Raw genomic sequence first — 55,945 nt, forward strand, 5'->3', positions numbered from 1 at the left:
TCTTCACCTGCGAAGTGCCTTCCCGTCAGGGTTTTTGAACCGTAGAGAAGTCCAATTATTCCTTGCAGGACAGGCACTTTCGCTTATCTACACACCCCCACAGTCAACATTCCACGAAAAATCCGGGCTAGGTGGCTGTCCTGCGACCGACAACATTGATGATGTGTCATGTATTCCGGGGCTAGGGTGGGTCCATGGAGTGGCTCAGCGACGAGCAGCAGCTGATCTGGCGTGATTACCTGGCGACGGCCAGCCGGCTGCATACGGCGATGCACCGCCAGCTGCAGCAGGACTGCGAGCTGTCGCTGGCGGACTACGACGTGCTGGTAGCTCTGTCCGAGCGCGGGCCGATGCGCATCCACGAACTCGGCAGACTCATCGGCTGGGAGCAGAGCCGGCTGTCCCACCAGCTGCGCCGCATGCGGGGGCGCGGGCTGGTGGAGCGGGAGGGCGACGGCGACGACCGCCGCGGAGCGACCGTCACCCTGACCGACGCGGGGCTTTCTGCGCTGCAGACCGCCGCGCCCGGACACGTCGACCTGGTCCGCTCGGTGGTGTTCGACGGGCTCACCGAGACCCAGCAGCGAGAGTTCGGCGCGGCGCTGCAGACCATCCTCGGCCGGCTACGGGCCGCCCCGTCCGCCGGTTAGCCGTCCGGCCCGCCGGTCAGTGGGGCGGGGTGTCAGAGTGTGGCCGGCAGCCCGCACTTCGCGAACAGCTCGGTGTCCATGAAGGCCACCACGTGCGCGATGCCGGACTCGCACATGTCGAGCACATGCAGTTGAAAGGCCTCATGCACACCGGTTTCCGGGTTGCGCATGTAGAGCGCGGCCACCGGCTGACCGTTGGCCGTGGTTTGCAGGAACCGCATGTCGCCGGCCTTCTCGGCCGGGCAGTGCACCTTCGCCAGCGTGATGATGTCGGCCGGGCCCTGATACCAGCCGTCGAACGGGGGCATCTCCCACACCGCGTCGGCGGTGAGCAGCCCGACGAGCCGGTCCATGTCGTAGCTTTCGAACGCGGCGATGTACTGGGTCAGCGTCTCGGCGGCCTCCGGGGATTGCGGCGGCACCGGCCGATCGTCACGGGCGGGCTGTATCTCGTCGAGCTGCGCGCGAGCCCGCTGCAGCAGGCTGTTGACCGCCGCGGTGGACGTGCCGACCGCCTCGCCGACCTCGGCGGCCTTCCACTGCAGCACCTCACGCAGCACCAGCACCGCACGCTGGCGCGGGGGCAGATGCTGCAGCGCCGCGACGAACGCCAGCCGCACGGCCTCTCGGGACTCGGCGATCACCGACGGGTCGGACGGGTCTTCGCGCGGAGCGTCGGGCAGCGGTTCCAGCCAGCTGATCTCGTGGCGCTCGGTGAGCTCACCGGTCGGATCCGAGGCCGGCTGGCCCAGCCCGCTGGGCAGCGGCCTGCGTTTGTTGCCGTCGAGCGCCGTCAGGCAGGTGTTGGTGGCGATCCGGTACAGCCAGGTGCGCACCGACGATTTGCCCTGGAAACCCTTGTACGACTTCCACGCCCGCAAATAGGTTTCCTGGACCAGATCCTCGGCGTCGTGCAGTGAACCGGTCATCCGGTAGCAGTGCGCCAGAAGTTCCCGCCGGTACCGCTGCGCATCGGCGAGAAAGGCGTCCGCGGCACCCTTGTCGGCGAAGTCGTCGAGGTTGCCGTCGAGAGCCGTGGCCGTCACGTTCAGCAGCTTACGCAGCGTCACTGACAAGTCCAGGTCCTGTTGGGCGCCTCGTGGAACGCTAGTCTCGCTGCCATGGTTGTGACCCACACCGAGCGCAGTTTCGACGGCGTCGGCGGCGTTCGGATCGTGTACGACGTGTGGACCCCGCAGGAGCCGCCGCGCGGCGTGGTCGTGCTGGCCCACGGGTACGCCGAGCACGCCCGCCGATACGACCACGTCGTCGCCCGGTTCGGCGAGGCGGGACTGGTCACCTATGCGCTGGACCACCGCGGCCACGGCCGCTCCGGCGGCAAGCGGGTCTACCTGCGCGACATCTCCGAGTACACCGGGGACTTCCACACCCTGGTCCGGATCGCCGCCGATGAGCAGCCGAGCCTGAAACGGGTGGTGCTCGGGCACAGCATGGGCGGCGGCATCGTGTTCACCTACGGCGTCGAGCATCCCGACGACTACCACGCGATGGTGCTGTCCGGACCGGCCGTCGACGCGCACGCCTCGGTGTCGCCGGTGATGGTGCTGCTGGCCAAGGTGCTGGGCCGCATCGCACCCGGCCTGCCCGTCGAGAACCTGCCGGCCGACGCGGTGTCGCGTGACCCGCAGGTCGTCGCCGCCTACGAGAACGACCCGCTGGTCCACCACGGCAAGCTGCCCGCCGGCGTGGGCCGTGCGCTGATCGGTGTCGGTGAGACCATGCCGGCGCGGGCCGGCGCAATCACCGCCCCGCTGCTGGTCGTGCACGGCGACAAGGACCGGCTGATCCCGGTGCAGGGCAGCCGCAAACTCATCGACTGCATCGGGTCGGCCGACGTGCACCTCAAGGAGTATCCGGGCCTCTACCACGAGGTGTTCAACGAGCCCGAGAAGGACGTGGTGCTCGACGACGTCACCGCCTGGATCGAGTCGAAGCTGTGAGAATCCTTGCTGCGGTGGCGCTTTCGGTGCTGCTTCTGGTTTCGGGCTGCTCGTCGGACTCCTCGACGGACCCGGCGGTGTGGACGGACGAGGAGGTGACGTTCGACGCTGACGGGTTGACGCTGCACGGCACCTACCGGCACCGCACCGGAGGGGATCCCGTGCCCGCGGCGCTGCTGATCTCCGAGAGCGGCGGCACCGACCGCAACGGCGACAACCAGGTGGCCGGCCCGATCGGCAACATGCGCCAGTTGGCCGAGCTGCTGTCCGAGCGCGGCGTGGCCAGCCTGCGGTACGACAAGGTGGGTACCGGGCGCACCGGGCTGGGTCCGTACAAGGACCGGCCGGCCGACGTCGTCAGCGCCGTGTACACCGCGGGCGCCGAGGCGGCTTTCACGTTCTTGGCCGGGCGGCCGTCCACCGACCCGGCCCGGGCGTCGGTGTACGCGCTGGGGGAGGGCACGATCCACGCGCTGGCGCTGGCCGGGGACACCGATCCCGGCACGCCGAAGGTCCATTCGCTGGGGCTGTTCCAGCCCCTGCCCGGGCGCTATCTCGACATCATCACCGACCGCGTGAAGGCCGACGGCTCGCCGGAGACGCTGGCGGCCTGGCAGGCCGCGGTCGAGGAGATCCGCGCCAACGGCACCGTCCCGGCGGATCTGCCCGACGGGCTCACCGCGATCGTGAACCCGGGCAACGTCGCCGCGGTGGCCGAGGCGGACAAGATCGACCCGGTGAAGCTCGCCGCCGCGGTGCCCGCTGGCACACCCGTGCTGCTCACCTGCTCGGACTCGGACAACCAGTCGCGCTGCGACACCATCGGTCCGTTGGTGGCGGCGCTGCAGCACACCGACCTGACGCTGGTCGAACTCAAGGGTGTCAACCATGTGCTGCGCGAGGACCCGACCGACAACATCGCCAACTACGCCAACCAGGAACCGCTGTCCGGGCAGCTGGTGGCCGCGCTGGACGCCTTCGCCGGCAAGTAAGCCCGCTGCCTGTGGAGAAACGCCGGTCTGGGGATAAGGGATACTGCAGGGCAGTGAAACGTCGTACCGAATCCCTACCGTCGCCGGCATGAGCACAGACGAGAAGATGCTGGCCCGCATCGCGGCACTACTGCGCCAGGCCGAGGGCACCGACAACCCGCACGAGGCCGACGCGTTCATGGCCGCCGCGCAGCGGCTGGCCACCGCCACCTCGATCGACCTAGCGGTCGCGCGCAGCCACACCGACCGGCGCAGCCGAACCCAGACCCCGGTGCAGCGCACCATCACCATCGGTGAGCCCGGCGCTCGCGGGCTGCGCACCTACGTGCAGCTGTTCGTGGTCATCGCCGCCGCCAACGACGTCAAATGTGACGTCGCGTCGAACTCGACGTTCGTGTACGCCTACGGGTTCGCCGAGGACATCGACACCACCCACGCCCTCTACACCAGCCTGGTCATGCAGATGGTGCGCGCGTCCAAGGACTACATCGCCTCCGGCGCGCACAGGCCGACCCCCACCATCACGGCGCGGCTGAACTTCCAGCTGGCGTTCGGCGCCCGGGTGGGGCAGCGGCTCGCCGAGGCGCGCGAGGAAGCGCAGCGCGCCGCCACCAGCGGGCCGGACAGTGTCCCGGGCACCGCGATCGCGCTGCGCAACAAGGACCTTGAGCTCAAGGACTACTACCGCCAGACGTCGAGGGCGCGCGGCACGTGGCGCGCCACCAGCGCCACTGCGGGCTACTCGTCGGCGGCGCGGCGCGCCGGTGACCGCGCCGGTCGCCGGGCCCGGCTGGGCGGTGAGACCGAGCTGGCGGGAGCGCGGTCAGCGCTGGAGAGATGACCCGGGACGCGCAGCGCGCAAAGGTGTACGCCGCCGAGGAATTCGTGCGCACCATGTTCGACCGCGCCGCGCAGCGGGGAAATCCGGTGCTCGACTTCTTCGGCGCGCAGCTGACCCTGCCGCCGGAGGCCCGGTTCGCTTCGGCCGAGGCGGTGCAAACCTACGTCGACGGTGTGCTGGCCCATCCTGCGGTCCGGGACCGGTGGCCGGCGGTCGCGCCGCTGGCGGTGCGGCCGAGGCGGGGCGTCACGGCCGCGCACTACGAGCGCGCGGGGGACGCCGCGACGATCGCGGTGCCCGAGGGCCGCAGCACCTGGGCGCTGCGGGAGCTGGTGGTGCTGCACGAGATCGCCCACCACCTGTGCGACACCGTCCCGCCGCACGGGCCTGCGTTCGTCGCGACGTTCTGCGAGCTGGCCGCCGCGGTGATGGGCCCGGAGGCCGCGTACGTGTTGCGCGTCGTGTACGCCAAGGAAGGCGTGAAGTAGCGTCGATCCCGTGACCACGCCCGACTGGGGATCTCTGGACGACCTGTTCACCCGCGTGCTGCACAGCGAGGACGACGGGATGCGCGCCGCCAGAAAGGCCGGCGACGCCGCCGGCATGCCCGCGATCGAGGTCTCCGCACAGCACGCGAAACTGCTGGCGTTGCTGGTGAAGATCGCCGGGGCGCGCCGGGTGCTCGAGATCGGCACCCTGGCCGGCTACAGCACGATCTCGCTGGCCCGCGCGGTCGGCCCCGACGGCACCGTCGTCACCCTCGAATACGAACCCGCGCACGCCGAGATCGCCCGGCGCAACCTCGAGCGCGCCGGGGTGAGCGATCGGGTCGAGATCGTCGTCGGCGCCGCGCTGGACTCGCTGCCGAGGCTGCAGCAGCGCGGCGACACCTACGACCTGGTGTTCATCGACGCCGACAAGGAGAACAACGTCTCCTACGTCGAGTGGGCCGTCGCGCTCGGCCGGCCGGGCACCGTGGTCGTCGTCGACAACATCGCCCGCAACGGCCGCGTGCTCGACCCGGCACCCGACGACCGGCAGGCCGGCGCGATTCGCGCGATGTTCGACATGATGGGCGCCCACCCCCGGCTGGACACCGCGGCGATACAGACCGTGGGCGCCAAAGGCTGGGACGGTTTCGCCCTCGCGGTCGTCGACTAGGAGGTCCTCCGATGGGGCGGGCCTATCTCGGGTACCGGGCAGACGACGGCGCCACCGACTACGGTGCGTTCTTCGACCCGCAGATGGCGCCGTTGCCCGTCCACGTCGTCGACGCGTTGCACCACGGGCCGCAGGCCGCCCCGCTGCTGCTCGGATTCAACAGCGCGGCAACACTTCTCGACGACGGATACCACCCGACCGAAACGGGGTACGGCCGGCTGGCCAACGGAGCGTCTGAGGTGTCGGTGCTCACCGACATGCCCGGGGTGGCCCCCGGGATGTGGGACTGGTGGTTCGGCTGGCATGGCAGCGACAGCCGCCGCTACAAGTTGTGGCATCCCCGCGCACACGTGGCGGCGCGGTGGGCCGACGGCGGCGGCGACGGCCACTACACCGGCCGCACCTGCCTGGTCGAGGAGTACCTCGGATCCGCCTACACCAGGGCCGCGATCCGATTCGTCGCGCCGCGCACGCTCGGGATCGACGAATCCCGGCTCGGTGATTCGGTCGCGGTGTGCGCGCGCCGGGCTCGTCCGAGACGCCGGTCGACATCGGCTGGTTGATCCACCATGTCCGCGCGACACCCACCGGCGCCGAAATGCGGTCCCGGTTTTGGCTCGGCGGCCCGTATACCGGGGTGCGCCATGGAAACCTGTTGGCCAACACCGTGGTTCGGCCCGTCGCGGAACGCCGGCTGCCCGACCCGCGGGATCTGTTGGTGCACTGCGCGCAGGAGATGAATCACCTGGCCGCGTTCCTGCCCGCCCTGCACGCCAGGTTGGGTTAGCGACGCGTTCGGGTATGCCCCGCGCATGTGGACGGTGAGCAGGGACATCGAGGCGTCGGCGGATGCCGCGTGGCACGTACTGACCGATCTGGACGCGTGGCCGCGGTGGGGGCCGACGGTGGCCGGCGCCGGACTCGACGGTTCGGCCTTCGAACTGGGTGCGACGGGCCGGGTGTGGACCCCGGTCGGCGTGCCGCTGCCGTTCGTGATCTCCGAACTGGACCAGGGCCGCACCTGGGGCTGGCGGGTGGCTGGGGTGCCCGCGACCCGGCATGGGGTGGAACCCCGCGGCGACGGCAGCCGGGTGTGGATGAGCTCGCCGCTGTGGGCGCCCGCGTACCTGCCGGTGCTCGCGATCGCGCTGCGCCGCATCGAGAATCTGGCGGTGCGGTTTCGAACGAGCTGACCGCGGCAACTATGGGGCATGGCCGTCACCGAATCCCGTGAAACCGTGATCGACGCATCGCCGCAGGACATCATGGAGGTCCTGTTCGATCTGGAGTCCCTGACCGAGTCGTCGTCGGCGCACCAGGAGGTCGAGGTGCTCGACCGTGACGACCAGGGCCGGCCCACCCGGTCCCGGCAGGTCGTCAAGATCGTCGGGGTCAGCGATGAGCAGGTGCTCGACTACACCGTCCACGACGACGGGGTCAGCTGGACCCTGGTCAGCTCGAAACAGCAACGCGCACAAGACGCCCGCTACACACTGACCGCGGAGGGCGACAAGACCCGGGTGCGGTTCGAGCTGACCGTGGACCCGACGGTGCCGCTGCCCGGATTCCTGATCAAGAAGGGCGCCAAGGGCTTGATGGACACCGCCACCGAGGGTCTGCGCAAGCGGGTGCAGAAGGTCAAGAGCTCGTGACGCGCTGAACCTCAACGCCGGCGTCGTCGCCGCGGCGGGCCTCATCGCACTGTCGGGTCTGTGGCCGCCCCCGGATCAGCGAACAGGGACCGCCGGGAAGATCGACACTGTGACCCCGCCAGATGCTGCCGCGCCGAGCAGTGCCGAACTCGAGGCGATCCAGAAGCGCACCCTGCGCGTCCTGGTCGCCGCTCAGATCTTCAGCGGCGCGGGTCTGGCCGCCGGCGTCACCGTCGGCGCGTTGCTGGCCCAGGACATGCTCGGCTCCACCGGGCTGGCGGGCCTGCCCAGCGCGTTGTTCACCATCGGTTCGGCCGCCGCGGCGGCCGTGGTAGGGCAACTGTCTCAGCGCCTCGGCCGCCGCACCGGACTGGCGGCGGGGTACCTCACCGGAGCCCTGGGCAGCGTCGGCATCGTGGCGGCCGCGGTCATCGACAACGTGCCGTTGCTGTTGGTCACCCTGTTCGTCTACGGGGCGGGCACCGCGACCAACCTCCAGGCCCGCTACGCCGGCGCCGACCTGGCCCGCATCGACCACCGCGCCCGCGCGATCAGCACCGTGCTCGTGGCCACGACCCTCGGAGCGGTCATCGGCCCGAACCTCGTCGGCGTTCTCGGCGACCTCGCCGAGATGCTGGCGGTGCCCCGGCTCGCGGGTCCGTTCCTGCTGGCCGCGGTGGCCTACGGAACGGCCGGCATCGTGATCTGGAGCCTGCTACGGCCTGACCCCCTGCAGCTGGCCGCGCGGGTTCGCGAAGCCGAACCGACTGCTGTGCAACGTGATTCGGATGTGACGGCCGCCTCGTCTTGCCGGCGCGCAGTGCTCGCCGGTGCGGCGGTCATGATGATCACCCAGCTGGTGATGGTCGCCGTCATGACCATGACTCCGGTCTACATGCAGCATCACCAGCACGACCTCGCCGCGGCCGGCCTGGTCATCTCGATTCACGTCGCCGCCATGTATCTGCCCGCGCCGGTCTCGGGCTACCTGGTCGACCGCTTCGGCCCCACCGCGACCGCAGGCCTGGCCGCGCTGACGCTGATCGCCGCCGGTGTCCTCGCCGCGCTCGCCCCACCGCATTCGGTGGCCGCGCTGGCCGTCGCGCTGGCCCTGCTCGGCCTGGGCTGGAGCCTCGGGCTGGTCGCAGGCACCACCACCATCACCAACGCCACCCCCGTCGCCACCCGCGCGAAAACGCAAGGCACCGTGGACCTGTTCATCGCCCTCGCAGGCGCTGCCGGCGGATTGTTCTCGGGTCTGGTGGTCGCACAGACCAGCTACCCCACGCTGGCTGTCATCGGGGCCGTCGCCGCGGTGGCGCTGGGCCCGGTGCTGCTGCTGGGCCGCCTCAGTTGAGGTTGAAAGTCGTCGTCTCGGTGACGGAGCGCCGCTCCGTCGGCGGTAGCGGGTCGCCGGCCGCACGCACCCCCAGCCGGATCAGGACCTGCGGACAGGCCTCGCCGTCGAACACCTCGCATGCCAGCGCCAGACGGTTGCGGGTGTCGCGCAGCGGATCGGTGAGCGGGCAGGTGGCCAGCCCGAGGGCGGTCGCCGACAGCGTCAGGTCACTGAGTGCCTCGCCGGCGCGGAGCCGGTCGCTGTCGGTGTCGGTGTCGGTCGCCAGCACGAGCATCACCGCGTCATCGCCGGGGTGGCCGGGCGGGTCGTCGCCGTAGTGCAGTGTGAACTCGTCGTCACCGGCCCTGCCCCACCGGATGGTCGGCACGACGGCCAGCGCAACGCCGAAGCGTTCCGCGCGGAGCATGAGCAGCTCCACGGTGCCGGCGGGAAGGGGACCCCGGTACGGCCGCCGGTCGGAGCGCCGGCGGGCGATGGTGTCGGCCAGCTCTCGGGTGCCGGCGCCTGCGGGCCGCTGGTCGAGTTCGACCGCCGCGAGCATCCCGTCGGCGGGCATGCGCAGGATCCGGCTCGACCACCCGATGGCGGCGAACGCGATCGCGCAGTGATGCAGCACGGCGCCGCAGCTGATGACCACGTCGCGCCGGTCGGAGTCGGTGTCGCCCAGTCGGCGGCTCCAGTCGGCGGAGAGCTGGACGCCGCGGTGGTCGACGTGCCACCGCCACGGCTGCGTGTTGCCTACCGACGGGGCGTACGCGGCGAGGTCGAGCACGCTTTCCAGCGTCGCGGTGTCCGGGAACGCCGTCGCCATCGCTCGCACCTCCGCCCGATGTCCGGTCCTGCGGCCTACGGCGACATTCTAGAAGCCGCGGCTGCGCATCGGCGGCGGGCAGCACTGCTGTTCCCCTGGCAGGCGGCTCACAGCCAGATCGGGGCCACTTCCACCGGATTGATCCGCACCCCGTGGCGGCCGATGTCGTAGTAGATCAGGGCACGGAGTTCCTCGGTGGTGATCGTCCATCCGTTCGCGCTATAGGTCTGCCCGGTGCCCAGCACCACATCGCCGGATTCGGGCCCGGGGATGGTGCCCTGGATGAAGTAGAGTTCGCCGCCGCCCTGCACCACCGAGAGGTTCTGCTTGGCCGGCGCCACCATGAACTGCTTGCCGTCGGTCCTGCCGCAGACCGCCGCAGGAAACCCGCGGCCCTCGAAATCGGCACTGAGCAGGCACCGGATCTGCCCGTCCTGGAACCGGACGGTCCGGTCGCCGTCGGCGGCGGCCGCCGACGGGACCCACGGCCCCACGCTCGAACCGACCAGTAGTGCCGCCAGCGCGGCAATCGCTCGAATCATGCCGTCTCCGCCCGGAGGAAAAGCGTCTTCTGGGCAGAGATGCTTGCACGTTCAGTGCGCGCGCACAGTCGAATCGGTGCTTAGGTGCACACCGCCCCGACTGCCGCCGATCCGACGAGCTTGGTGTACTTGGCGAGCACGCCGGTGGTGTAGCGCGGCGGCAGGGGTTCGAAACCTGCCTTGCGCGACTCGAACTCCGCCTCGTCGACCAGGATGTCGAGGGTGCCGTTGGCGACGTCGAGACGGATCCGATCGCCGTCGCGCACGAACGCGATCGGGCCGCCGTCGACCGCCTCGGGCGCGATGTGGCCGACACACAGGCCGGTGGTGCCGCCGGAGAACCGACCGTCGGTCATCAGCAGCACGTCCTTGCCGAGACCGGCGCCCTTGATCGCACCCGTGATCGCCAGCATCTCGCGCATGCCGGGTCCGCCCTTGGGGCCCTCGTAGCGGATCACGACGACGTCGCCGTGGGTGATCGTGCCGTCCTCGAGCGCGTCCAGAGCGGCCCGTTCACGCTCGAAAACCCTTGCCGTGCCTTCGAACACGTCGGAGTCGAAGCCGGCGGACTTGACCACCGCGCCTTCGGGCGCCAGCGAACCGTGCAGGATCGTGATGCCACCGGTCGGATGGATCGGGTTGTTCATCGCCCGCAGCACCTTGCCGTCCGGGTCCGGCGGCGCGATGTGGGCCAGGTTCTCGGCCATGGTCTGCCCGGTCACGGTCAGGCAGTCCCCGTGCAGCAGACCGGCATCCAGCAGGGCTTTCATCACCACCGGCACACCGCCGATCTCGTCGACGTGCTTCATCACGTGACGGCCGAACGGTTTCACGTCGGCCAGGTGCGGCACCTTCTGCCCGATGCGGGTGAAATCCTCCAGCGCCAGCTTGACGTTGGCCTCGTAGGCGATCGCGAGCAGGTGCAGCACCGCGTTGGTGGAACCGCCGAACGCCATCACCACCGCGATCGCGTTCTCGAAGGCCTCCTTGGTCAGGATGTCGCGGGCGGTGATGCCGCGGCGCAGCATCCCGACGACGGCCTCGCCGGAGCGGCGTGCGAACTCGTCGCGCCGCTTGTCGATCGCCACCGGGGATGCGCTGCCCGGCAACGACATTCCGAGCGCCTCGGCGGCCGAGGCCATGGTGTTGGCGGTGTACATGCCGCCGCACGCGCCCTCACCGGGACAGATCGCGCGCTCGATGATGTCGACGTCCTCGCGGGACATCAGCCCGCGCGCGCAGGCCCCGACCGCCTCGAAGGCGTCGATGATCGTGACTTCCTTCTCGGTGCCGTCGGTGAGCTTGGCGGTGCCCGGCATGATCGAGCCGTTGTAGAAGAACACCGACGCGAGGTCCAGGCGCGCGGCGGCCATCAGCATGCCGGGGATCGACTTGTCGCAGCCGGCCAGCAACACCGTGCCGTCGAGGCGCTCGGCCTGCACGACGGTCTCCACGCTGTCGGCGATCACCTCACGGGAGACCAGCGAGAAGTGCATGCCCTCGTGGCCCATCGAGATGCCGTCGGACACCGAGATCGTGCCGAACTCCAGCGGGAACCCGCCGGCCTCGTGCACGCCGCCCTTGACTGCCTGCGCCAGTCGCTGCAGCGACATGTTGCACGGGGTGATCTCGTTCCACGACGACCCGACCCCGATCTGCGGTTTGACCCAGTCGTCGTCGCCCATCCCGACCGCGCGGAGCATGCCGCGGGCGGCCGCCTTCTCCAGGCCGTCGGTGACGTCGCGGCTGCGGGGCTTGATGTCGATACCGGGATCGGTGGGCTCTGAGGGCATGCGGAGATTATGCGCCCGGCGTTTGTCCCCTCCAAACCACCGCCGATACCCCCGTGGGGTACTAGTACGCTGGGGCGCATGACGACGTTGATCGCGCGACTGACCGCCGTGCTGGCCGCGGTGCTGCTGCTTGCCAGCTGCAGTGGCGCAGGCGAGGCGCCGGCGGACGGCTCCGACGCATCGGACGGATCCGAGGCGCCGCTGATCACCGGGGAGCCGTCGGGCTACAACGAGGCCGACATCGCGTTCGCGAACGCCATGGTGCCGCACCACGCCCAGGCCATCGACTTGTCCAGGACGGCGGTGGAGAAGTCCGGCAACCCGGACCTGGTGGCGCTGGCCGAGCAGATCATCGCGGTTGCCCAGCCGGAGATGAACATCCTCAACGTGTTCCTGGTGCAGTGGAACGAGAACCCCGACATCCGCACCGGGCCGGAGGGGTCCGAAGCGCCCGACGCCGGGCAGGCCACCCCGGGGACGATCGACGAGGCGACCGTCGCGCGTCTCGGCTCGCTGAGCGGCCCCGAGTTCGACAGACTGTGGCTGCAGTCGATGATCAGCCAGCACCGCGGCGCGATCGAGATCGCGGACGCCGAGATCGCCGACGGCGCCAATGTCGACGCCATCAGCATCGCCGAGACGATCGCCGCCGGGCAGCGGGGGCAGATCGAGAAGATGACGCAGATTCTGGAGGGCATGCCGTGACGGAAACCAACATCGCGGCCGAGGGCGAGGCGACCGCACCGGATGACGGCGCCCACGGCTATTCGGCGCAGAAGGAGAACTACGCCAAGCGGCTGCGCCGCATCGAGGGCCAGGTGCGCGGCATCGCCAAGATGATCGACGAGGACAAGTACTGCATCGACGTCCTCACCCAGATCAGCGCGGTCAACAGCGCGCTGCAGTCGGTGGCGCTCGGGCTGCTCGACGAACACCTAGGCCATTGCGTCAGCCACGCCGTCGCCGCGGGTGGCGCGGAAGCCGACGCCAAGCTCGCCGAGGCGTCTGCGGCGATCGCCCGACTGGTCCGGTCCTGACCCCCCGCCGAAGGTGTGACGGGGTGGCGGGGACGGCGGGCGTCAGTCCAGCGCGTCCTCGATGCGCTGCACCTTGGCCGTGAGCTGGCCGGTGTAGCCGGGCCGGATGTCGGCCTTGAGCACCAGGCTGACCCGCGGGGAGACCGCGGCCACCGCATCGACGGCCTGCTTGACGACGGCCATCACCTCGTCCCACTCGCCCTCGATGTTGGTGAACATGGCATTGGTTTCGTTGGGCAGACCTGATGCCCGGACGATGCGGACGGCTTCGGCGACCGCGTCACCGACGCTGCCTGTGCCGTCTGCGCCGGTGGGACTGATGCTGAACGCGACGATCATGTGTTCCAGTGTCCGCCTGGGTGCTCGGGGTGTCCCAGCAGTCACAGGTATCCGCGCTTAGCAGCGGGTCTCTCGTACTTCTGCTGAGAAAAGCGGATAGGTGTGACGGAAGGGGGTGTCGGGACGTGGGTCGGCGCCGGCCAGGGCTCTCGGCCGTCTCGCTGCCGCTTCCTCGTCGAAACTGACCTGAGTAACGCGCGGACCTGCCGAGGCGATCATCAGGGCAGGTCATGACCCTCCGTGCCGAGGGTGCCGGGGTCCGGCGAACACGTTCGCCAGCGGGATCGATCTTGGTGCTGTGCCACACTGGGGTCAGTCGCTGGACTGGAGGTAATTGCATGCGGCAGCGAAACAGGAGCCGGGTCTTCGCCCTGTTCATGGCAGCAGGCGTGATCGCAGGGCTGACACTCGGCGCTCCGTCGGCGTTGGCACAACCCGCGCCCGCACCTGCGCCGGCCCCGCCGCCTCCACCACCGGCGAACCCGTTCGTCTTCGAGAATCCGCTGGCCCCGCCCGCTCCGGCCGGTGCTCCCGCGGCAGGCCAGGCGACGACAGGCCAGACGACGACGGGCCCGACGACGAGGAACCCGCTGGCCGTGATCCCCGGCGACCCGCTGCCCATCCCGGAGGGCACCCCGGCCGGGCAGAACCCCAACCCGTTCGTCGGCCAGCCCCCGTTCATCCCGCCGTCGTTCAACCCGACCAACGGTTCCATCGTCGGCGCGGCCAAGCCGATCTACATCAACTTCGCGCGCCCGATCGCCAACCGGCAGATGGCGCAGGACGCGGTCCACATCTCGTCCAACCCGCCGGTTCCCGGCAGGTTCTACTGGGTCAGCGACACTCAGCTGCGCTGGCGACCGCAGGACTTCTGGCCGGCCGGCACCGTCGTCACCATCGACGCCGCCGGCACCAAGTCGTCGTTCAGCGTCCCCGAGCAACTCGTCGCGACCATCGACAACGACACCAAGCAGATGGAGGTCCATCGCAACGGTGTCCTGGAGAAGACGTTCCCCGTCTCGATGGGCAAGCCCGGTTATGACACCAAGAACGGCACCTACTACGTGCTGGAGAAGTTCGCCGACATCGTGATGGACTCCTCGACCTACGGAGTGCCCGTCGATGATCCGTCCGGCGAGGGCTACAAGCTCAAGGTCCAGGACGCGGTGCGCATCGACAACAGCGGAATCTTCGTGCACAGCGCGCCGTGGTCCGTCGGCGACCAGGGTGAGAGCAACGTCAGCCACGGCTGCATCAACCTCAGCCCGGCCAACGCCCAGTGGTTCTTCGACAACTTCGGCAGTGGCGACGCCGTGGTCATCAAGAACACCGACGGCGCCATGTACACCCAGCCCGACGGTGCGTCGGACTGGCAGATGTTCTGATCGGATAGCCCCGCGCCGCGGACGCATCGTGCCACGATGAACTCAGGCCGGCGGCGGCCCGGCCGTCGGTGCTGGAGCCAGGGGTGGCCATGCCCGAGAAGACCGAGCCGGCGGCGCACGACAAGGCGGCACGCACGATCACGGTGATCGTGCTGACCCTGCTGGCCATCACGGCGCTGCGTGGGTATCTGCCGGACGCCGGTGGTGACCCGCCTCCCGATCAACCCGCCGAGGCAGGTCCGGGGAGCCTGATCGCGGTCATCGCGATGCTGGTCGTGTCCGTCGCCGTGATCACGATCGCGGTTTTCGCGCAGGCGTCGCAGCGCGCCGCGGCCCCGCCGCCGGGGGAGCCGCCCCGGACGGCGCGGGAGCGGGGTGTCCCGATCCGCTGGCGGACGCTGCTGATCATCGGTGCGGCGCTGACGGCGTGGACGCTGCTGGTGCTGCTGTTGATGCGGTGGGTGCCGGCCGTGGTGCTCGACGAGCAGACGGTGCCCGACACACGGGCCGACGCCGCCTCCAGTGCCGAGACGACCCCCGACGCCGAGCCGCCGGCCGGTCCCTACGACGGTGCGGTGTTCGCCGCGCTGCTGGGCACGACGGTCGCGCTGTTCGCGCTCGCGATCGTCGCGGCGCTCACCGGCCGAAGGCACGCCCCGGCACCCGCGGTGCCCACCGAGCCCGCGGCGCCCGGACCGGCCGCCCCGGCACCCGACCTCGCCCGGGCGGCCGAACTCGGTCTGGCCGAGATGGGCGATCTCAGCAGGGACCCCCGGCAAGCGATCATCGCGTGCTACCTCGCGATGGAACGCGAACTGGAGAAATCGCCCGGCACGACCCCGCGGGATTCCGACACCCCGACCGAGGTGCTGGCCCGCGCGATCCGGAGCGGCGCCGTGGACGCCGGCAGCGCCACCGAACTGGTCGAGCTGTTCGAGGAGGCGCGGTTCAGCCCGCACCTGATGAATGAGGGCCACCGCGTCGACGCGGTGCACGCGCTGCGGCAGGTGCAGCGCCAACTGCAGGCGGCGACATGACGAAAGTCGTTGTCGTCGGTGTGTTTCTGATCGTCGTCGTGCAGGTCTTCGCCGTGACGCAGCTGGAGCGGGAGCTCGTCCTGGTGGTCACCGGCGCGGCGCTGGCGTGCGTGCTGATCGGGGTCCGGTCGCACCTGGATGGCGGGCCCGACGACCGGGCCGAGACCACGGCCGACGAGGCGGCAGCGGCGATGCGTCGCTGGTTGTCCCGCACCGAAACGCTGATCTCGTGGTCGGAGTCCACCCGGGCCGACTGGGATCGGCGGCTGCGGCCGATGCTCGCCCGGCAGTTCGAGCTCGCAGCCGGACATCGGAAAGCCAAAGACCCGAGGGCATTTCACGCCACCGGCCGCATGCTGTTCGGTGACGAGCTGTGGCCGTGGGTGGACCCGGAGAACATCTCCCGGACCGGTAACGCCGAGCCCGGCCCGGGCCGGCGCACGCTCGACGAGATCCTGCAGCGGCTGGAGCGGCTGTGAGCACCCCCGCGGTGACCACGGCGCGGTGTGAGGCCGTCCTCGACGAGATCGGCCGTGCCGTCGTGGGCAAGCGCCACGCGCTGAACCTGATCCTGATCACCGTGCTGGCCCGCGGGCACGTACTGGTGGAGGATCTGCCCGGGCTAGGAAAGACGTTGATCGCCAAGTCCTTTGCCGCCGCACTCGGCCTCGAGTTCACCCGCGTGCAGTTCACGCCCGATCTGCTGCCCGCCGACCTGCTCGGCTCGACGATCTACGACATGCAAACGGGCCGTTTCGAATTCCGCCGCGGCCCGATCTTCACGAACCTGCTTCTCGGCGACGAGATCAACCGTACCCCGCCCAAGACCCAGGCCGCGCTGCTGGAGGCGATGGCCGAACAGCAGGTCAGCATCGACGGCGTGACACATCCGCTGCCGCAACCGTTCCTGGTGCTGGCCACCGACAACCCGATCGAATACGAGGGCACCTACCCGCTGCCGGAGGCGCAACTGGACCGGTTCGCGATCCGTCTCGAGTTGAAGTATCTGACCGAGGCGGAGGAGACCACGATGCTGCGCCGCCGCCTCGACCGCGGATCGGCGGCCGCGACGGTGCAGCAGGTCGTCGACGCGCACGACCTGCTGGCGATGCAGGAGTCGGTGGAGCAGGTCAGCGTCCACGACGACGTGCTGCACTACATCGTGTCGCTGGCGACCGCCAGCCGCCAGCACCCGCAGGTCGCCGTCGGGGCCAGCCCACGCGCCGAACTGGACCTGGTGCAGCTCGCACGGGCGCGCGCACTGTTGCTCGGCCGTGACTTCGTCGTCCCGGAGGACGTCAAGGCGCTGGCCGTGCCGACGCTGGCGCACCGCATCAGCCTGCGGCCCGAGATGTGGGTGCGGCGGGTGCAGGGTGCCGACGTGGTCGAGGATCTGCTGCGCCGCACACCCGTGCCGCGTGTGCGGGACGCGACGTGACGACCGTCGAATTACACTGGCGCGCCTCGGCTCTGACCCGCTCGGTGGCGACCTGCGCGGCGGTGGCGATCGTCGCGGCGCTGCTGGCGGGACGATGGGAGCTCGCCGCCTTCGCCGCGCCGCTACTCGGCGTGCTGTGCTCGGTGGGTCGCCAGCGCGGCGTGCCGGCGGTGACGGTGTCCGCCGAGCCGGCTTTCCACAGGTGCTTCGAGGACGAGCCGGCCCGCGTTCAGGTGTCGGCCGGCTCCAACGACGGCGGCCCGGTAGCGCTGACGTGTTCCGTGCCGACCGGTATGACGATCGACGAGACCGACGGCGCGGACCTGACGGTGCGGGCGACGCGGTGGGGCCGGTACCCGATTCGCGCCACCGTGACCGTGAGCGGGCGCGGCGGCCTGATCGAGGGGGTCGGCGCGGCCGACGCCGCCGAGGTGTGCGTGTTCCCCGTCGCGCCACCACAATCCACCCCGATTCCGCGGACCGACCTGCTCGACCGGCTCGGCACGCACCTGACCCGGCATGTCGGCCCCGGCGTCGAGTTCGCCGACATCCGCCCCTACGTCCCCGGCGACCAGTTGCGCACGGTCAACTGGCCGGTCAGCGCCCGCCGGGGCGCGCTGCACGTCACCGAGCGGCTGACCGACCGCGCCGCCGACGTGGTGGTGCTGGTCGACACGTATCCGCAGCCGCCCGGTCCGGCCACCACCGCCACCGAGCGGACCGCCCGGGGTGCCGCACAGGTGGTGCAGAGCGCGCTGCGGTACGGCGACAGGGCCGGTCTGGTCACCCTGGGCAGCCGCAGCACCCGGTGGCTCGGCGCCGACATCGGGCAGCGGCAGTTCTATCGGATCCTGGACACGGTGCTCGGCGCGACAGACACCTTCCAGACCGCCACCGGCACCCTCGCGCCGCGCCCGGCCGTCCCGACCGGCGCCATCGTCATCGCGTTCTCCACGCTGCTCGACACCGAATTCGCGTTGGCCCTCATCGATCTGCGTAAGCGCAGTCATCCCGTGGTCGCCGTCGACGTGCTCGAGGGCAGTCCGATCGAAGGCGACCACGACCCGCTGGTGCACCGCATGTGGAGCATGCAACGTTCGTTCATGTACCGCGACATGGCCACCGTCGGCGTCGACATCGTCGGCTGGCCGGATGCGGTGACGCTGGACCAGGCGATGGCGCTGGTGCCGGCGCGACGGGCACGCCGATGATCGCGGGTCCGGCACATCGATTGACAATCATGGCTTTCGGCGTGCTCATGGTGGCTGCGGCCGGGTACCGGGCCGACGGTTACGCAGTGTTGGCGGTCGGGTTTTCGCTTACGGCGGTGCTGGTTTCGGCATGGGCGCGGCCCGCGGCCACGGTCGCGGTGCTGGGCGCGGTGCTGACCGTCGTGCTGGCCGATCCGGCGCCGATGTTCACGGTGCTGGCCGGGCTGGCGGCCGCGGCGTACCTCGTCCTACGCCACACCGTGCCGACGGCGCCGACGATGTACTTCGCGGTCGGGTTCGCCGGCGCGGCTGCCATCGCGGTCCTGCTGCCGGTGCAGGCGCCTTGGCTGCCGCTGGTGGCGCCGTTGACCTTGCTCGCCGGATATCTGTTGGCGCTCAAACCTTTTGTGAGGCCACGGCACTGACCATCGACCACAGCCGCGGCGCGACCCTGGTCAGCGGCCAGGTGATCATCCCGGTGGCCACCGCGATCGCGCTGCGGGTGATCGAGGGTGGCACGTGGTCGGGGTCCATCAGCTCGTTCTCGGCGAGCGGGCTCGCATCCGCCGACACCATGAACTCGGTGAACTTGCGCAGCGAACGGCCCGAACCACGCAACGCGTCGATTGCGGCGAGGAACGAACCGCGCCGCAACGCCTCCCGCCGGAACTCGGCCGGCTGCACGCCCAGATGCTCGGCCACCAGGGCGTCGCGAGTGTCCACGATGTGGCGCCGTACCTTGTCGCTGCCCGTCGGCGGGGCCTCCAGCGCGACGTCGCACTCGCTGTCGAAACCCAGCGAGCGGTTGTTGAGGTTCGACGAGCCGATACGCAGCAGCCGGTCGTCGACCACCATCACCTTCGAGTGCACGTACACCGACTGCCCGCCCTTGACGGCCGGCCAGTACACGCCGAGCCGGCCGTGTTCGTCGGCGTCCCACAGCATGCGCAGCAGCCGCTCCCGCGCACTGTCCATCGACTGCTTCTCAAGGCGGCTCTCCGAACTGCGGGGCAGCACGATCACCACCTCAGGGCCGTCGGGCTCGCGTAACCGCGCGGCCAGCGCCTCGGCCAGCCCGCGCGCCGCGAGGTATTGGTTCTCCAGATAGATCACGGTCTTCGCGGCGGCGATCCCGGCGAAGTCCAGCGCCTCCACCTCCCGCACCTCGGGGCGGCCGGGCAGGGTGGGAAGGGTGCGGGCCACGCCCACCTCCACGTCGCGCAGCGCGGGCCGCAGCCCGTGCGGCCACACCGGCTCCCGCGGCGAGACCGGCGGCAGCGCCCGTCCGGTCGCGGCGCGCCAGCGGTCACGGGCCTGCTCGGCGAGCACCCGGGCGGCCGGGCCGTCCACCGCGGCGGCGACCTCGTGGCGCGGTCCGTAGGGCTGTCCCGCCGTGCGTCTGCCCGGATCGTCGGGAAGATGCGCCCGGGTGTCCCAGCGGCCGACGGTCAGGTCGATGCCACCGCAGAACGCCACCGCGTCGTCGACCACCACGATCTTCTGGTGGTGCACCGCGCCGGTGGGACGCGCCCCGTCGACCGCGAAATGCAGGCGGCTGGAGGTGATCTGATTGAGCAGCGCCACCGGCGCCACCCCGAACCAGAACCCGTCGAACGCAGGCAGCAGCCGCAGGTTCGACTTCAGCAGATACACCTGGAGGTGACGGCGGCTGCACAGCAGCCAGTGCAGGAACAGACCCAGATGGTCCGGCCCGGACAGCGTGGGCCCGGTGGGCTCGAAGGCCGTCCGGGAATCGAGATCCCAGCCGATGAGCATGATGCGGCGCTCGGCGCGCAGCATCGCCGCCTTCACCGCGACCAGGTAGTCGGCTCCGTCGACGATCGGGGTGAAGCGGCCTGCCCGCGCCGTCTGCCAGCACGTCGTCCCCGGCACGAGAAGCCGGTCGTCGGGCCCCCCGTCAGGCGGGCTCTGCAACTGGTCTGACATCCGTCTCACCTTCGGCCGGCGACGCGGTGGCCCGGGTCTCTAGAGCGTAGGCGGTCCCGGACGGCCCCGTCAGGCCACGGTGCGCCGGAACTCGCTGGGGTTGACGCCACGGACTCGTTTGAACGCCGCGCTGAACGCGAACGGGTCCGAGTAGCCGACGGTGCGGGCGACCTCGGCCAGGGTCGCCGCCCTGCGCTCCCGCATCACATCCACGGCCAGTGTCATCCGCCAGGCGGTGAGGTAGGTCAGCGGCGGTTCGCCGACCAGCTCGGTGAACCGCTTGGCCAGCGTCGACCGCGATACCCCGGTGCGCTCGGCCAGCTGCGAGACCGTCCACGGCGCGGCGGGCTCGGCGTGCAGCAGCCGCAGCGCGTCACCCACCACCGGGTCACGCTGGGCGCTCCACCAGGCCGGCGGTTCGCCGCCGGGCCGGTCGAACCACTCGCGCAGCGTGCACACCAGCATCCAGTCCAGCAGCCGGTCGAGCACCACCTGCTGGCCGGGGATGTCGAGCGCGACTTCGGCGGCCAGGTGGTCGAGCACCGCGTCACCGGTGCCCCCGCCGGGGACCCGCAGCACGGTCGGCAGCGCGTCCAGCAGGGGTCGGTTGATCTCGCCCTGCACCGGGTAGGCGCCGACGATCAGCGTGGTTGCCCCCGCCTCGTTGTGCGCGACGTCGTTCCAGCCCAGCCGGTGTCGGGTGCCGCCGAGTTCCGGGGTCGCGCAGAACTCTCCGCATGCGAGCGGCTCCGCGGCGGTGCCGGGTGTGTCGACGAACCTGAACGTCGCGGGGCCCTTCACCACGACGGTGTCGCGGGCGCGCACCGGCTCGGCGTCGCCGTGTTCCGGCACGACCCAGCCCGCGCCGTCGAGCACCGTGCACAGGGTCAACGGTGCTCCGTCGACGAAATGTAGCGACCACGGCGCGGACAGCGTGGACGCGCCGAACAGCGAACCCTGTGCGCGCACCCCGCGGCAGAGGTCGTCGAAGACGTCCATCCCGCCAGGCTAGACGATCGCACAGGGAAATCGGCGGATCACCCATGGATTCGTCCAGTCGAGGGCCGTTGACTGGGGGCATGGCACACGACACCACACTCGTCCTCGGCGCCACCGGCAAGACCGGCAGGCGCGTCACCGCCCGGCTGCGACTGGCCGGCGTCCCGGTGCGCACCGCATCGCGGTCCAGCCCCACCCCGTTCGACTGGACCGACCCCGACGGCTGGGACGCCGTGCTCGACGGCGTCGGCACCGTCTACGTGGTCGCCCCGACGGTGCCGGGCCCGGTCGATGAGTTCATCGCCCGGGCAGAATCGGCGGGGGTGCGGCGCGCGGTCCTGTTGTCCGGCCGGGGCGCCGACACCTGGGGCGACTCCCCGTTCGGGCTGGACATGCGGTCCGCCGAAGACGCCGTGCGCGGCTCGGCGCTGGAGTGGACCATCCTGCGGCCCAACAATTCGACCAGGACTTCGACGAGGACGTGTTCCACGCGCCGCTGCTCGGCGGAACCCTGGCGCTTCCGGCGGGCGAGGTGCCCGAGCCGTTCATCGACGTCGAGGACGTCGCCGACGTGGCCGCCGCGGTGCTCACCCAGCCGGGCAGGCATGCCGGGCGGGTGTACGAGATGTCGGGGCCACGCGCCCTGACCTTCGCGGAGGCGGCCGACCTGATCGCCCGCGCGTCCGCGATGCCCGTGACCTACAAGCAGATATCGGCCGCCGAGTACACCGCGCAGCTCGTCGACGACGGGTGGGCCCGCGCCGACGCCCAGCACGTCGCGGAGATGTTCGTGATGATGGAGCGCGGATTACTTGCCGAACCCGCGGACGGCGTCACGCAGGTGCTGGGCCGGCCGGCCCGCACGTTCGAGGACTACGTTGTTCGGGCCGCGGCGGCCGGAGCGTGGCACCGATGACCGCGGTCGAGACCGCCCTGACCCGCGAGGACCGGGACTTCCTGCGGCGGCCGCTGCACGGGTTCCTGACCGTGGCCGCGGGCCCGGTGCCCCCGCAGCCGCGGCCGGTGTGGTTCGAGCTCACCGCCGACGACACGATCGAGCTGTTCACCGCCGCGGGCGCCGCCAAGGTGCGGCAACTGCGCGCCGACCCGCGAGCCTCCCTCGTGGTCGCCGCACCGGTCGGCGAACGCGAACGGTGGGTGTCGGTCACCGGCCCGGTCACGGTGGCACCCGACGGGGCCGCTGACCTGGCCAGGCGGCTGGCCGCGCGGTACTGGGACCTCGACGACCCGGTGCGGGCCGCCGATCTCGAGGCGATGCTGGCCGACGAACACCGTCGGGTGGTGCTGTGGCCGCAGCGGGTCAGCCGGTTCGCGGTGTGACATATCCCGCGGGGCGGGACCGGTTGCCGGCCGGCGCATCGGGAACCCGTCGGGCAAGGAGGTTTCCGATGTCCGGGACTCACGACCGCTCACCCGCCCCCGGCGCCCCGACCCGGCAGGACCCGCCGGTGCTGCTCTACGACGGCGTCTGCGGGTTCTGCAACGGCGCCGTCCAGGCCATTCTGCGTGTGGATCGGCACGGGTCGCTGCGGTTCGCCGCGCTCGACAGCGACTTCGCCCGCGGCGTCATCGCCCGCCACCCGTTCCTCGCCGACGTCGACTCGGTGGTCTTCGTCGACGACCCGGCAGGACCCGACGAGCAGGTCGCGGTCAAGTCCGCCGCGGCGCTGCGCGTCACCGACTACCTCGGCGGGCCGTGGCGGGCCCTGCGGGCCGCCGCGGTCATCCGGGCCCCGCTGCGCGACCGGCTCTACGACGGCTTCGCCCGGGTCCGGTACCGGATCTTCGGCAGGCATGACACCTGCCCGATCCCGGCGCCCGAGGTGCGGGCCCGCTTCCTGGACTAGCCCTGAACTAGCGGAGGTCCCCGCTCAGTTCCAGATGTGCACGCGCCGTTCGGGTTCCAGATACAGCTCGTCGTCGGGTCCGACCCCGAACGCGTCGTAGAACGCGTCCATGTTGCGGATCACGCCGTTGCAGCGGAACTCCGGCGGCGAGTGCGGGTCCACCGCCAATCGCCGGATCGCCTCGGCTTCACGGGATTTCGTGCGCCACACCTGGGCCCAGCCGAAGAACACCCGCTGCTCGCCGGTCAGCCCGTCGATCACCGGTGCGGTCTTGCCCTGCAGTGAGAGTCGATACGCGAGCAGTGCTATTGAGAGGCCGCCGAGGTCGCCGATGTTCTCGCCGACGGTGAACGCGCCGTTCACATGATGCGACGGGTCCAGGTCGCGCGGCACGAACTCCTCGTACTGTTCGATCAATGCCGTGGTGCGCTTGCCGAATTCGGCGCGGTCCTCGTCGGTCCACCAGTCCACCAGGTTCCCGTCGCCGTCGTACTTGGCGCCCTGATCGTCGAAGCCGTGTCCGATTTCATGACCGATCACCGCGCCGATGCCGCCGTAGTTGGCGGCGTCGTCGGCGTCGGCGTCGAAGAACGGCGGCTGCAGGATCGCGGCCGGGAACACGATCTCGTTCATGCCGGGGTTGTAGTACGCGTTGACCGTCTGCGGCGTCATGAACCACTCGTCGCGGTCCACCGGGCCGCCCAGCTTGGCCAGATCACGGTCGTACTCCAGCGCGTAGCCGCGCCGGTAGTTGCCGTACAGGTCGTCGCGGGCGATCTCCAGCGCGGAGTAGTCCCGCCACTTCTTCGGGTAGCCGATCTTCGGGGTGAACTTGTCGAGCTTGACCAGTGCCTTCTCCCGCGTCTGCGGAGTCATCCAGTCCAGCGAGTTGATGCTGACCCGGTAGGCCTCGCGCAGATTGGCCACCAGCTCGTCCATCCGCGCCTTGGCTTGCGGCGGGAAGTGCCGATCCACGTACAGCCGGCCCAATGCCTCACCCATCAGGCTCTCCACCACCGATACGCCGCGCTTCCAGCGTTCGCGAATCTCCTCGGTGCCCGACAGTCTGCGCCCGTAGAACGAGAAGTCCTCGGCGATCAGTTCGTCGGTGAGCAGGAACGCCCGGGCGTGGATCACCCGCCAGCGCAGCCAGTTCTTCCAGTCCTCCAGGCTCTCGCCGGCCCACAGCCCGGCGAACGCGGTCAGGAAATCGGGCTGGCGCACCACCACTTCGGCGGCCTGGTCGTCGCGAGCGCCGAGTCCCGACAGCCAACCCGGCCAGTCGAATCCGGGCGCTTGCTCGACGACCTCGGCGAACGTGCGCAGGTTGTAGGTCAGGTCGGCGTCGCGGCGCTTGACCACGTCCCAGTGCCCGGCCGCGATCTTGGTCTCCAGCGCGACGATGCGCTCTGCGGTGTCGGCGTGATCCTCGGCGCCGCCGCCGTAGACCAGGCCGAACATCGCGGCGATGTGCCCCGGGTAGGCGGACAGGATCTCGGCGTGCTGCTCGTCGCGGAAGTACGACTCGTCGGGCAGCCCGATCCCGGACTGGGTCAGGTGCAGCAGATAGCGCTCGGAGTTCTTGGAGTCGGTGTCGACGTACAGGCCGGTGCCCCCGCCGACGCCGGTGCGCTGCAGCGCGCCCATCACGCGCGCGAGCGCGTCGGGGCTGTCGGCGGAATCGATGGCGGCGAGCTCGTCGAGCAGCGGGGTCAGTCCGCGTGCCCGCACCGTGTCCTCGTCCATGAAGCTGGCGAAGAGGTCCCCGATGCGGGACGCGTCGTTCGAACCTGAGATGCGGGACGCGTCGTTCGAACCTGAGATGCGGGACGGGTCGGTTGAGCCTGAGCTGCGGGACGCGTCGGTGCCGTGCGGGGCGTCCCCACCGGCCACCTCGTTGATCAGGTCGCGGATCTGTTCCTCGGCGCGGTCGTAGAGCGTGCGGAAGGCGCCGTCGGTGGCCCGGTCCGCCGGGATCTGGTACTCGGCCAGCCAGCGGCCGTTCACGTGGCCGAACAGATCGTCCTGCGGACGGGCGTCGGCGTCGACGTAGCGCAGGTCGAGTCCGGACTTGGTTGTCGACTTGGGCGATGTAGCTTCTACCGTCACCCCACAAGCCTGCCAGAACGTGCCGGTACCCTCACGCGCATGCCCGATGACGAGCCGGAACCGCGCACTGACGGGATCATCAGCCGCTACGGCGTCGGGTCGGCGGTGCTCGCGGTGGTGGGGGTCGCCGCGGTGGTGCTGGCGGTGATGATCTGGAACGGGCACCGCGCCGACACCGCGGAACTGAGGTACCGCGGTGAGGTGCTGCAGACCGCCGTCGACTGGACCGGCGTGCTGATCAACATGAACAAGGACTCCGTCGACGCCGACATGACCACGCTGCACGAGGGCACCGTCGGCCAGCTCAACGCCGAGTTCGAGACCGCCGTCGAGCCGTACCGCAAGCTGGTGCAGACGCTGCAGTCGCGCACCACCGGGCAGATCGACTCGGTCGCCATCGAGACCATCCACCATGCCGAACCCGGTGACGAACCCGGCGCCGCGCCCGACCCCGAGCAGGGCCTTGAGGGGTTCTCGTCGCGCACCGACACCGTGATGGTGGTCGCGACCTCGCTGTCGGAGAACGCCGGCACCGAGAAGCCGCAGACGGTGCGCTGGACCCTGCGACTGGACGTGACCGACGTCGACGGCAGGCTCGCGATCTCCCGGCTGGAGCCGATCCGATGAGGAACCGGCTGCGTGTGCTGGCGTTCGATGTGCTGGCGCCGGCGGCGGCGGTGGCCGCGCTGGTGTACATCGGCGTGGCGCTGGGCTGGCCGCTGTGGTGGGTCGCGGTGTGCTCGGTGCTGTGCGTGCTGGTGGTCGAAGGGGTGATCGTCAACGCGGTACTGGCCCGCCGCGACAAGGTGACCTTCGGCACCGACGACGACGGTCCCGGGCTGCGGCTGGCGGTGGTCGCGACGACGACGGCGGCGCTCGTCGCTGCGGCGGTGGTCGGATACACCCAGTGGACCCGGCCCGACCAGACGTTGCGTGACGACAGCGCCGAGGTGACCGGCATCGCCAGCAGCGTCGCCGAGGCGTCGGCGACGTTCACGCCGCAGAACCCCACCTCGTCGATCGACCGCGCCACCGGCATGATGTCGGCCGCCAGCGCGGAGCGATTCCGCAACGAATTCGCCGCCGTCGCAAAGGATCTGGGCGGACGGAACGTGTCGGCGCAGGCGAGCACGGTGTCGGCCGGCGTCGAGGCCATCGGGCCCGACGCCGCGAGCGTCGCGGTGATCCTACGCGGCACGCAGAGCAGCCCGGGCCAGCGGCCGGCCACGGCGGTGCTGGCGCTGCGGGTCACGCTGTCCAAGAGCGACGGGCGCTGGCTCGTCGAGGACGTCGCGCCGATCCACTCCCGCTGAGGCCCCGCCGCCCAGGGCCGTGGGTCAGTCGGTGGTGCGCTGGGATCGCATCTTGGCGAAGCGCTCCGAGAGTCGGCCCATCCTGATCATCAGGGATGCCGGCGGGCTGGTGGTGCCCCGCAGATAGGCGGCGAAGTCGTCGGCGGGCACGCCGATCCGTGACGCGAACTCCTGCTCGCCCAGACCCGAGCGCTCAAGCAGCAGGTGCACGTGGCGCGCCACTTCCGCGCACTCATTGGCCTCCAGGTGCTCGCGAGTGCGGTGCAGCACCTCCGACATCGCGCGCGACACCCCGTAGGGCCTGGCGGTCTCGAGCACCTCTTCGACCTGTCGGGCGGTCCTGCCGAACGGATCCCGCTTGATCGCGACCACGATGCGCTGCCACACGGCGAGGTCGTCGTTCTCCAGCGCGGCCCGGATCGCAGCGGTCGGCCAGAACTCGACCGGACGGTCGTCGGCGGGCGGGTCGGCGCGGCGGTCTGTGCCGCGCACCTCGGGCATCTCAGGGGCCACCATCACCTCGTCTCCTCCAACATGGCCACTGCCACCGCGAGGCAGCGTTGCCTGACCCGCGCCCACTCGGACTCCCCGTCGGCGCCGGCCGCGGCAAGGTCCGGCCCGTCGGCCGGAGCGGGCTCGGCCAGGCGCCGCACCAACTGGGTGGCCACCCAGTACGGCCTGGCCGGTTGACCACAGTAGTACCGGTCCATGCCGGCGAGCACTTCTGCCGCGGTGTTGGCGTCCATCGAATCCACCAGCTCGGCCAGGTCGTCGTAGTCACGGGCGCTGTTGCGCTGCAGGATCAGGAAGCTCTTCAGCCGCAGCGTCTCGGCGCCGGTCGGGATCTGCAGCCGGTCGCCGGTGGGCAGCAGCACGTTGGTGGTCTCCATCGGGCTGATGCGGGCCAGCGGGGGTTGCCCGTTGCCCTCCGCGCCCCGGGCGTCACGTTCGACGGCCAGCGCGTCCAGGGCGACGTCGAGTCTGCCGCGCCACATCGTCACCGGGTGCTTGGGCAGTTTGACCGCGACGGTCTTGCCGTGCGCCCGGTTGCTGACTGCCGCGGTGATCCGCTCGTCGCGCCCGAGGCGGCTGCCGGTGGCCTTGCCGCACGGCTGGCAGCCGCTGAACGCGAGCGGGTCGGCAACGGTGATCGCTTGTGGGACAAGGGTTTTTAGTTTCGCCGCGGACTTGACCACGGTGCGCAGATCCGAACCGGACGGTGCCAGCGCGGAAATGTCGTCGGGGATGATCACCAGGTCGCCGATGTCGGCCTTGGGGAGCGGCTTCTCGAAGTCCACCGACGGCAGGATGCGGTCCAGCCAGCGTGGCAGCCACCAGTTCCACTCGTCGAACATCGCCATCAGGGCGGGCACCAGCACCAGCCGCACCACGGTGGCGTCCACCGCGATGGCCACCGCGCAGGCGACACCGAGCTGGGCGACCAGCGGCATGCCGGCGAACGCGAACCCGATGAACACCGCGATCATGATCAACGCGGCGCTGGTGATGGTGCGAGCGCTTGTGGACACGCCGTAGGCCACGGCGTCGCGGGTGTTGCCGGTCTGCAGGAACCGTTCCCGGATCCGGGTGAGCAGAAAGATCTCGTAGTCCATCGACAACCCGAACGTCAGCGCGAGCACCAGCGGCGGGATCGTGCTGTCCAGTGACGAGATCTGCTTGAAACCGAGGTCGGACAGCCAGCCCCACTGGAACACCACCACCAGCGAGCCGTAGGCGGCGGCGACCGAGAGCACGGTCATCAGCACGCCCTTGAACGCGAGGAACACCGACCGGATGGAGACCAGCAGCATCACGAACGCGATCAGTGCGACGAACAGGAACACCAGCGGCTGGGTTGCTGACACCCGGTCGTCGAAGTCCTTGATCAGCGCGGTGGGCCCGCCCACGTCGACGCGGGCGGCGTCACCGGCCACCGGCGGCAACTGGTCGCGCATCCAGTCGATGGTGTCGCGGGAACCCATATCCTCGGGATCGACCGACAGCACCGCCGACAGCAGCGCGCTGCGCCCGTCGGTGCCGAACACCGGCGGCGACACCGACACGGTGTTGGGGGCCTGGCCCATCTTGTCGCGGAGCGACTCCAGCAACGGCACCTCGGACTGGGCCGTCTGTCCTTCGGGGACGGTGACCAGCACCCGGACCGGGCCGAGCGCGCCTGGGCCGAGCGCCTCGGCCGCGGCGTTGACCCCACCGCGGATCTCGTGGGTCGGGTCGAACTGCCGCTGCATGCTGTTGCCGAGCACCATCGAGAACGCCGGCGCGGCGAATGCCAGCAGCAGCGCGGCGGCGGCCGCCGCCGAGAGCCACGGCCTGCGCATGACCCAGCCGGTCCAGCGGGTCCAGAACTTCGACTGGGTGGCCTCCACCCCGCGGCCCCAGTGCAGGTACGACGACCGCTTCGCGGCCCGGCGGCCGAACGTGGCCAGCACCGCGGGCGTCAGCGTCGTGGAGGTCAGCACGGCCACGGCCACGGCCAGGATCGCACCGGTGGCCATCGACTGCAGCACCGGGGTGTTGATCAGATAGATGCCGGTGACCGACGCGATGACCGTCAGGCCCGACAGCACCACGGCCAGACCGGACGTGGCCATCGCCGCGTCGACGGCGTCCTCGGGTTCGCGGCCGGCGCGCAGCTCCTCTCGGAACCGCATCAGGATGAACAGCGAGTAGTCGATCGCCACCGCGATGCCGAACATCGACACCGTCGAGGTCACGAACACCGACATCGTGGTGTACATCGACAGCAGGAAGACCAGGCCCATGGTCACCACAACGGTGCAGATTCCCAGCAGCAAGGGCATCGCCGCGGCGGCCAGCGAGCCGAATACCGCCAGCAGGATGATCAGGACGATCGGGAAGTTCCACTTCTCGGCCTGGGCGATGTCGTGTTTGGTGGCCAGCGTCGCCGCGGCGCCGAGCGCGCCCTGGCCGATGACGTAGAGCCGGACCTTGCCGTTCTCCATCTCACCGGGCTCTTCGCCGTCGACGCCGATCTTCTCCCGCAGCTGCTTGGCGACGTCGACCGCACCGGTGTTCTCGAAGTCCAGCTGCAGCGTGATCACGTACGGGCGGTCGGGCTGCGGCGGCGGCTGTTGCGGCGTCGGGACGACCTTGACGCTGGGCACCTCGGAGGCGAGGCGCTCGAGGTGGGTGACCGCGTCGGCCATGTCCTGGAACGACGCGTCGGGGCGCGGTGCGGCGACCAGGGCGAGCGGGGAGGCGCCCTGGTCGGGGAACTGCGCCTCAAGCTGGCGCTGCACGTAGAGCGACTGCGAACCTTCGACCTCGAAGCCGCCGCCGGTGAGGTGGCTGGACTGGTTCATCGCCAGATACACCGAGGGCACCAGGAGCAGGAGCCACACCGCGAACACCGCCCAGCGGAACCTGCGCAGGTTGCTGCTCAGGCGCATCATGAACTGCTGGATCGGAACTCCCCACTTTCTCCCCGGCTGCCGATAGCGAGAGGGTACAGCAGGTTTCTGTCAGTTCGCCGGGCTGAAACAGCTGGCAGAAAATGCCTCATCCAGGGACGATGCCTGCGGGTTCGGTCGCTGTATTGGTCAGGCCCGAGGGGGCGATGGCAGTATGGCGGCGGAGCTACACAGGCGTCGGGGACCCTCTGCTCATCATCGCAGCACGTTTGCGAAGCACGTCACGCGTGTTAGCGAACTGTTAGGAGTTCGTCATGCATCTGCCCGTGAAATTCGCCGCCGTGATCGCCGGAGGGGCCGGCATCGCGATGCTGACCGGCCCGATCGCGGTCGCCGCGCCCGATCCGTGCGCGGCCAGCGAGGTTGCCAGGACCGTGGCCGAGGTCGCGACCTATACCGGCAACTACCTGGAGGCCAACCCGAAAGCCAACGGGGCGATCACCGCGATCTCCCAGCAGCAGGAGGGGCCGCAGTCGATCGCCGCGCTGAAGGCGTACTTCGACGCCAACCCGCAGGTCGCCTCCGATCTGCAGCGGCTCCAGCAACCGTTGGTCGCGCTGTCGGGCAAATGCCGGCTGCCGGTGACCCTGCCGCAGGTGTTCGGGTTGATGCAGGCCGCGCAGCAGAGCCCGGCGTTGCCCGCCGCCCAGAACGCCGCGGTCACCGCGACCGGCTGACCGGCCCTTTCTTGTAGAAGTTCTCATCAACGGTTAATCGCTCGGCAAGAAAGTGCGCGGCGCGTCTGCTTAGCTTTCTAGGATGGTCTCGACCGGCGACCGAAACGGCCCGGTCCACCTCTGACGAAGGAGCCTCCATGGTGTTCTCGGCCCCAGCTGTGCGTCGCACGGTCCTGGGTGTGCTCGGCGCAGGCGCGGTTTCCGGCGGGATGCTGTTCGGTGCCCTGCCCTCGGCCTCTGCTCAGCCCGCTCCGCCACCGCCGAACTGCACGGCAGCCGACTTCTCCGGGGTTGCCTCCGGTGTCTCCGCGGCCACGTCGGCCTACCTCTTCACCCACCCCGACGTGAACGCGTTCCTGACCGGCCTGCACGGCAAGCCGCACGAGCAGATCCGCACCGAGGTCGCCGACTACCTGGCCATGCATCCGCAGGTCGAAGCCGAGCTGCGCGGTGTCCGCCAGCCGCTGACCGACATCAAGCATCGTTGCGGGTTCACCCCTGACGACCCCGACGGCCCGAACTTCCCGTAACGCGGTGCAGGACAGGGTGGACACTCCGCCTGCTCATGGGGGGGAGCTGTCCGCCCAGGACGGCGCGGGTCGGACGGTGTTGATGGTCGACGACGACCCCGACGTCAGAACGTCGGTGGCGCGTGGTCTGCGGCACTCCGGGTTCGACGTCAGGGTCGCCGCGACGGGCAAGGAGGCGCTGCGGCTGCTGTCCAGCGAGTCGCACGACGCGCTCGTGCTCGACGTGCAGATGCCCGAGCTCGACGGGGTCGCGGTGGTGACCGCGCTGCGTGCGCTGGGCAACGACATCCCGATCTGTGTGCTGTCGGCCCGCGACACCGTCAACGACCGCATCGCCGGGCTGGAGGCGGGCGCCGACGACTACCTGACCAAACCGTTCGACCTCGGGGAGCTGGTGGCACGGCTGCACGCACTGCTGCGGCGCGCGCACCATTCCGCGCCCACCTCCGACTCGATGACGGTGGGCTCGCTGACCATCGACACCGCGCGGCGACTGGTGTTCGTCGCCGGGGAACGGGTCGAATTGACCAAGCGGGAGTTCGACCTGTTGGCCGCGCTCGCGGAGAACGCCGGCGTGGTGCTGAGCCGGCAGCGGTTGCTGGAGCTGGTCTGGGGTTACGACTTCGACGTCGACACCAACGTCGCCGACGTGTTCGTGTCGTATCTGCGCCGCAAGCTCGAGCGCGACGGTCTGCCCCGGGTGATCCATACCGTGCGCGGCATCGGCTACGTGCTTCGTGAAGAGCCCTGACATGCGGGTGAGCTGACCCTGCCCGCCGTGCCCCGCCTTCCACGATTCCTGCGATCGGCGTCCCTGCGCACCAGGGTGGCGATCGCCGCGGCCGCCGCCGCGGCAGCGGTGGTCGCGGCGTTCACGATTCTGACCTCGCTGGTGCTGGCCGGCAACGACGAGGCACAGCTGGACCGCCGGTTGGACGCGATCGTCGACGCCAGCGTCTATCCGGACCAGCTGTCCGATCCCCGGCGCGGGGTGCTGCAGACCGGCCGGGCGCGCTCGTCGGGCCAGGTCGTCTACCAGCGCGGCTTCCAGCTGCCGCCGCTGCCGCCGGGCACCGACACCGTCATGGTCAACGGCGTCGAATACCGTGTGCGCACCATCCCGTCGGAGCAGGAGGGCGGGGTGCTGATGTCGATTGGTATCCGCGCCGACAGCATCCTGCTGAGCCGGGCCAGGATCCCGTTCTACATCGGGGTCGGGGTGGTCACCGTGCTGCTGGCCGGGGTGCTGGGCTGGTTGCTGGCCGGCGCGGCGATCAGGCCGTTGCGCAAACTGACCGAACACACCAAACGGCTCGACCACGGCACCGCGCAGATCCCGGCGGTACACGGGGTGCGGGAGGCCGAGGACCTGTCCGAGGCGATGAGCGCGATGCTGGACCGGCTCGCCGCCGCGCAGCGGGCCACCACGAATTCGCTGCAGGCCGCCCAGGACTTCGCCGCCAACGCCGCCCACGAGCTGCGCACCCCGCTGACCGCGATGCGGGCCGACCTCGACACCCTGCGCATCCACAACCTGCCCGAGGAGGAACGCGAGGAGGTGGTCGCCGACCTGTCGCGCGCTCAGCGCCGGGTCGAGGCCATCATCACCGCGCTCGGTCAGCTGGCGTCGGGGCAGCTCGCGCAGGACGAGGACCGCGAGGTCATCGACGTAACCGACATGCTCGACCGGGTGGGCCGCGAGAACATGCGGGTCCGCCGGGACGTGCAGATCGAGATCGACGCCGCCGACGACCTCGGCACCGTGCTGGGCTGGCCGGGCGGCCTGCGGCTGGCGGTGGACAACCTGGTGCGCAACGCCGTGACCCACGGGCAGGCCGGCCGCATCGTGCTCGCCGCGCACCGCGACGGCGGTGTGGTCACCATCGTCGTCGACGACAACGGCCGCGGCCTGCCCGCCGAGGAACACGAGGCGGTGCTGGGCCGGTTCTCCCGGGGCAGCACCGCCGCATCCGGGGGTTCTGGGCTGGGTCTGGCGCTGGTCGCGCAGCAGGCGGCGCTGCACGGCGGGACGATCACGCTGTCCGACAGCCCGCTCGGGGGTCTGCGCGCAACCCTGACGATCTCCAACGATCTTGCACCGCAGGAGTTTTCAGGCTGACGGACGACGCGCCAGTACCCGTGCCCCGGCTCGCCAGCCCAGCAGCAGCACCGCGGTGGTCAACGACGCGACGACGATGAAACTGACCGCGGTGCCCTGCCCGGTGGCCTTGCGCAACAGCATCCCGACCACGATCGTGGCGACCCACACGATCAGCCCGGTCGGCGCCGGCGACGTCGGCTGTCGCCAGGCCCGGCTCACCAGCCAACCGGCGACGGTGCCGGTCAGGAACGGCCAGGCCGTCTCGGCGATCCCGGTGACGGTCAGGCCCTCGGCGTGGCTGCGCCGCCCGATCGTGCAGAACACCACGACGCACACGAGGTCGGCGGCCAGCGCCTTCAGCGCGGTCGCGGAAGACGGGGAGTCGGTCGTCACGAGATGAAGGCTAGCGACCCGGATCCTCGGGTGGCGCACCGGATTTCTCGTCGGGCGGGTGGAACGCCTCCGGGTCCGGGCTGAATTGGGCCGGCGGCGCGGGATCGCCGGGGACGTCGCCGTTGATGTCGGGGTCCAGGGCGCTCTCGGTGCGGAACATGAAGAAGAACACCACCCAGCCGATGACCGAAATGAAGATCCAGCTGATCAGCCGGTAGACCAGCATCGCCGAGATCGCCGACGCCAGCGACATCCCGCTCGAGACCAGGCCGGGCACCAGCACCGCCTCGACCACCAGCAGACCACCGGGCATCAGCGGGATCGATCCGACGGCGCGGGCGGCCGCGTATGCGACGGTGACACCGGCCAGCGACGGGTGCCCGCCGGTGGCGTAGCAGGCGAACAGCAGGCATGCGACGTCGGCGATCCAGTTGAACAGCGACCAGCTGAACGCCTTGCCCAGGTCCCGCCGGCTCAGGTGCACTGCTTCCAGCTGGGTCAGGATCTCGCGCCACTTCGCCAGTCCCATGTCCAGGGGCTTGCCGCGCACCGAGTTGGCCCACGTCAGCACCCGCACCCCGATGCCGTCGAGCAGCTCCGGCCGGCTGGCGACGGCCTGCGCCAGCAGGATCAGCGCGAGGAACCCGCCGAGGGAGAAGATCAGTGACAGCGGGTTCTTGCTCGCGCCGAGCAGGAACGCACCGCCCAGACCCAGCAGGGCGAGCCCGATGACCTGCAACACCCCGGACATCACCAGCTGCCACGACGCCACCAGCGGCGAGGCGCCCCACAGCCGCTGCTGCCGGTAGATGAACGTCGCCGAGAGCACCGGGCCGCCGGGCAGCGTGGTGGACAGCGCGTTGCCGGCGTAGAACGCCGCCTCCGAGCGCCACTGATGCACCCGCACGCCGGCCGAACGCAGCAGCGTGCGCTGGATCTGGGCGAAGCTGTGCATCGATGCCATCGCCGCGACCGCGGCGGCCAGCACCCACAGCCAGTCGGCCGACCGCAGACTGGCCCACGCCTTGGCCAACTGGTCCCGCACGAGCGCGAGTTCCACGGTCAGCACGATGACGGCGAGCGCGATCAGCGCCCAGCGCAGCCACCAGTACCTGCCGCGACTGCGGCCCGGCCCGGCCGGGCCGGTCTGGGTGTCGCTCGGGGGCGCGTCGTGAGACACGCGGTACAGAGTAAGCCGCATACACCCTGCAACAGCAGATCCCGAGCGCGTCCAGGCGAGGCCGTTACGCTACCGGAATGTCAGGTGGCCCGTCCTTCGACACCGTGGCCGACGAGTCGGTCAGCCCACTGGTCAGGAAGGCGGCGGCCTGGTCGTGGCGACTGCTGGTGATCCTCGGCGCGATCGTCGCGTTGCTGTGGCTGATGCTGCGGCTGGAGATCCTGGTGGTGCCCGTCGCGCTGGCCACCATCCTGGCCGCGCTGCTGATGCCGGTCGTGGACTTCCTGGACCGTCGCGGCGCCCCCCGCGGCGGGGCGGTGGCGCTGGTGCTGCTGACGGGCTTCGCGCTGTTCGGCGGCCTGCTCACGTTCGTGGTCAACCAGTTCATCGAAGGCGCGCCGGATCTGGTCACCCAGGTGTCGACCAGCATCGAGGGGCTGGTCCGCTGGTTGACCGACGGTCCGCTCGACGTCAGCCCGGCGCAGATCAACCAGGCCCGCGACGAGGCGATCGAGGCGTTGCGCAGCAACCAGGAGAAGTTGACCAGCGGTGCGCTGTCGACCGCCGGCACCCTGACCGAGATCATCACCGGTGCGCTGCTGATGCTGTTCACCCTGATCTTCCTGCTGCACGGCGGCCGCACCATCTTCGCGTTCATCACCCGGGTGTTCCCGTCGCACGTGCGTGACCGGGTCCGCGACGCCGGCCGCGCCGGGTTCCATTCGCTGATCGGGTATGTGCGCGCGACGTTCCTGGTGGCGCTCGTCGACGCCACCGGTATCGGCATCGGGCTGGCGATCATGGGGATCCCGTTGGCGCTGCCGCTGGCGTCCCTGGTGTTCCTCGGCGCGTTCATCCCGCTGGTCGGCGCGGTGGTGACCGGCTTTTTGGCGGTGATCGTCGCGCTCATCGCGAAGGGCTGGATCTACGGCCTGATCACGCTGGGTCTGATCATCGCGGTGCAGCAACTGGAAGGGCACGTGCTGCAGCCGTTGGTGATGGGGCGCGCGGTGGCGATCCACCCGCTGGCCATCGTGCTGGTGATCGCCGGTGGCGGCGTGCTCGCCGGGATCGTCGGGGCGTTGCTGGCCGTGCCGGCGCTCGCGTTCATCAACAGCGCGATGCGGGTGCTGGTTGCCGACGACCCCGCCGCCGAGCAGGCGGCGATGGACGCCGACGAGGGGCCCGTGGTGCGGGCCGAACCCGACGACATCGAGACCGAGGTGCCCCGGGAGTGATCCCGGGAACCGTCAGAGCCGGCCTTCGCGGCGCAGGAGGTCCTGCGCGCTGAGCCCGTTGCTGCCGCGACGCTTCGGATCCTGGTCCGGCCGCGTGTTCAACTTCTCGGTGGCGGCGTCGGCATCGGTCTGCCGCGCGGCGGGGATGGCCCGCGTGCTGGCGTCGTCGCCGTCGTCGTCCTGCGCGCCCTTGCCGGACGGAATCGCCGTGGTCGGCTCGCTGGTGTCGGGCATGGCGTGGGTCGGCTCGGCGGACGGCCGCAGCGGCGCGGGTGCGGCCGGGCCGGCGCCGGACGCGCCGGTGCCCCGCAGATCACCGAGCCACGACTCGATCTCCCGCTCCTCCCGCGGCTGCGCCGGCGGGGGAGCGGACTTCTCGGTGGCGCGCTGGGCGGCCGCGGTGGCGTTGCTGACCGCGTTGCGCACCGCGTTCTTGGCGATGCCGAACCGGGTGGTCGGGGCTTCCTGTTCGGGCTGCGGCGGCACGGGCGGGCGGGGCGGCGCCCCGGGGATGCGTGCGGTGCCCACTGCCGACGGGTCGGCGGTCCGCGGCGGGGCCGGGATCCGCGTCGTCGGTCCGGGCGGGCGTCCACCGGGCGCGGGATGGGTCGGATCGTGCGGCGGCAGCGGCCGCGCCGGCAACGGCGGGCCACCGGCGCCGACCAGCGCCTCGGCCGGCGCCGTCTCCCGGACCAGCGGACGCTTGCGCTCGTCGGGGAGCTCGGTCTCGCCGAGACCCAGCTTCTCCTGGACCCGCTTCATCCAGCGCGGCGCCCACCAGCAGTCGTCGCCGAGCAGCTTCATGATCGCGGGCACCAGGAACATCCGGATGATCGTCGCGTCCAGGAGCAGCGCGATCAGCAGACCGAACGCCAGGTACTTCATCATCACCAGGTCGGAGAACACGAAAGCGCCCGCGACGACGGCCAGCACCAGCGCGGCGCCGGTGATCAGGCGGCCGGTGGTGGCGGTGCCGATGCGGATCGCCTCGGCGGTCGACATTCCGCGCTCGCGGGCCTCGACCATGCGCGACACCAGGAACACCTCGTAGTCGGTGGACAGACCCCAGATCACGGCGATGATCAGGCCGATCATCGGCGCCATCAGCGGCTGCGGCGTGTAGTTCATCAGGCCCGACCCGTGGCCGTCGACGAACATCCAGGTCAGGATGCCCATCGTTGACCCGAGCGTCAGCGCGCTCATCAGCGCGGCCTTGATCGGTAGCACGATCGACCCGAACGCCAGGAACATCAGGATCGTGGTGGTGACGATCAGCACCAGGCCCATCAGCGGCAGCCGGTCGAACAGGCTGTGGATGCTGTCCTGTTCCAGCGCGGGGGTGCCGCCGACGGAGATGTCGATGCCGCGCGGCGGCTGGATGGACCGGAGCTCATCGATCTTCTGGGAGGCGTCGTTGCGATTCACCAGACCGTTCTGGATCACCCGGACGGACGGATCCTCCGAACCGCCCTCCTGGACGGACCGCTCCTGCCACATCTTCGACGGATCGTTGTCCGGGTCGGTGAACCCGCTGATCGTCATCGCCTTGGCGCGGATCTCGGCGAGCTGCTGGTCGGTGACCGCTTCACCGTCCTGATGCTCGATCACCAGAGTCAGCGGCTCGGTGCGGAAGCCCGGGAAGCTGCGGTCGAAGTCCTCCTGCGCCTGACGCACCCCGTTGTCGGGCGGCAGGTATTTCTCGCTGATGCCGCCGAGGGCCAGCTGTCCCAGCGGGATGACGAGCAGGATCATCACGATCAGGATGGGCGCGGCGAACGCGATCGGCCGCTTCATCACGACGTTGACCAGCCGGCCCCAGAAACCCTTCTCGACCTCGGCGCGGGTCTTGGTCTTCTGGGTCTTCTCGGCCAGCCACTCCAGGTAGACCCGCATCGGCTTCCAGTTGCGGAAGAACGGTACCCGCAGCAGCGTGCGCACCCCGAGCGCGTCGACATTGCGGCCCAGGATCGCGAACGCGGCGGGCAGCACGGTGACCGACAGGATCGCCGCGAGCATGACCGACGCGATGATCGCGTAGGTGATCGACTTCAGGAAGCCCTGCGGGAACAGCAGCAGCGGCACCGACGACGCGACCAGGATCACCGCGGAGAACATCACGGTGCGGCCCGAAGTCATCACCGTGCGGCGCACGGCGGCCTCGGTGTCGTAGCCCTCGGCGATCTCCTCACGGAACCGGCTCACCATGAACAGGCCGTAGTCGATCGCGATGCCGAGGCCCATCAGCGTGACGACGGGCTGGGCGAAGAAGTGCACCGGCATGAACTCGGCGAACAGCCGCATGATGCCCAGTGCGCCGGCGATGGTCAGACCGCCGATGATCGCGGGAAGGGCCGCGGCGATCACGCCGCCGAACACGAAGAACAGCACCACTGCGACCAGCGGGATCGCCGCGACCTCGGCGCGCTTCTGGTCCTCGCCGATGGTGCCGGTGAGTTCACTGGCCAGCGGCTGCAGGCCGGCGAGCGCGATGTTGCCGTCGTTGACCTTCTGCAGGTCCGGTTCGACGACCTGGTAGTTCTTCAGGATCTCGTCGTCGTCGTCGCCCTTGAGCGGAATGCTGATGAAGGTCTTGGAGCCGTCCTCGGTCTTCATCTGCTGCACGGTCTCGGCCGTGCTGTCGGGGGCCCGCAACCAGCCCACCCAGCTGACGATCTGATCCGGGTGCTCGGCCACCACGTCGTTCAGCTCGCCGGTGACCTTTTCGATCCACTGTGGGTCGGTGACCTTCTTTCCGTCCGGCGGAGTGAGGATCGCCACCACATGGCTGGTCCGGTCGCGCCCGTAGGCCTCGTCGGAGACCAGCGACGCGTGCACCGACTGGCTGCCCTCGTCATAGAAACCGCTCTGTGTGACGTGCTGTCCCAGGCTGATGCCGTAGACGCCGCCGCCCAGGCACAGTGCGACCATGACACCGATCACTATGTATCGGTACTGGTACACCGTTCGACCCCACCAGGCGAACACGTAATGCTCCTATCGGTCTTCGAAAGTCCCTGTCATCTTCGCCCCCACACGTCGGACCCGGGGCTTTCAGTTATCTAGACGCGCGAGTTCAGCAGCGACGACAGCGGCCGGAAAGGCTGCAGCCAGGCGCCCTGCTCGGGTAGCGAGTCAAGTCCGATCCGCGGCAACGGCTCCCGGAAGACACCGGGGATGTCTTCCAGATCGACGAACTCCAAGGTATCCGACGCTAACGCCCAACTGGCATGTTCGCGAAATCCGAGCACCTGGACCTCGACACCGCTTCTGGCGATGTCCTCCAGCGGCAGTTTGAACGCCTGGCCGTCGGCCGAGGCCACGATCAGCCCGGCCAGTCCTTCGCTGCGCCGCAGCGCGATGTGGGCCAGCATGTCGCTGTCGACGTCGCTGTCCTCGTCGATCTTCGGTTTGGCGAACACCGCGAAACCGACGTTGCGCAGCGCCTCCACCCAGGGCCGGACGACGTCGGCGCTTCCGGGGGCGATGTTGGTGAACACGGTGGCCTCGGGTTCCAGCGCCACCGGTCGTCCGGACCCGGCCTGCGCGGCGGACAGGTCGGCGGTGCGGCCGAGCAGCCAGCGGCCCAGCGCGTCGAATCGCGGCCGGTGCGCGGCGGTCGGGCGGCCGCCGAGGATCGCGCCGAGTCCCATGTCCAGGTTGGGGGCGTCCCACACCAGCAGCACCCGGGCTTCGGGTGCGGTGTCGGCGCCCAGCGCGGCTGGGGTCACGGGCTCGGGGTTGTCCGGCGCGTCCGGCGGGGCCGGCATGTTGTCGGTCAGGCTCATGGTGTTCTCTCCCAGAGGAGTTCGGCAACGGTGGGACCGGCCAGCGCCTTGCGCTCGTACTTGGTGACGGGCCGGGCCACGGAGACGGGCAGTCCTGCGGTGTCGGCGCCGGTGCCTGCCTCGACGCGGCGCAAGAGCGGTTCGGCATCGCCGACCTCGGCGATGTGCTCGGCGTAACCCATGTGGTCGGTGGCGACATGCAGGATCCCGCCCGGCCGCAACCGGTCGGCGATCAGTGCCACGATGTCGGCCTGCAGCAGCCGGCGCTTGTGGTGCCGGGCCTTGGGCCATGGATCGGGGAAGAACACCCGCACACCGGTCAGCGAGCCCGGGCCGACCATGTGGGTCAGCACGTCGACCCCGTCGCCGCGGATCAGCCGGATGTTGGTGACGGGATGGTCGGTTCCCGAGGTCCGGTCGATCGCGGCGAGCAGCTGGGCCAGCCCCCGCCGGTAGACCTCGACGGCGATGACGTCGACGTCGGGTTCGGCCTGGGCCATGGCCAGTGTCGAGGTGCCGGTGCCGCAGCCGATCTCCAGCACCAGCGGCGCGGTGCGGCCGAACCACGCTTCGAGGTCGAGCCGGCCCGCCTGCGCGTCGCCGTCGCGGGCCTGACACCCGAGCTGCGGCCAGAGCCGGTCCCAGATGGCCTGCTGGTTGTCCGAGATCGTCGAGCGGCGGGCCCGGAAGCTGGTGACCCGGCGGTGGAAGTGCGGATGGTCCTCGGGGTCCGGCGCCTCGGGTGCGGCGAGGTCGGACTCCGGCGTGTGCATCCGTCCATAGTCGCTCATCGCGCCTGCGCTCCCTGCATCGTGTGACAGATTGATACCCAACAGTTGCCTTGTGAATTCGTGTCCTGACCGGCCCGCGACCGGTGCCACGATGGGAGTTCGGAGCGGGCCGTCCACCGGTCCGGGACACGGGGGCAGGCACATGTTCGCCGACGTCGTGGCGGAGTTCGCCGCACACACGCACGACCCGCGGCTGCGCGCCGTGCCGGAGCGCCTGCGGGACCCGCTCAGGGTAGCCGTCCGGGGCCGGAGCGGGGTGGGCTGCGGGTCCGTCGCCCGCGCGCTGGCCGCGTCCGGCGTGCCGGTGGTGACCGCCGTAGATGCCGCCGACGCGCAGGTGATCGTGGTCGCCGAGGTGCTCAAACCCGAGGACCGGGCGCTGCTCACGGCGCCGGTGCCGACGGTGATCGTGCTGAACAAGGCGGACCTGGCCGGCCGGGTCGTCGGCGGGCCGCTGGCCGCGGCGACGGCGTGCGCGGCCCGGATCAGCGGGACGGCCGGGGTGGCGGTAGTGCCGATGATCGCGCTGCTGGCCCGGCCCGAGCTCGACGGGCGGGATGTCGCGGCGCTGCGGACACTGGCCGCGACCCCGGCCGACATGACTTCCACCGACGCGTTCGTCGACGCCGAGCACCCGGTGCCGGCCGAGGTTCGGCGCCGGCTGCTCGCCCGGCTGGACCGGTTCGGGCTCGCACACGCCGTGCTCTCCTGCGCCGAAGGGGCCGACGCGGCGACCGTCAACCGCGCGTTGCGCGATCTCAGCCAGGTCGGCCGCGTGGTCGCGGCGGTGGACGCGATGACCGCCGAGGTGACGTACCGGCGGGTGTGCGCGGCCGTCGACGATCTGCACCGGGTGGCCGCCGAAACCCGCGACGACGGACTGGCCGGCTTCCTCGCCGGCGACGACGCGGTGATCGCGGTGATGGCCGCCGCCGTCGACGCGATGGAGGCGACCGGGCTGCGGGTCGACCGCGGCGACAGCCCCGACGCCCACGAACGGCGCGCCGTGTACTGGCACCGCTACGCGGGCGGCCCGGTCACCGGGCACCACGGACGTTGCGCGGCAGCCATCGCGCGCGGCTCACTGCGGTTGCTGAGCCGGTCGCGGTGACCGCACCGGACGTGGTGCTGGTGACCGGCCCGCCGCGGGCGGGGGTGACCAGCCTGGTCGGGGAGCTGCGCAGCAGGATGCCGAACTGCCGGTTCGTCGAGCCGGGCGACGCCGGGCACACCGGCCCACTCGCGATGGTGCTGTTCGTCGTTTCGGCGGTGGCTCCGATCACCGAATCCGACTGCGCGCTGGCCGATCTCGCGACCGCGGCCACTGACGCGGTGGTCGCGGTGGTGTCCAAGATCGACGACCACCGCGACTGGACCGCCGTGCTGGCCGCCGACCGGGCGCGGCTGGCCGCGCACACGCCGCGGCTGGCCCCGATCCCGTGGATCGGCGTGGCGGCGGCGCCGCGGCTGGGTGATCCGGTGATCGACGAACTGGTCAGGGTGCTCGGGGAGCAGCTGGCGGACCCCGGCCGGGCCGGGCGGAACCAGCTGCGCGCATGGGCGGCCCGCGAGCAGACGCTGCGCGACGAGCGGGACCGGCTGATGCGGGAGCGCCGGGCCGGCGCGGCGCGGCGGGCGACCCTGCTGCGCACCGACCTCGCGCAGGCCCGCCTCACCGTGACCCACACCGCGCGGAAGCGGTGCGCGGCGCTGCGCACGGAACTGCTCGACGACGCGGCCGCGGCGGGCAGGGGGGACGTCAACGGGTTCGCCGACCGCGCCCGCAGGCGCGCGGCCGAGGTCCTCGCCGCCGTCGACGCGGACCTCACCGCGCACGCCCATGCCGAGGCCGCCGGTCCCGCGGCGGCGCCGGACGAGCCGTGGCTGCCGGATCCGCCGCTGCGCGCCCGGCGGCTGGAGATCCGGCTGATGACGGTGCTGGGCGCGGGGTTCGGGCTGGGGGTCGCGATGGTGGTGCCCCGGCTGCTGTCGGGGCTCGCCCCGGAACTGGCCACCGTCGGGCTGCTCGCCGGCACCATGCTCGGCCTGGTCACGACCGCGTGGGTGATCCGGACCCGGGCGCTGCTGCACGACCGGTCCGTGCTGGAGCGCTGGGCGCTGGAGGTGGTGGCTGCGCTGCGCGTTGTCAGCGAGGAACGGGTGGCGACCCGGATGCTGGCGGTCGAGACCGCGCTCGCCGCTGCGGGCGCGGCCTCCGGGGACGCGGAGGACGCCGTGGCAGGCGCGCGGATCGCGCAGGTCGAGGCCGCGCTGCGGGAGTTGTCCCGTGCGCGGCAGCGCCGAATCGGGCACCATGACTTGTTACCGCTCGGTAGATCGCCCGGTGGGAACCATCTGAATCGTTCCTGTGAGTGAATGGACATCGTCCTGATTCACCGCGGGTATGTCACCCGCGTTAACCTCAGTAGACAGTGACCAGGGAATCTGAGCCTTGGGTTCTGATTCCGGCGCCTGCGTTCTGGCAGGCCTTCGTCGAGATGCAGGGGAGACGACACAGCATGACCGCAGCGACCATTCCGGGACTCGACAACGCACCGACCAAGCACGAGGGTCTGCTCACCTGGGTTCGCGAGGTCGCCGAGCTGACCCAGCCCGACCGCGTCGCATGGGCCGACGGCTCGCAGGAGGAGTACGACCGGCTCTGTGAGCAGCTGGTCGAGGCGGGCACCTTCCAGAAGCTGAACCCGGCCAAGCAGCCGAACTCCTACCTGGCGCTGTCCGACCCGTCCGATGTGGCGCGCGTCGAGTCCCGCACCTTCATCTGCTCCGAGCGCGAGATCGACGCCGGCCCCACCAACAACTGGATGGACCCGGCCGAGATGCGCGGCATCATGACCGATCTGTACCGCGGCTGCATGCGCGGGCGCACGCTGTGGGTGGTGCCGTTCTGCATGGGCCCGCTCGACGCCGACGACCCCAAGCTGGGTGTGGAGATCACCGACTCCGAGTACGTCGTGGTGTCGATGCGCACGATGACCCGGATGGGTGCGGCGGCGCTGGAGAAGATCGGCGACGACGGCTTCTTCGTCAAGGCGCTGCACTCGGTCGGTGCGCCGCTGCAAGATGGCCAGGCGGACGTGCCGTGGCCGTGCAACGACACCAAGTACATCACCCACTTCCCGGAGACCCGGGAGATTTGGAGCTTCGGCTCCGGGTACGGCGGCAACGCGTTGCTGGGCAAGAAGTGCTACTCGCTGCGCATCGCGTCGGCCATGGCGCACGACGAGGGCTGGCTCGCCGAGCACATGCTGATCCTGAAGCTGATCAGCCCGGAGAACAAGGCGTACTACATCGCCGCGGCGTTCCCGTCGGCGTGCGGTAAGACCAACCTCGCGATGCTGCAGCCCACCATCGAAGGCTGGCGCGCGGAGACCGTCGGCGACGACATCGCCTGGATGCGGTTCGGCAAGGACGGCCGGCTCTACGCCACCAACCCCGAGTTCGGCTTCTTCGGCGTCGCCCCGGGCACCAACTGGGACTCCAACCCGAACGCGATGAAGACGATCGCCGCCGGCAACACCGTCTTCACCAACGTCGCCAAGACCGACGACGGCGACGTGTGGTGGGAGGGCCTGGAGGGCGAGCCCGACCACCTGATCGACTGGAAGGGCAACGACTGGGTCCTGCGGGAGACGGAAACCAAAGCGGCGCATCCGAACTCGCGCTACTGCACCCCGATCTCCCAGTGCCCCACGCTCGCGCCGGAGTGGGACGACCCGCAGGGGGTGCCGATCTCGGCGATCCTGTTCGGCGGCCGCCGCAAGACCACCGTCCCGCTGATCACCGAGGCCCGCGACTGGCAGCACGGGGTCTTCATCGGTGCCACGCTGGGTTCCGAGCAGACCGCGGCCGCCGAGGGCAAGGTCGGCACCGTACGGCGTGACCCGATGGCGATGCTGCCGTTCCTCGGCTACAACGTCGGCGACTACTTCCAGCATTGGATCAACATCGGCAAGCAGGCCGACGCGTCGCAGCTGCCGAAGGTGTTCTTCGTCAACTGGTTCCGCCGCGGTGACGACGGCCGCTTCCTGTGGCCCGGTTTCGGTGAGAACAGCCGGGTGCTGAAGTGGGCCGTCGAGCGCATCGAGCACAAGGCCGACGGCAAGAGCACCCCGATCGGCATCGTGCCCACCGCGGCCGACCTCGATCTGGAGGGTCTGGACGTGGACCCGGCCGACGTCGACGAGGCGCTGGCGGTCAAGGTCGAGGAGTGGCAGGCCGAGGTGCCGCTGATCGAGGAGTGGTTCGAGTTCGTCGGCGAGAAGCTGCCGACCGGCATCAAGGACGAGTTCGACGCGCTGAAGACCCGCCTGGCCGAAGAGCGCTGATCCTTCCCCCGCGAGCGTGCGTGTCTGCGCCGGGACACGCCGCCCGCGGGCCGATTTCGCGCACGCTCGTCGCTGAGCGGGCTGGTACGGATCCGACAAGCCGCTCTTGACACCTGTCAACTGTGGCGAAGTAAAGTCAGCGCATGCAGATCCGCGACACCGCCGTTGCCAGCCCCGACAAGCCCGCCGTCATCATGTACCCCAGCGGAACTGTGGTCACGTTCGGCGAACTCGAGGCGCGGGCCAACCGGTTGGCCCACCTGTTCCGGGACGCCGGACTGGTCGAGGGCGACGCCGTCGCGATCCTGATGGAGAACAACGAGCACATCCACGCCGTGATGTGGGCGGCACGCCGCGCCGGTCTGTACTACGTGCCGATCAACACCCACCTCACCGCCGCCGAGGTCGCCTACATCGTTGACAACAGCGGCGCCAAGGCCATCGTCGGTTCGGCCAAGCTCACCGACACGCTCGCCGGCCTGGAGGCCGAACTGCCGAACGGCCTTCCGCCGGTGCGGCTGATCGCTTCCGGAGCCGAATCGTCGGCGACAAGCGCCTCCGGAGCCCTCGATGGCTGGCAGTCCTATCCCGAGTGTGTGGCCGACAAGCCGGACACCCCGATCGCCGACGAGATCGAGGGCGACCTGCTGCAGTACTCGTCGGGAACCACCGGCCGACCCAAGGGCATCAAACGCGAACTGCCGCATGTGCCGCCGTCGGAGTCGCCCGGATTGATGGCCGCGCTGGTGTCGTTCTGGATGCACCCGGACGCGGTGTATCTGAGCCCGGCCCCGCTGTACCACACCGCGCCGTCGGTGTGGTCGATGCAGACCCAGGCCGGCGGCATCACCACCGTGGTGATGGAGAAGTTCGACGCCGAGGGTGCGCTGGACGCGATCGCCAAACACACGGTGACGCACGGACAATTCGTGCCGGTGATGTTCACCCGGATGCTGAAGCTGCCCGAGGACGTACGCACGTCGTACGACGTGTCCAGCCTGGAGCGCGTCATGCACGCCGCCGCCCCGTGTCCGGTGGACATCAAAAAGCAGATGATCGACTGGTGGGGCCCCATCATCGACGAGTACTACGCCTCCTCGGAAGCGCACGGGTCGACGCTGATCAGCGCCGAGGAGTGGCTGACGCACCCAGGTTCGGTGGGCAAGCCGCTGACGGGCGTCATCCACATCGTTGGCGAGGACGGCCAGGAACTCCCGCCCGGTCAGGCCGGTGAGATCTACTTCGAGGGCGGCTACGACTTCGAGTACCTCAACGATCCCGACAAGACCGCGTCCTCACGTCACCCTCAGGGCTGGAAGACGGTCGGCGACATCGGATATCTCGACGAGGACGGCTACCTGTACCTCACCGACCGCCGGCACCACATGATCATCTCCGGTGGGGTGAACATCTATCCACAGGAAGCCGAGAACCTGCTCGTCACCCACCCGAAGGTGATGGACGCCGCGGTGTTCGGCATCCCCGACGACGAGATGGGCCAGCGGGTCAAGGCCGTCGTGCAGACCGTCGACCCCAGCGATGCCACCGAAGAATTCGGGCGCGAGCTCCTTGACTGGCTGCGTGACCGCCTGGCGCACTACAAGTGTCCGCGGTCGCTGTCGTTCGAGCCGCAGCTGCCCCGCACCGACACGGGCAAGCTGTACAAGCAGGAGCTGATCAAGAAGTACTCGTGAACGATCCGGTCGAACTGGCGGGCGGTATCCGCGTCGCCGTCGGAACTCCGTCCGACGAAGCCACCTTCACGCTGACCGAAGACGACGTCGACGACCGCCGGGCCGTCACCGTCGCGTCGGTGCGTGACGCACTCGCCGAGCTGGAGCAGCGGTGCGGCCGCTGGCCGGTGGCGGCCGCCGTCTGCGACGACGTGCTGCGCGCGTTCGACGCCGCCGGTGCCACCTTCACCGGGGTGGTCACCGAGTCACTGGCGTATTCGACGTTGCAGTCGGGTCCGGAGTTCGCGCGCTGGCTTGCCGCGCGTGGACCCGCGCAGGTGCCAAGGACGCCGGATCCGGTTGTCGCGCAACGGGACGGCAACCTTCTCACCATCCGGTTCAACCGCCCGCAGCGACACAACGCGTTCTCTACCGACGCCAGGGCCGCGCTGTTGGACGCGCTCGAGGTGGCCCGGCTCGATCCGTCCGTCGACGAGGTGGTGCTGGCCGGCAACGGCCCGTCGTTCTGCAGCGGCGGCGATCTCGCCGAGTTCGGGTCGTTCACCGATCCGGCCTCCGCCCACGTGGCCCGCACCCGGCACAGCCCGGCGCTGGTGCTCGACGAGATCACCGCACGTCTGGGCCGCGCTTGCCGTGCCGAGATCCACGGTCAGGTGCAGGGCAGCGGCCTGGAGATGGCCGCGTTCTGCGGCACCGTGAGCTGCGACGCAGACGCGGTGCTCGGTCTGCCCGAGCTGGCCCTCGGTCTGATTCCCGGTGCCGGCGGCACGGTCAGCATCACCCGGAGGATAGGGCGTTGGCGCACAGCGTATCTGGTGCTGTCGGGCCACACCGTCGACGCCGCCACCGCACTGCGGTGGGGCCTGGTCGACTCCGTCGTGTGAAAACCGGCACGCGTGAGCCGCGCCCGATCCGCTAACCGGAGCGGCGCAACGTGACCCGGTAGGCGTACTGCTCGGGCAGAAACTGGCTGACCGCCAGCTCCACCGGGCGGCCCCGGTGGTCGGTGTAGAGCCGGTCCACCCGCAGCATCGGATGCCCGGGTGCGCAGCCGACCGCGGCGGCGGTCCTATCGTCGGCCGGCGCGACCGTGATCGATTGCGCCGCTTCGGCGATGGGGCTCTCCAGGTGCGGTCCGAGCAGACCGATGACGGTGTGCGTGCTGACCGCGCCGGTGGCCAGGTGGGGTGATTTCAGCACGGGCGCGGCGACACCCGGCGGGAGGTGAACCGTGGTGTGACCGAACGGCACACCGTCGTGGACCCGACGGAACCGCACCGTGTGAACGACGTCCCCGTCCTGTCGCAGCCTGCTGGCGGCGTCGATGTCGACCCGGCGATGCAGCCCGTCGACCACCTCCATCGTGGTGTCGACCGACAGGCTCATCAGATCCTCGATCGAGCCGAGCTGCCGCAGGTAGCGCCGGCCCTGGTCGCGGGCGTAGCTGCCGCGCCCGGGCACCCGGTACACCGCGCCCTCGGCGACGAGATCCTGGAACGCGCGACGGACCGTCTGCCGGGACAGGCCGTGGCGGGCGACGAGTTCGGACTCCGTCGGCAGCCGGGTGCCGTCGGGATACCGGCCCGCGACGATCTCCTCCCGAAGCCGTTCGCGCAGAACCTGATAGGCCGGCGGCATCAGATTCCGCCCCGGGCCACCAACTGTTCGGCGATGACGTTGCGCTGGATCTCGTTGGTGCCCTCACCGACGATCATCAGTGGGGCGTCACGGAAATAGCGCTCCACGTCGTACTCGGTGGAGTAGCCGTACCCCCCGTGGATCCGCACCGCGTTGAGCGCGATCTCCATCGCGACCTCGGAGGCGAACAGCTTGGCCATTCCCGCCTCCATGTCGGCGCGCTCGCCGCTGTCGTAGCGGTCGGCGGCGTAGAGCGTCAGCTGCCGGGCCGCGCTCAGCTTGGTCGCCATGTCGGCCAGGTAGTGGCCGACGGCCTGGTGCTTCCAGATCGGCTGCCCGAAGCTCTCCCGGTCCTGCGCATAGGCCAGGGCATCGGCCAGCGCGGCCGAGGCCACCCCGAGAGCGCGGGATGCAACCTGGATCCGGCCGGTCTCCAGGCCTTTCATCATCTGCGCGAAGCCCTTGCCGGCCACCCCGCCGAGGATCGCCGACCGCGGCACCCGGCATCCGTCGAACGACAGCTCGCACGACTCCACCCCCTTGTATCCGAGCTTGGGCAGATCACGCGACACCGTCAACCCCGTGGTGGGGTTGTCCACCAGCACCACCGAGATGCCGGCATGCCGGGGGGTGGCGTCGGGGTCGGTCTTGCACAGCAGCGCGACCAGGCCGGAACGGCGCGCGTTGGAGATCCACGTCTTGGCGCCGTCGACCACCAGGTCGTCACCGTCGGCCCGGGCGACCGTCGACATCGCCTGCAGGTCCGAACCACCACCTGGCTCGGTCAGCGCCATCGTTGCCCGCAGCTCCCCGCCGGCCATCGCGGGCAGATAGCGTTGCTTCTGCTCGTCGGTGCCGAACAGCGTCAGCAACTTGGCCACCACGGTGTGCCCGCCCATGGCGCCGGCCAGGCTCATCCAGCCGCGGGCCAGCTCCTGGGTGACCAGCACATAGCACCGGGTCGACACCGGCGCACCGCCGTGGGATTCCGGGACCGCCAGGCCGAAGATGCCGATCTGCTTCATCTGCTCGATCCACGCCGCCGGGTAGGTGTTGGCGTGCTCGACGTCGCGGACGGCCGGCTTCACCTCCCGGTCGACGAACGTACGGACCGTCTGCACCAGCATGGCCTCTTCGCTACTCAATCCCTCGACCATCCACAGCCTTTCCGTGTCGTGAAGCTGCCGTAAATGTACGGCCATTTACGTCCGTCATGTTGACACGCTGTTCTGGGTCCTGCCAGCATGACCCGCTGTGACTTTGTACGGCCAAATCGCGGGCGGTCCGTTCTTCGACCAGTTGGAGAGAGGGCAGGTCTTCGACACGGCCCCCTCCATGACGTTGACCGCCGGCGTGGCCGCCACCCATCAGGCGATCCTCGGCGACCGGCTCCGGTTGCCCCTCGACGCCGAGCTGTCCCACTCGGTCACGGGCGCGACGGCGCCGCTGGCTCACCCCGCCCTGGTGTGCGACGTCGCGATCGGCCAGTCCACGTTGGCGACCCAGCGGGTCAAGGCCAACCTCTTCTACCGTGGCCTGACGTTCTACCGCTACCCGGTCATCGGCGACACCCTGTTCACCCGCACCGAGGTGGTGGGTCTTCGGCAGAACACGGCGAAACCGGGGCGAGCGCCCACCGGCCTTGCCGCACTGCGCATGACGACAATCGACGGGGTCGGGCGACTGGTGCTGGACTTCTACCGGTGCGCCATGCTGCCGCTGAGCGGCGACACCGTGCAGACCGGGCACGCCGACGATCTGTCCGCCATCGGTGCCGGCGAAGGGCCCGTGACCGACCCGACCGCCGACTGGGACGCCGAGATGTTCCGGGCGCGAGTGCCGGGCCCGCACTTCGACCCCGCGCTCGCCGGCGCCGTCCTGCGCAGCACCGCCGACGTGGTCAGCAGTGCCCCCGAACTGGCCAGGCTGTCCTTGAACATCGCAGCCACCCATCATGATTCACGGGTCGCCGGCCGGCGCCTGGTGTACGGCGGGCACACCATCGGCCTGGCCCTGGCCCAGGCCGCCCGGTTGCTGCCCAACGTGGTGACCGTGCTGGGCTGGGAATCCTGCGACCACACCGGGCCGGTGCATGAGAACGACACGCTGTACAGCGATCTCACGATCGAGGCGGCTGAGCCGCTGCCGGGCGGGCGGGGCGGGGTGCTGCGGTTGCGGTCGGTGGTCTACGCGGCCGGACCCGACGAGGACCGCCAGGTGCTGGACTGGCGGTTCAGCGTGCTGCACTTCTGATCACAATGGTGTGGTGACACCCGTGCGCATCCCTGCCGCCGTGCTCGACCGGGCAAGCTCGGTCGCCCGCGACGTGGGCGCGTGTACCGGAATCACCGTCGACGCAGCGGAACTGCTCGGCGGCCGGGCCGCACTGCTGGGCCTGCGCTGCGGCGACCGGATCTCCGCAGGCGGGGCCACCCGGCTGATGGCCGCCCGCGACGGCTGGTGCGCGCTGACCCTGTCCCGCGGCGACGACGTCGCCGCGGTCCCCGCGTTGACCCAGACTGACGACGTCATGACCGACCCCTGGCGGGCGGTCGAACGCTGCGTGCGCGACCTCGGGGTGACCGGCTTCGCCGAGCGGGCGCGGCTGCTCGGCCTGCCCGTCGGCGTACTCGGTGAAACTGCGCCTGCCGCAAAGGTTTTGCGAGCCTTGGGGCCGCGGTCACAGCCGGCCTCGGCGGCGGGGCTGCTCGTCGCCGACCTGTCCTCGATGTGGGCCGGCCCGCTGTGCGGCCGGTTGCTCGCGCGCGCGGGCGCCACCGTCGTGAAGGTGGAGAGCGCCGCCCGCCCGGACGGGACACGGCAGGGACCCCGCGATGTCTTCGATTGGATGAACGCCGGAAAGCTCTCTTACCACGCTGATTTCGCGCACCCCGGGCCGCTACGCCGGCTGCTGGCCGCGGCCGACGTGGTGATCGAGTCCTCCCGGCCCGCGGCACTGCGCCGGCGTGGCCTGAGTCCGGACAGCGTGCCCGTACGTGCCGGCCGCACCTGGATACGGATCACCGGTCACGGAACGGCGGACGGCCGCGCCGACTGGGTCGCGTTCGGCGACGACGCGGCGGTCTCGGGCGGTCTCGTCGGCGGTACCGCGCAGGCGCCGCGGTTCTGCGGGGACGCGATCGCCGACCCGTTGACCGGGCTGCACGCAGCCCGTGCGGTGCTCGAATCGCAGGCCAGAGGCGGCGGGGAGCTGGTGGAGATGTCGATGGCCGCGGTCGCCGCGACCTACGCCGAACTGCCCCGCGACCGCGAAATCGACTGCACGACAGCGCCGCCGAACCCGAGTCGCGGCCCAGCGCCGGGCGCGGACAACGAGGCCGTCGAGCGTCTGGTCGCCGAACGGCTGGCCGGATCGTGCTGATCCGGCGGGCGAGGCTGCTCGACGGCACCGCGACCGACCTACGCGTCGGCGAGCGCATCCTCGAGGTCGGCGCAGGGCTGACGCGCCGGCCCGGCGAACCGGAGTACGACGCCGCCGGCGGCGCCGTGCTGCCGGGCCTGCACGACCACCACATCCACCTGCGCGCGGCCGCGGCCGCGCTGCACTCGGTCCGGGTTGGTCCCGAGGTGGTGCACACCAGGGCCGAGTTGGCCCGGGTGCTGGCCACCGCGCCGGTGGATGCGCACGGCTGGATCCGTGCGGTCGGCTACCACGACGCCGCCGCCGGACCGCTGGACCGGCACGTGCTCGACGACGTCGCGCCGTCGGTTCCGGTGCGGGTCCAGCACCGCAGCGGCGCGCAGTGGATCCTGAACAGTGCCGCGCTGCACCGCGTCGGGCTGACGGACCATGCCGACGGCCGGCTGCCCAGCGCCGACGCCGGCTGGGCAGCCGAGCTGCGTCAGGAACCCGACCTCGCCGGCCTGAGCGCGCGACTGTGCCGGCTCGGCGTCACCGGGGTCACCGACGCCACACCGGATCTCGCCGATCCGGACCAGCTGCCCAAGCAGATGTCCCAGCGCGTCCGGTGGCTGTCCCCGGGCAAGCGCATCCTGCACGATGACGCGCTCGACCTCGATGAGGTGAGCGGATGGATCGCCGACCGGCGCGCCGCCGACGCGCCGGTCGCGGTGCACTGCGTCACCGCCGCCCAGCTGGTCGTGACGCTGGAGGCGTTGCGCCTCAACGGCATTCATCCGCTCGATCGTATCGAGCACGCCGCGGTGGTGCCCGACGGGACGCTGGCCCAGCTTGCCGCCGCAGGGGTCACCGTGGTGACCCAGCCGAACTTCGTCGCCGAACGCGGCGACCAGTACCTCACCGACGTCGACGCGGCCGAACACCACGAGCTGTGGCGCGTCGCCTCGCTGACCCGCGCCGGGGTGACGGTGGCGCTGTCCACCGACGCGCCGTTCGGCGACCTCGATCCGTGGGCGGTGATGCGCGCTGCCGTGCACCGCACCACGCCGTCCGGCCGGGTACTGGGCGACGGTGAACGTGTCTCGGCGGCAACGGCGTTGACGATGTTCCTGGGCGCGCCGGACCGGCCGGCCGTCCCGAGGCGGATCGAGCCCGGCGCGGCCGCCGATCTGTGCATCCTGTCCACCCCGCCGCCGGCCGCGCCCGTTGACCTGGACGCCGCTGCCGTGGCCGCCACGGTCATCGGCGGCAGGCTCGTCTATGAGCGCCGGTGAGTGTCAGGCCGCCGCGGGCGCGAACGCCGTCCGTAGCAGCGCGCACTGGCTGTTGAAGAACGACTGTGACACAGACGCTTTCGGCGCGATTCCGTCGAACCCGTGGAAGGCGCCGTCGACGACCATCACCTCGCACGGCACGCCGGCCTCCCGCAGTCGCTCGGCGTAGGCCAGGTCCTCGTCGTGGAACAGGTCGAGGGTGCCGACGCCGATCCATGCCGGCGGGAGCCCGGCGAGATCCTCGCGGCGGGCCGGGACCGCCTCGGTCGGATCGGCGTCCTTGAGGTAGGCCCGCCAGCCGAAGCGGTTGCTCGACTGGTTCCACAGCCGGTGTCCCGGGTGGTCGAGCCCGTGGCGGTCCACCGTGCGGTCGTCGATCATCGGATATACCAGAACCTGTGCGGCGACCGGGATCTCACCGCGGTCGCGGGCCAGCAGTGCCAGCGCGGCCGCCAGCCCGCCGTTGGCGCTGGCTCCGCCGATCGCGACGCGTGCCGGATCCACCGACGGCAGCCGCGACAACCAGCCCAGCGCGGTGTAGCAATCCTCCAGCGGAGTCGGGTACGGATGTTCGGGCGCCAACCGGTAGTTCACCGACGCGACCGTCGCGCCGAGTTCCCGCGCGAAACGCCGGCACAGCACGTCGTCCTGGGCGGCGTCGCCGATGACGTAGCCGCCGCCGTGGATCCACAGCAGCGCCGGTCCCGGGCCGGGCGCCACGCCGCGGGGACGGAACAGCCGCACCCCGACCCCGGAGGACAGGGTCAGCACCTCGATGTCGTCGGGGGCGTCGCCGCTGCGCCACATCAGCCGGGACGCCGCCCGCATGAACGGCAGCGTGACCGGCGTGATCATCTGTCTGGGCAGGATGCGGGCACTGCGGCGCAGTTCGGGGTGGAAATTTATGCGGGGCATCCGACAAGTATGCGTGTGCGGTGACGGCTTCCGTCAGCGAAGTAGCGGGTCTCGCGGCAGTCCGAGGATCCGCTCGGCAACCGTGTTCCGGGTGATCTCCGAGGTTCCCCCGGCGATGGTCATGGCCCGGTTGCCCATGTAGCTGCGGGTCAGCTGCGGGATCTGCTCGGTGACCGCCGCGGTGCCGGCCAACTCGAACGCGAGCTCGGTGAGCCGCTGACCCGACTCGGCGACCAGCAGTTTGGTGACGTTGCCTTCCGGTCCGGGCTCGGCGCCGGCGATCGCCCGGGTGGCCCGCCGCAGATTGAGCAGCCGCAGCGTGTGCAGCTCGGCGATCACCTCGCCGGCGCGCCGCACGTAGCCCGCCGCCGTCTCCGGTGCGCTGTCGAGTAGCTTGATCAGATGGTCAGGGGTGGTGCCGGTCGGGGCGCCGGAGCCACCGCCGATCGAGACCCGCTCGTTGCCCAGCGTCGCGCGCGCGACCAGCCAGCCCTTGTTGACGTCGCCGACCACATCGGCGTCGGGCACGAAGACGTCGTCGAAGAACACCTCGTTGAAGTGCGAATCACCGGTGAGCCCGCGCAATGGGTTCACCGTGACGCCCTCGGCCGTCATGTCGATCGCCATCATGGTGACCCCGGCGTGCTTCGGAGCATCAGGGTCGGTGCGGACCGTGGCCAGACCCCACTGACACATGTGCGCCAGGCTGGTCCACACCTTCTGCCCGGTCACCCGCCAGCCGCCGTCGACCTTCTTGGCCGAGGTGCGCACCGCCGCTGCGTCCGACCCCGCGCCCGGCTCGGAGAAGAGCTGGCACCACATCACCTGGCCCCGCAGCACCGGTTCCACCCAGCGCTCGCGTTGCTCCTCGGTGCCGGCCTGAGCGATCGTCAGTGCCACCCACCCGGTGATCCCCATGTCGGGACGGTCGACGTCGGCGAACTCCTCCTCGATGACCAGCTGCTCCAGCACGTTCGCGCTGCGGCCCCACGGCCGCGGCCAGTGCGGGACAAGATATCCGGAGTCGACGAGGTGGTCGCGCTGGCGGTCGACGGGCAGGGCCCGGGTTTTCGCCGCGGCCTCGCGGGCCTGGCTGCGGTACTGCTCGGACTCGGGCGGCAGCGTGAACGACGCGCCGTGGGCCTGGCCGCCGCGCTGGGCGTCGACGACGTCGAGCACCGGGTCGGCGCCGTCGGCCGCCAGCGCCGCCAGGGTGCGCGCCCGCCGCAGATACAGGTGCGCATCGTGTTCCCAGGTGAACCCGATACCTCCGTGTAGCTGAATGTTGTTCTGCGCGTTGAATACCTGCGCGCGGTTGGCCAGCGTGGCGGCCACCGCGCCGGCGAACCAGGAACTGTCGAGGTCCTCGGCCCGGGCGGCATCCCAGGTGGCGGCCGTGGCGACCTCGGCGGCCACCAGCATGTTGGCGGCGTGGTGCTTGACGGCCTGGAAGGTGCCGATCGTACGGCCGAACTGCTCGCGCACTTTCGCGTACTCGACGGCCATGTCCAGTGCCGCCCAGCTGACACCGACGGCCTCGGCCGCGGTGAGGATGCGGAACACCGTCCGGGCATTGCGGGCGGCGTCGCGCAGCACCCGTTCCTCGGGCACGGCGACGTCGTTCAGCGTCACGTCGCCGATGCGACGGGTGGTGTCCAGGCAGTCGAGTGGGGTGATCGTGACACCGGTGGCATCGGGGCCGGCGTCGATGATCACCACGTCCGGACCCGCGACCAGCACCAGCACGGACGCGTCGGGGGCGCCGAGCACCGCGGTGGCCTTTCCGGTGACTGTCAGGTCGGCGCCGACGGCGACGCCGTCCGACACGCCGAGCGCCGCGACGGTCTCGCCGCCGGCCAGGCCGGGCAGCAGTGCGGCCCGAACGGAATCGGGCGCGCACCGGTCGATGACCACGGCCGCGGCGGCGCTGGACAGGAACGGGCCGGGCGCCAGTTGCCTGCCCAGGCACTCCGCGACGACGGAGAGTTCCGGCAAACCGAAGCCCGCGCCGCCGAACTCCTCGGGGAGCGCGAGCCCGGTCCAGCCGAGTTCGACTGCCGCCGACCAGATGTCGGCCGGACTGGGGTCGCCGCCGTCGAG

Annotated in this window: 54 protein-coding genes and 2 pseudogenes (1 of these 56 cut by a window edge); 37 read left to right on the plus strand and 19 right to left on the minus strand. The window is 70.5% G+C overall.

The window, feature by feature from the left end; translation table 11 throughout:
- Positions 1-194: 194 nt before the first annotated feature.
- Positions 195-650 carry a MarR family winged helix-turn-helix transcriptional regulator gene (locus ACTWP6_RS09745; protein ID WP_260756285.1) on the plus strand — a complete coding sequence of 152 codons (456 nt, stop codon included), beginning with the start codon at positions 195-197 and terminating at the stop codon, positions 648-650.
- Between the two features lie 32 nt (positions 651-682).
- Here the strand turns inward: ACTWP6_RS09745 and ACTWP6_RS09750 are convergent, their stop codons facing one another.
- A complete protein-coding gene (locus tag ACTWP6_RS09750) occupies positions 683-1,726 on the minus strand; it encodes a sigma-70 family RNA polymerase sigma factor (RefSeq protein ID WP_443187508.1) in 1,044 nt (347 codons plus the stop codon).
- Positions 1,727-1,771: 45 nt separating this feature from the next.
- Between ACTWP6_RS09750 and ACTWP6_RS09755 the strand changes: the two genes are divergently transcribed.
- From ACTWP6_RS09755 to ACTWP6_RS09795, 9 genes and pseudogenes are all read left to right on the plus strand, one after another.
- Positions 1,772-2,611: a lysophospholipase gene (locus ACTWP6_RS09755; RefSeq protein WP_443187509.1), complete on the plus strand. Its 840-nt coding sequence runs from the start codon at positions 1,772-1,774 to the stop codon at positions 2,609-2,611.
- On the plus strand, positions 2,608-3,603 hold the full coding sequence (locus ACTWP6_RS09760; protein WP_443187510.1) for a hypothetical protein: 996 nt from the start codon (positions 2,608-2,610) through the stop codon (positions 3,601-3,603). The genes ACTWP6_RS09755 and ACTWP6_RS09760 overlap by 4 nt, the downstream gene beginning before the upstream one ends.
- A gap of 88 nt (positions 3,604-3,691) precedes the next feature.
- Positions 3,692-4,444 (plus strand): DUF2786 domain-containing protein, encoded by a 753-nt coding sequence (locus ACTWP6_RS09765; RefSeq protein WP_260756289.1) that lies wholly within the window; start codon positions 3,692-3,694, stop codon positions 4,442-4,444.
- Positions 4,441-4,932 (plus strand): TIGR04338 family metallohydrolase, encoded by a 492-nt coding sequence (locus ACTWP6_RS09770; RefSeq protein ID WP_443187511.1) that lies wholly within the window; start codon positions 4,441-4,443, stop codon positions 4,930-4,932. The genes ACTWP6_RS09765 and ACTWP6_RS09770 overlap by 4 nt, the downstream gene beginning before the upstream one ends.
- Positions 4,933-4,942: 10 nt before the next feature.
- Positions 4,943-5,605, plus strand: a complete 663-nt coding sequence (locus ACTWP6_RS09775) for an O-methyltransferase (protein WP_443187512.1) — start codon at positions 4,943-4,945, stop codon at positions 5,603-5,605.
- A gap of 11 nt (positions 5,606-5,616) precedes the next feature.
- A pseudogene (locus tag ACTWP6_RS09780) lies at positions 5,617-6,392 on the plus strand (DAPG hydrolase family protein).
- 25 nt (positions 6,393-6,417) lie between these two features.
- Positions 6,418-6,798, plus strand: a complete 381-nt coding sequence (locus tag ACTWP6_RS09785; RefSeq protein WP_260756293.1) for an SRPBCC family protein — start codon at positions 6,418-6,420, stop codon at positions 6,796-6,798.
- 18 nt (positions 6,799-6,816) lie between these two features.
- Positions 6,817-7,257 carry an SRPBCC family protein gene (locus tag ACTWP6_RS09790; RefSeq protein WP_443187513.1) on the plus strand — a complete coding sequence of 147 codons (441 nt, stop codon included), beginning with the start codon at positions 6,817-6,819 and terminating at the stop codon, positions 7,255-7,257.
- Between the two features lie 109 nt (positions 7,258-7,366).
- Positions 7,367-8,614 (plus strand): MFS transporter, encoded by a 1,248-nt coding sequence (locus ACTWP6_RS09795; protein ID WP_443187514.1) that lies wholly within the window; start codon positions 7,367-7,369, stop codon positions 8,612-8,614.
- Here ACTWP6_RS09795 and ACTWP6_RS09800 read toward each other — a convergent pair.
- The 3 genes from ACTWP6_RS09800 to ilvD all read right to left on the minus strand — a co-directional run bounded on the left by ACTWP6_RS09800 (position 8,607) and on the right by ilvD (position 11,763).
- Positions 8,607-9,428: a nitroreductase family protein gene (locus tag ACTWP6_RS09800; RefSeq protein ID WP_260756296.1), complete on the minus strand. Its 822-nt coding sequence runs from the start codon at positions 9,426-9,428 to the stop codon at positions 8,607-8,609. The two genes, ACTWP6_RS09795 and ACTWP6_RS09800, sit on opposite strands and share 8 nt — an antisense overlap.
- 107 nt (positions 9,429-9,535) lie before the next feature.
- Positions 9,536-9,970, minus strand: coding sequence for a hypothetical protein (locus ACTWP6_RS09805; protein ID WP_443187515.1), 435 nt, complete (start codon positions 9,968-9,970; stop codon positions 9,536-9,538).
- 80 nt (positions 9,971-10,050) lie between these two features.
- The gene (ilvD, locus tag ACTWP6_RS09810; protein ID WP_260756298.1) at positions 10,051-11,763 is read right to left on the minus strand and encodes a dihydroxy-acid dehydratase; all 1,713 of its coding nucleotides are present in this window, start codon (positions 11,761-11,763) and stop codon (positions 10,051-10,053) included.
- Between the two features lie 78 nt (positions 11,764-11,841).
- On the opposite strand from ilvD, the gene ACTWP6_RS09815 reads away from it, so the two are divergent.
- Positions 11,842-12,468 carry a DUF305 domain-containing protein gene (locus tag ACTWP6_RS09815; RefSeq protein ID WP_260756299.1) on the plus strand — a complete coding sequence of 209 codons (627 nt, stop codon included), beginning with the start codon at positions 11,842-11,844 and terminating at the stop codon, positions 12,466-12,468.
- Positions 12,469-12,479: 11 nt separating this feature from the next.
- Positions 12,480-12,800, plus strand: coding sequence for a metal-sensitive transcriptional regulator (locus ACTWP6_RS09820; RefSeq protein ID WP_260757887.1), 321 nt, complete (start codon positions 12,480-12,482; stop codon positions 12,798-12,800).
- Positions 12,801-12,842: 42 nt separating this feature from the next.
- On the opposite strand, the gene ACTWP6_RS09825 is transcribed toward ACTWP6_RS09820, so the two are convergent.
- Positions 12,843-13,139: a thiamine-binding protein gene (locus ACTWP6_RS09825; protein ID WP_443187516.1), complete on the minus strand. Its 297-nt coding sequence runs from the start codon at positions 13,137-13,139 to the stop codon at positions 12,843-12,845.
- Between the two features lie 338 nt (positions 13,140-13,477).
- Here ACTWP6_RS09825 and ACTWP6_RS09830 point away from each other — a divergent pair, with 338 nt between their 5' ends.
- The 6 genes from ACTWP6_RS09830 to ACTWP6_RS09855 all read left to right on the plus strand — a co-directional run bounded on the left by ACTWP6_RS09830 (position 13,478) and on the right by ACTWP6_RS09855 (position 18,635).
- Complete coding sequence (locus ACTWP6_RS09830; protein WP_260756301.1) at positions 13,478-14,524, plus strand: L,D-transpeptidase; 1,047 nt, start codon at positions 13,478-13,480, stop codon at positions 14,522-14,524.
- A gap of 89 nt (positions 14,525-14,613) precedes the next feature.
- Entirely contained in the window at positions 14,614-15,561 is a 948-nt protein-coding gene (locus ACTWP6_RS09835; RefSeq protein ID WP_443187517.1) for a DUF4129 domain-containing protein, read from the plus strand.
- Positions 15,558-16,040 (plus strand): hypothetical protein, encoded by a 483-nt coding sequence (locus ACTWP6_RS09840; protein WP_260756303.1) that lies wholly within the window; start codon positions 15,558-15,560, stop codon positions 16,038-16,040. The genes ACTWP6_RS09835 and ACTWP6_RS09840 overlap by 4 nt, the downstream gene beginning before the upstream one ends.
- Positions 16,037-16,999 (plus strand): AAA family ATPase, encoded by a 963-nt coding sequence (locus tag ACTWP6_RS09845; RefSeq protein ID WP_443187518.1) that lies wholly within the window; start codon positions 16,037-16,039, stop codon positions 16,997-16,999. Before ACTWP6_RS09840 ends, ACTWP6_RS09845 begins: the two co-directional genes overlap by 4 nt.
- The gene (locus tag ACTWP6_RS09850) at positions 16,996-18,210 is read left to right on the plus strand and encodes a DUF58 domain-containing protein (RefSeq protein ID WP_443187519.1); all 1,215 of its coding nucleotides are present in this window, start codon (positions 16,996-16,998) and stop codon (positions 18,208-18,210) included. The genes ACTWP6_RS09845 and ACTWP6_RS09850 overlap by 4 nt, the downstream gene beginning before the upstream one ends.
- A 29-nt stretch (positions 18,211-18,239) precedes the next feature.
- Positions 18,240-18,635, plus strand: coding sequence for a hypothetical protein (locus ACTWP6_RS09855; protein WP_443187520.1), 396 nt, complete (start codon positions 18,240-18,242; stop codon positions 18,633-18,635).
- Here the strand turns inward: ACTWP6_RS09855 and ACTWP6_RS09860 are convergent.
- Together ACTWP6_RS09860 and ACTWP6_RS09865 are read right to left on the minus strand one after the other, a co-directional pair.
- Positions 18,607-20,157: a phospholipase D-like domain-containing protein gene (locus tag ACTWP6_RS09860; protein ID WP_443187521.1), complete on the minus strand. Its 1,551-nt coding sequence runs from the start codon at positions 20,155-20,157 to the stop codon at positions 18,607-18,609. The genes ACTWP6_RS09855 and ACTWP6_RS09860 overlap by 29 nt on opposite strands.
- Positions 20,158-20,226: 69 nt before the next feature.
- Positions 20,227-21,156: an AraC family transcriptional regulator gene (locus tag ACTWP6_RS09865; RefSeq protein WP_260756308.1), complete on the minus strand. Its 930-nt coding sequence runs from the start codon at positions 21,154-21,156 to the stop codon at positions 20,227-20,229.
- Positions 21,157-21,236: 80 nt separating this feature from the next.
- Here ACTWP6_RS09865 and ACTWP6_RS09870 point away from each other — a divergent pair.
- From ACTWP6_RS09870 to ACTWP6_RS09885, 4 genes and pseudogenes are all read left to right on the plus strand, one after another.
- Positions 21,237-21,572 (plus strand): annotated as a pseudogene (locus ACTWP6_RS09870) (SDR family oxidoreductase); the annotation flags it as partial.
- Positions 21,573-21,589: 17 nt separating this feature from the next.
- On the plus strand, positions 21,590-22,072 hold the full coding sequence (locus ACTWP6_RS09875; RefSeq protein WP_443187591.1) for an NmrA family protein: 483 nt from the start codon (positions 21,590-21,592) through the stop codon (positions 22,070-22,072).
- Positions 22,069-22,497, plus strand: a complete 429-nt coding sequence (locus tag ACTWP6_RS09880) for a pyridoxamine 5'-phosphate oxidase family protein (protein ID WP_443187522.1) — start codon at positions 22,069-22,071, stop codon at positions 22,495-22,497. The genes ACTWP6_RS09875 and ACTWP6_RS09880 overlap by 4 nt, the downstream gene beginning before the upstream one ends.
- A 68-nt stretch (positions 22,498-22,565) precedes the next feature.
- Positions 22,566-23,024 carry a thiol-disulfide oxidoreductase DCC family protein gene (locus ACTWP6_RS09885; RefSeq protein WP_443187523.1) on the plus strand — a complete coding sequence of 153 codons (459 nt, stop codon included), beginning with the start codon at positions 22,566-22,568 and terminating at the stop codon, positions 23,022-23,024.
- Between the two features lie 24 nt (positions 23,025-23,048).
- Here the strand turns inward: ACTWP6_RS09885 and ACTWP6_RS09890 are convergent, their stop codons facing one another.
- Positions 23,049-25,133, minus strand: a complete 2,085-nt coding sequence (locus tag ACTWP6_RS09890) for a M13 family metallopeptidase (protein ID WP_443187524.1) — start codon at positions 25,131-25,133, stop codon at positions 23,049-23,051.
- 39 nt (positions 25,134-25,172) lie between these two features.
- Here ACTWP6_RS09890 and ACTWP6_RS09895 point away from each other — a divergent pair, with 39 nt between their 5' ends.
- Both ACTWP6_RS09895 and ACTWP6_RS09900 read left to right on the plus strand, forming a co-directional pair.
- Positions 25,173-25,760 carry a hypothetical protein gene (locus ACTWP6_RS09895; protein ID WP_260756313.1) on the plus strand — a complete coding sequence of 196 codons (588 nt, stop codon included), beginning with the start codon at positions 25,173-25,175 and terminating at the stop codon, positions 25,758-25,760.
- On the plus strand, positions 25,757-26,446 hold the full coding sequence (locus ACTWP6_RS09900) for a hypothetical protein (RefSeq protein ID WP_443187525.1): 690 nt from the start codon (positions 25,757-25,759) through the stop codon (positions 26,444-26,446). Before ACTWP6_RS09895 ends, ACTWP6_RS09900 begins: the two co-directional genes overlap by 4 nt.
- 24 nt (positions 26,447-26,470) lie before the next feature.
- Here the strand turns inward: ACTWP6_RS09900 and ACTWP6_RS09905 are convergent, their stop codons facing one another.
- Both ACTWP6_RS09905 and ACTWP6_RS09910 read right to left on the minus strand, forming a co-directional pair.
- Positions 26,471-26,962 carry an XRE family transcriptional regulator gene (locus tag ACTWP6_RS09905; RefSeq protein WP_443187581.1) on the minus strand — a complete coding sequence of 164 codons (492 nt, stop codon included), beginning with the start codon at positions 26,960-26,962 and terminating at the stop codon, positions 26,471-26,473.
- Entirely contained in the window at positions 26,962-29,880 is a 2,919-nt protein-coding gene (locus ACTWP6_RS09910) for an MMPL family transporter (protein ID WP_443187526.1), read from the minus strand. Before ACTWP6_RS09910 ends, ACTWP6_RS09905 begins: the two co-directional genes overlap by 1 nt.
- A gap of 272 nt (positions 29,881-30,152) precedes the next feature.
- Here ACTWP6_RS09910 and ACTWP6_RS09915 point away from each other — a divergent pair, with 272 nt between their 5' ends.
- From ACTWP6_RS09915 to ACTWP6_RS09930, 4 genes are all read left to right on the plus strand, one after another.
- Entirely contained in the window at positions 30,153-30,575 is a 423-nt protein-coding gene (locus tag ACTWP6_RS09915; RefSeq protein WP_260756317.1) for a hemophore, read from the plus strand.
- 137 nt (positions 30,576-30,712) lie between these two features.
- Positions 30,713-31,105 carry a heme-binding protein gene (locus tag ACTWP6_RS09920; RefSeq protein ID WP_260756318.1) on the plus strand — a complete coding sequence of 131 codons (393 nt, stop codon included), beginning with the start codon at positions 30,713-30,715 and terminating at the stop codon, positions 31,103-31,105.
- Positions 31,106-31,187: 82 nt separating this feature from the next.
- The gene (locus ACTWP6_RS09925; protein WP_260757888.1) at positions 31,188-31,856 is read left to right on the plus strand and encodes a response regulator transcription factor; all 669 of its coding nucleotides are present in this window, start codon (positions 31,188-31,190) and stop codon (positions 31,854-31,856) included.
- A gap of 27 nt (positions 31,857-31,883) precedes the next feature.
- Positions 31,884-33,224 carry a sensor histidine kinase gene (locus tag ACTWP6_RS09930; RefSeq protein ID WP_260756319.1) on the plus strand — a complete coding sequence of 447 codons (1,341 nt, stop codon included), beginning with the start codon at positions 31,884-31,886 and terminating at the stop codon, positions 33,222-33,224.
- Here ACTWP6_RS09930 and ACTWP6_RS09935 read toward each other — a convergent pair.
- Together ACTWP6_RS09935 and ACTWP6_RS09940 are read right to left on the minus strand one after the other, a co-directional pair.
- Positions 33,216-33,599: a DUF3054 domain-containing protein gene (locus ACTWP6_RS09935; RefSeq protein ID WP_260756320.1), complete on the minus strand. Its 384-nt coding sequence runs from the start codon at positions 33,597-33,599 to the stop codon at positions 33,216-33,218. The genes ACTWP6_RS09930 and ACTWP6_RS09935 overlap by 9 nt on opposite strands.
- A gap of 10 nt (positions 33,600-33,609) precedes the next feature.
- Complete coding sequence (locus ACTWP6_RS09940; protein WP_443187527.1) at positions 33,610-34,779, minus strand: lysylphosphatidylglycerol synthase transmembrane domain-containing protein; 1,170 nt, start codon at positions 34,777-34,779, stop codon at positions 33,610-33,612.
- A 77-nt stretch (positions 34,780-34,856) separates the two neighbouring features.
- Between ACTWP6_RS09940 and ACTWP6_RS09945 the strand changes: the two genes are divergently transcribed.
- Positions 34,857-36,017 carry an AI-2E family transporter gene (locus ACTWP6_RS09945; RefSeq protein ID WP_443187528.1) on the plus strand — a complete coding sequence of 387 codons (1,161 nt, stop codon included), beginning with the start codon at positions 34,857-34,859 and terminating at the stop codon, positions 36,015-36,017.
- A 12-nt stretch (positions 36,018-36,029) separates the two neighbouring features.
- Here the strand turns inward: ACTWP6_RS09945 and ACTWP6_RS09950 are convergent, their stop codons facing one another.
- The 3 genes from ACTWP6_RS09950 to trmB all read right to left on the minus strand — a co-directional run bounded on the left by ACTWP6_RS09950 (position 36,030) and on the right by trmB (position 40,593).
- Positions 36,030-39,002, minus strand: coding sequence for an MMPL family transporter (locus tag ACTWP6_RS09950; RefSeq protein WP_443187529.1), 2,973 nt, complete (start codon positions 39,000-39,002; stop codon positions 36,030-36,032).
- Between the two features lie 74 nt (positions 39,003-39,076).
- Positions 39,077-39,802: an NYN domain-containing protein gene (locus ACTWP6_RS09955; RefSeq protein ID WP_260756324.1), complete on the minus strand. Its 726-nt coding sequence runs from the start codon at positions 39,800-39,802 to the stop codon at positions 39,077-39,079.
- Positions 39,799-40,593, minus strand: coding sequence for a tRNA (guanosine(46)-N7)-methyltransferase TrmB (gene trmB, locus ACTWP6_RS09960; protein WP_443187530.1), 795 nt, complete (start codon positions 40,591-40,593; stop codon positions 39,799-39,801). Before trmB ends, ACTWP6_RS09955 begins: the two co-directional genes overlap by 4 nt.
- Positions 40,594-40,684: 91 nt before the next feature.
- On the opposite strand from trmB, the gene ACTWP6_RS09965 reads away from it, so the two are divergent.
- The 5 genes from ACTWP6_RS09965 (at position 40,685) to ACTWP6_RS09985 (ending at position 47,520) form a co-directional block, all read left to right on the plus strand.
- Positions 40,685-41,704 (plus strand): hypothetical protein, encoded by a 1,020-nt coding sequence (locus tag ACTWP6_RS09965; RefSeq protein ID WP_443187531.1) that lies wholly within the window; start codon positions 40,685-40,687, stop codon positions 41,702-41,704.
- Positions 41,701-42,969: a hypothetical protein gene (locus tag ACTWP6_RS09970; protein ID WP_443187532.1), complete on the plus strand. Its 1,269-nt coding sequence runs from the start codon at positions 41,701-41,703 to the stop codon at positions 42,967-42,969. The genes ACTWP6_RS09965 and ACTWP6_RS09970 overlap by 4 nt, the downstream gene beginning before the upstream one ends.
- A 143-nt stretch (positions 42,970-43,112) precedes the next feature.
- The gene (locus ACTWP6_RS09975) at positions 43,113-44,942 is read left to right on the plus strand and encodes a phosphoenolpyruvate carboxykinase (GTP) (protein WP_260756328.1); all 1,830 of its coding nucleotides are present in this window, start codon (positions 43,113-43,115) and stop codon (positions 44,940-44,942) included.
- Between the two features lie 143 nt (positions 44,943-45,085).
- Positions 45,086-46,636, plus strand: coding sequence for a fatty-acid--CoA ligase FadD4 (gene fadD4 / locus ACTWP6_RS09980; RefSeq protein ID WP_443187533.1), 1,551 nt, complete (start codon positions 45,086-45,088; stop codon positions 46,634-46,636).
- Positions 46,633-47,520, plus strand: coding sequence for an enoyl-CoA hydratase/isomerase family protein (locus tag ACTWP6_RS09985; protein WP_443187534.1), 888 nt, complete (start codon positions 46,633-46,635; stop codon positions 47,518-47,520). Before fadD4 ends, ACTWP6_RS09985 begins: the two co-directional genes overlap by 4 nt.
- Before the next feature lie 31 nt (positions 47,521-47,551).
- Here the strand turns inward: ACTWP6_RS09985 and ACTWP6_RS09990 are convergent, their stop codons facing one another.
- Positions 47,552-48,274 (minus strand): GntR family transcriptional regulator, encoded by a 723-nt coding sequence (locus ACTWP6_RS09990; protein ID WP_443187535.1) that lies wholly within the window; start codon positions 48,272-48,274, stop codon positions 47,552-47,554.
- Positions 48,274-49,431, minus strand: coding sequence for an acyl-CoA dehydrogenase family protein (locus ACTWP6_RS09995; protein WP_443187536.1), 1,158 nt, complete (start codon positions 49,429-49,431; stop codon positions 48,274-48,276). Before ACTWP6_RS09995 ends, ACTWP6_RS09990 begins: the two co-directional genes overlap by 1 nt.
- A 97-nt stretch (positions 49,432-49,528) precedes the next feature.
- Here ACTWP6_RS09995 and ACTWP6_RS10000 point away from each other — a divergent pair, with 97 nt between their 5' ends.
- The 3 genes from ACTWP6_RS10000 to ACTWP6_RS10010 are packed head-to-tail and all read left to right on the plus strand — an operon-like array spanning position 49,529 to position 52,930.
- On the plus strand, positions 49,529-50,527 hold the full coding sequence (locus tag ACTWP6_RS10000; RefSeq protein WP_260756333.1) for an acyl dehydratase: 999 nt from the start codon (positions 49,529-49,531) through the stop codon (positions 50,525-50,527).
- 13 nt (positions 50,528-50,540) lie between these two features.
- Positions 50,541-51,656, plus strand: coding sequence for a CoA transferase (locus tag ACTWP6_RS10005; protein ID WP_260756334.1), 1,116 nt, complete (start codon positions 50,541-50,543; stop codon positions 51,654-51,656).
- Positions 51,650-52,930 (plus strand): amidohydrolase family protein, encoded by a 1,281-nt coding sequence (locus ACTWP6_RS10010; RefSeq protein ID WP_260756335.1) that lies wholly within the window; start codon positions 51,650-51,652, stop codon positions 52,928-52,930. The genes ACTWP6_RS10005 and ACTWP6_RS10010 overlap by 7 nt, the downstream gene beginning before the upstream one ends.
- Before the next feature lie 3 nt (positions 52,931-52,933).
- Here the strand turns inward: ACTWP6_RS10010 and ACTWP6_RS10015 are convergent, their stop codons facing one another.
- Entirely contained in the window at positions 52,934-53,845 is a 912-nt protein-coding gene (locus ACTWP6_RS10015; RefSeq protein ID WP_443187537.1) for an alpha/beta hydrolase, read from the minus strand.
- Between the two features lie 33 nt (positions 53,846-53,878).
- Positions 53,879-55,945, minus strand: partial view of an acyl-CoA dehydrogenase gene (locus tag ACTWP6_RS10020; protein WP_443187582.1) — the 3' portion only. The gene runs 105 nt beyond the window's last position; the window shows 2,067 of its 2,172 coding nt (coding positions 106-2,172); its start codon lies off the right edge, out of view — the gene reads right to left on this strand; its stop codon occupies positions 53,879-53,881.

Origin of the sequence: Mycobacterium sp. 4D054 (assembly GCF_052245755.1) — a bacterium.
In the GTDB taxonomy this organism is placed as follows: Bacteria; Actinomycetota; Actinomycetes; order Mycobacteriales; family Mycobacteriaceae; genus Mycobacterium.

What these genes read in the sequence shown, in the direction of transcription:
- ACTWP6_RS09745 (WP_260756285.1), top strand. Translation starts at nt 195, where the DNA reads ATGGAGTGGCTCAGCGACGAGCAGCAGCTGATCTGGCGTGATTACCTG.
- ACTWP6_RS09755 (WP_443187509.1), top strand. Translation starts at nt 1,772, where the DNA reads ATGGTTGTGACCCACACCGAGCGCAGTTTCGACGGCGTCGGCGGCGTT.
- ACTWP6_RS09765 (WP_260756289.1), top strand. Translation starts at nt 3,692, where the DNA reads ATGAGCACAGACGAGAAGATGCTGGCCCGCATCGCGGCACTACTGCGC.
- ACTWP6_RS09770 (WP_443187511.1), top strand. Translation starts at nt 4,441, where the DNA reads ATGACCCGGGACGCGCAGCGCGCAAAGGTGTACGCCGCCGAGGAATTC.
- ACTWP6_RS09785 (WP_260756293.1), top strand. Translation starts at nt 6,418, where the DNA reads ATGTGGACGGTGAGCAGGGACATCGAGGCGTCGGCGGATGCCGCGTGG.
- ACTWP6_RS09790 (WP_443187513.1), top strand. Translation starts at nt 6,817, where the DNA reads ATGGCCGTCACCGAATCCCGTGAAACCGTGATCGACGCATCGCCGCAG.
- ACTWP6_RS09800 (WP_260756296.1), bottom strand. Translation starts at nt 9,428, where the DNA reads ATGGCGACGGCGTTCCCGGACACCGCGACGCTGGAAAGCGTGCTCGAC.
- ACTWP6_RS09805 (WP_443187515.1), bottom strand. Translation starts at nt 9,970, where the DNA reads ATGATTCGAGCGATTGCCGCGCTGGCGGCACTACTGGTCGGTTCGAGC.
- ilvD (WP_260756298.1), bottom strand. Translation starts at nt 11,763, where the DNA reads ATGCCCTCAGAGCCCACCGATCCCGGTATCGACATCAAGCCCCGCAGC.
- ACTWP6_RS09815 (WP_260756299.1), top strand. Translation starts at nt 11,842, where the DNA reads ATGACGACGTTGATCGCGCGACTGACCGCCGTGCTGGCCGCGGTGCTG.
- ACTWP6_RS09825 (WP_443187516.1), bottom strand. Translation starts at nt 13,139, where the DNA reads ATGATCGTCGCGTTCAGCATCAGTCCCACCGGCGCAGACGGCACAGGC.
- ACTWP6_RS09830 (WP_260756301.1), top strand. Translation starts at nt 13,478, where the DNA reads ATGCGGCAGCGAAACAGGAGCCGGGTCTTCGCCCTGTTCATGGCAGCA.
- ACTWP6_RS09835 (WP_443187517.1), top strand. Translation starts at nt 14,614, where the DNA reads ATGCCCGAGAAGACCGAGCCGGCGGCGCACGACAAGGCGGCACGCACG.
- ACTWP6_RS09840 (WP_260756303.1), top strand. Translation starts at nt 15,558, where the DNA reads ATGACGAAAGTCGTTGTCGTCGGTGTGTTTCTGATCGTCGTCGTGCAG.
- ACTWP6_RS09855 (WP_443187520.1), top strand. Translation starts at nt 18,240, where the DNA reads ATGGCTTTCGGCGTGCTCATGGTGGCTGCGGCCGGGTACCGGGCCGAC.
- ACTWP6_RS09860 (WP_443187521.1), bottom strand. Translation starts at nt 20,157, where the DNA reads ATGTCAGACCAGTTGCAGAGCCCGCCTGACGGGGGGCCCGACGACCGG.
- ACTWP6_RS09865 (WP_260756308.1), bottom strand. Translation starts at nt 21,156, where the DNA reads ATGGACGTCTTCGACGACCTCTGCCGCGGGGTGCGCGCACAGGGTTCG.
- ACTWP6_RS09880 (WP_443187522.1), top strand. Translation starts at nt 22,069, where the DNA reads ATGACCGCGGTCGAGACCGCCCTGACCCGCGAGGACCGGGACTTCCTG.
- ACTWP6_RS09885 (WP_443187523.1), top strand. Translation starts at nt 22,566, where the DNA reads ATGTCCGGGACTCACGACCGCTCACCCGCCCCCGGCGCCCCGACCCGG.
- ACTWP6_RS09895 (WP_260756313.1), top strand. Translation starts at nt 25,173, where the DNA reads ATGCCCGATGACGAGCCGGAACCGCGCACTGACGGGATCATCAGCCGC.
- ACTWP6_RS09900 (WP_443187525.1), top strand. Translation starts at nt 25,757, where the DNA reads ATGAGGAACCGGCTGCGTGTGCTGGCGTTCGATGTGCTGGCGCCGGCG.
- ACTWP6_RS09905 (WP_443187581.1), bottom strand. Translation starts at nt 26,962, where the DNA reads ATGGTGGCCCCTGAGATGCCCGAGGTGCGCGGCACAGACCGCCGCGCC.
- ACTWP6_RS09910 (WP_443187526.1), bottom strand. Translation starts at nt 29,880, where the DNA reads ATGATGCGCCTGAGCAGCAACCTGCGCAGGTTCCGCTGGGCGGTGTTC.
- ACTWP6_RS09915 (WP_260756317.1), top strand. Translation starts at nt 30,153, where the DNA reads ATGCATCTGCCCGTGAAATTCGCCGCCGTGATCGCCGGAGGGGCCGGC.
- ACTWP6_RS09920 (WP_260756318.1), top strand. Translation starts at nt 30,713, where the DNA reads ATGGTGTTCTCGGCCCCAGCTGTGCGTCGCACGGTCCTGGGTGTGCTC.
- ACTWP6_RS09925 (WP_260757888.1), top strand. Translation starts at nt 31,188, where the DNA reads ATGGTCGACGACGACCCCGACGTCAGAACGTCGGTGGCGCGTGGTCTG.
- ACTWP6_RS09945 (WP_443187528.1), top strand. Translation starts at nt 34,857, where the DNA reads ATGTCAGGTGGCCCGTCCTTCGACACCGTGGCCGACGAGTCGGTCAGC.
- ACTWP6_RS09955 (WP_260756324.1), bottom strand. Translation starts at nt 39,802, where the DNA reads ATGAGCCTGACCGACAACATGCCGGCCCCGCCGGACGCGCCGGACAAC.
- trmB (WP_443187530.1), bottom strand. Translation starts at nt 40,593, where the DNA reads ATGAGCGACTATGGACGGATGCACACGCCGGAGTCCGACCTCGCCGCA.
- ACTWP6_RS09965 (WP_443187531.1), top strand. Translation starts at nt 40,685, where the DNA reads ATGGGAGTTCGGAGCGGGCCGTCCACCGGTCCGGGACACGGGGGCAGG.
- ACTWP6_RS09975 (WP_260756328.1), top strand. Translation starts at nt 43,113, where the DNA reads ATGACCGCAGCGACCATTCCGGGACTCGACAACGCACCGACCAAGCAC.
- fadD4 (WP_443187533.1), top strand. Translation starts at nt 45,086, where the DNA reads ATGCAGATCCGCGACACCGCCGTTGCCAGCCCCGACAAGCCCGCCGTC.
- ACTWP6_RS09990 (WP_443187535.1), bottom strand. Translation starts at nt 48,274, where the DNA reads ATGCCGCCGGCCTATCAGGTTCTGCGCGAACGGCTTCGGGAGGAGATC.
- ACTWP6_RS09995 (WP_443187536.1), bottom strand. Translation starts at nt 49,431, where the DNA reads ATGGTCGAGGGATTGAGTAGCGAAGAGGCCATGCTGGTGCAGACGGTC.
- ACTWP6_RS10015 (WP_443187537.1), bottom strand. Translation starts at nt 53,845, where the DNA reads ATGCCCCGCATAAATTTCCACCCCGAACTGCGCCGCAGTGCCCGCATC.